Source organism: Streptomyces sp. NPDC003393, from assembly GCF_053589015.1.
The window spans coordinates 55,697-105,940 of record NZ_JBSFRB010000028.1; the positions used below are offsets into that span (position 1 = coordinate 55,697).

General features: G+C 72.0%; 42 protein-coding genes and 1 pseudogene (1 of these 43 running past the window's edge). 16 read left to right on the forward strand and 27 right to left on the reverse strand.

Going from position 1 to position 50,244, the window contains the following annotated elements; genetic code table 11:
• On the forward strand, nt 1-284 hold the 3' portion of the coding sequence (locus ACWDUZ_RS24895; RefSeq protein WP_451634014.1) for a hypothetical protein. Its footprint begins 169 nt before the window's first position; only the last 284 of its 453 coding nucleotides appear in the window; the start codon falls outside the window, past its left edge; it ends in the stop codon at nt 282-284.
• Between the two features lie 124 nt (nt 285-408).
• On the opposite strand, the gene ACWDUZ_RS24900 is transcribed toward ACWDUZ_RS24895, so the two are convergent.
• From ACWDUZ_RS24900 to ACWDUZ_RS24925, 6 genes are all read right to left on the reverse strand, one after another.
• The gene (locus tag ACWDUZ_RS24900; protein WP_451634015.1) at nt 409-3,414 is read right to left on the reverse strand and encodes a hypothetical protein; all 3,006 of its coding nucleotides are present in this window, start codon (nt 3,412-3,414) and stop codon (nt 409-411) included.
• Nucleotides 3,415-3,416: 2 nt separating this feature from the next.
• Nucleotides 3,417-5,285 carry an HSP90 family protein gene (locus tag ACWDUZ_RS24905; RefSeq protein WP_451634016.1) on the reverse strand — a complete coding sequence of 623 codons (1,869 nt, stop codon included), beginning with the start codon at nt 5,283-5,285 and terminating at the stop codon, nt 3,417-3,419.
• Between the two features lie 68 nt (nt 5,286-5,353).
• Nucleotides 5,354-6,340, reverse strand: coding sequence for a hypothetical protein (locus ACWDUZ_RS24910; protein ID WP_451634017.1), 987 nt, complete (start codon nt 6,338-6,340; stop codon nt 5,354-5,356).
• Nucleotides 6,341-6,558: 218 nt separating this feature from the next.
• The gene (locus ACWDUZ_RS24915; protein ID WP_451634018.1) at nt 6,559-8,100 is read right to left on the reverse strand and encodes an AMP-binding protein; all 1,542 of its coding nucleotides are present in this window, start codon (nt 8,098-8,100) and stop codon (nt 6,559-6,561) included.
• A gap of 71 nt (nt 8,101-8,171) precedes the next feature.
• A complete protein-coding gene (locus ACWDUZ_RS24920; RefSeq protein WP_451634019.1) occupies nt 8,172-9,131 on the reverse strand; it encodes an alpha/beta hydrolase in 960 nt (319 codons plus the stop codon).
• A gap of 185 nt (nt 9,132-9,316) precedes the next feature.
• Nucleotides 9,317-10,135 carry an SAM-dependent methyltransferase gene (locus tag ACWDUZ_RS24925; RefSeq protein WP_451634020.1) on the reverse strand — a complete coding sequence of 273 codons (819 nt, stop codon included), beginning with the start codon at nt 10,133-10,135 and terminating at the stop codon, nt 9,317-9,319.
• A 159-nt stretch (nt 10,136-10,294) separates the two neighbouring features.
• Here ACWDUZ_RS24925 and ACWDUZ_RS24930 point away from each other — a divergent pair, with 159 nt between their 5' ends.
• From ACWDUZ_RS24930 to ACWDUZ_RS24940, 3 genes are all read left to right on the forward strand, one after another.
• A complete protein-coding gene (locus ACWDUZ_RS24930) occupies nt 10,295-11,503 on the forward strand; it encodes an alginate lyase family protein (protein ID WP_451634021.1) in 1,209 nt (402 codons plus the stop codon).
• A gap of 85 nt (nt 11,504-11,588) precedes the next feature.
• A complete protein-coding gene (locus ACWDUZ_RS24935; protein ID WP_451634022.1) occupies nt 11,589-12,122 on the forward strand; it encodes an N-acetyltransferase family protein in 534 nt (177 codons plus the stop codon).
• Nucleotides 12,123-12,560: 438 nt separating this feature from the next.
• Nucleotides 12,561-12,905, forward strand: a complete 345-nt coding sequence (locus tag ACWDUZ_RS24940) for an STAS domain-containing protein (RefSeq protein WP_451634023.1) — start codon at nt 12,561-12,563, stop codon at nt 12,903-12,905.
• A gap of 339 nt (nt 12,906-13,244) precedes the next feature.
• Here the strand turns inward: ACWDUZ_RS24940 and ACWDUZ_RS24945 are convergent, their stop codons facing one another.
• Nucleotides 13,245-14,033, reverse strand: a complete 789-nt coding sequence (locus ACWDUZ_RS24945) for a DUF427 domain-containing protein (protein WP_451634024.1) — start codon at nt 14,031-14,033, stop codon at nt 13,245-13,247.
• A 498-nt stretch (nt 14,034-14,531) separates the two neighbouring features.
• Between ACWDUZ_RS24945 and ACWDUZ_RS24950 the strand changes: the two genes are divergently transcribed.
• Nucleotides 14,532-14,864: a putative quinol monooxygenase gene (locus tag ACWDUZ_RS24950; RefSeq protein ID WP_451634025.1), complete on the forward strand. Its 333-nt coding sequence runs from the start codon at nt 14,532-14,534 to the stop codon at nt 14,862-14,864.
• Between the two features lie 17 nt (nt 14,865-14,881).
• Here the strand turns inward: ACWDUZ_RS24950 and ACWDUZ_RS24955 are convergent, their stop codons facing one another.
• Together ACWDUZ_RS24955 and rox are read right to left on the reverse strand one after the other, a co-directional pair.
• Nucleotides 14,882-17,302, reverse strand: a complete 2,421-nt coding sequence (locus ACWDUZ_RS24955) for a SpoIIE family protein phosphatase (RefSeq protein ID WP_451634026.1) — start codon at nt 17,300-17,302, stop codon at nt 14,882-14,884.
• Between the two features lie 482 nt (nt 17,303-17,784).
• A complete protein-coding gene (gene rox / locus ACWDUZ_RS24960) occupies nt 17,785-19,212 on the reverse strand; it encodes a rifampin monooxygenase (RefSeq protein ID WP_451634027.1) in 1,428 nt (475 codons plus the stop codon).
• Nucleotides 19,213-19,520: 308 nt separating this feature from the next.
• Between rox and ACWDUZ_RS24965 the strand changes: the two genes are divergently transcribed.
• Nucleotides 19,521-20,720: a PP2C family protein-serine/threonine phosphatase gene (locus ACWDUZ_RS24965; RefSeq protein ID WP_451634028.1), complete on the forward strand. Its 1,200-nt coding sequence runs from the start codon at nt 19,521-19,523 to the stop codon at nt 20,718-20,720.
• 58 nt (nt 20,721-20,778) lie between these two features.
• Here ACWDUZ_RS24965 and ACWDUZ_RS24970 read toward each other — a convergent pair whose 3' ends face one another.
• The gene (locus tag ACWDUZ_RS24970; RefSeq protein WP_451634029.1) at nt 20,779-21,669 is read right to left on the reverse strand and encodes a LysR family transcriptional regulator ArgP; all 891 of its coding nucleotides are present in this window, start codon (nt 21,667-21,669) and stop codon (nt 20,779-20,781) included.
• Nucleotides 21,670-21,739: 70 nt separating this feature from the next.
• On the opposite strand from ACWDUZ_RS24970, the gene ACWDUZ_RS24975 reads away from it, so the two are divergent.
• Nucleotides 21,740-22,357: a LysE/ArgO family amino acid transporter gene (locus ACWDUZ_RS24975; protein WP_451634030.1), complete on the forward strand. Its 618-nt coding sequence runs from the start codon at nt 21,740-21,742 to the stop codon at nt 22,355-22,357.
• A gap of 52 nt (nt 22,358-22,409) precedes the next feature.
• On the opposite strand, the gene ACWDUZ_RS24980 is transcribed toward ACWDUZ_RS24975, so the two are convergent.
• The 4 genes from ACWDUZ_RS24980 to ACWDUZ_RS24995 all read right to left on the reverse strand — a co-directional run bounded on the left by ACWDUZ_RS24980 (nt 22,410) and on the right by ACWDUZ_RS24995 (nt 28,821).
• On the reverse strand, nt 22,410-25,610 hold the full coding sequence (locus tag ACWDUZ_RS24980) for a glycoside hydrolase family 2 TIM barrel-domain containing protein (RefSeq protein ID WP_451634031.1): 3,201 nt from the start codon (nt 25,608-25,610) through the stop codon (nt 22,410-22,412).
• A gap of 238 nt (nt 25,611-25,848) precedes the next feature.
• A complete protein-coding gene (locus ACWDUZ_RS24985; protein WP_451634032.1) occupies nt 25,849-26,424 on the reverse strand; it encodes a rhodanese-like domain-containing protein in 576 nt (191 codons plus the stop codon).
• Between the two features lie 73 nt (nt 26,425-26,497).
• A complete protein-coding gene (locus ACWDUZ_RS24990; protein ID WP_451634033.1) occupies nt 26,498-27,241 on the reverse strand; it encodes a sulfite exporter TauE/SafE family protein in 744 nt (247 codons plus the stop codon).
• Nucleotides 27,242-27,459: 218 nt separating this feature from the next.
• Entirely contained in the window at nt 27,460-28,821 is a 1,362-nt protein-coding gene (locus ACWDUZ_RS24995; RefSeq protein ID WP_451634034.1) for a rhodanese-like domain-containing protein, read from the reverse strand.
• A gap of 254 nt (nt 28,822-29,075) precedes the next feature.
• Between ACWDUZ_RS24995 and ACWDUZ_RS25000 the strand changes: the two genes are divergently transcribed.
• Nucleotides 29,076-29,363 (forward strand): metal-sensitive transcriptional regulator, encoded by a 288-nt coding sequence (locus ACWDUZ_RS25000; protein ID WP_451634035.1) that lies wholly within the window; start codon nt 29,076-29,078, stop codon nt 29,361-29,363.
• Between the two features lie 35 nt (nt 29,364-29,398).
• Here ACWDUZ_RS25000 and ACWDUZ_RS25005 read toward each other — a convergent pair whose 3' ends face one another.
• The gene (locus ACWDUZ_RS25005; protein ID WP_451634036.1) at nt 29,399-31,159 is read right to left on the reverse strand and encodes an MOSC domain-containing protein; all 1,761 of its coding nucleotides are present in this window, start codon (nt 31,157-31,159) and stop codon (nt 29,399-29,401) included.
• A gap of 175 nt (nt 31,160-31,334) precedes the next feature.
• Here ACWDUZ_RS25005 and ACWDUZ_RS25010 point away from each other — a divergent pair, with 175 nt between their 5' ends.
• The 3 genes from ACWDUZ_RS25010 (at nt 31,335) to ACWDUZ_RS25020 (ending at nt 34,063) form a co-directional block, all read left to right on the forward strand.
• Nucleotides 31,335-32,063, forward strand: coding sequence for a TMEM175 family protein (locus ACWDUZ_RS25010; protein WP_451634037.1), 729 nt, complete (start codon nt 31,335-31,337; stop codon nt 32,061-32,063).
• A gap of 196 nt (nt 32,064-32,259) precedes the next feature.
• Entirely contained in the window at nt 32,260-33,129 is an 870-nt protein-coding gene (locus ACWDUZ_RS25015; protein ID WP_451634038.1) for an alpha/beta fold hydrolase, read from the forward strand.
• Nucleotides 33,130-33,181: 52 nt separating this feature from the next.
• A complete protein-coding gene (locus tag ACWDUZ_RS25020; protein WP_451634039.1) occupies nt 33,182-34,063 on the forward strand; it encodes a DUF427 domain-containing protein in 882 nt (293 codons plus the stop codon).
• 57 nt (nt 34,064-34,120) lie between these two features.
• Here ACWDUZ_RS25020 and ACWDUZ_RS25025 read toward each other — a convergent pair whose 3' ends face one another.
• From ACWDUZ_RS25025 to ACWDUZ_RS25055, 7 genes are all read right to left on the reverse strand, one after another.
• Entirely contained in the window at nt 34,121-34,900 is a 780-nt protein-coding gene (locus ACWDUZ_RS25025) for a D-Ala-D-Ala carboxypeptidase family metallohydrolase (RefSeq protein ID WP_451634040.1), read from the reverse strand.
• Between the two features lie 166 nt (nt 34,901-35,066).
• Nucleotides 35,067-35,309, reverse strand: a complete 243-nt coding sequence (locus ACWDUZ_RS25030; protein WP_451634041.1) for a DUF5133 domain-containing protein — start codon at nt 35,307-35,309, stop codon at nt 35,067-35,069.
• A 355-nt stretch (nt 35,310-35,664) separates the two neighbouring features.
• A complete protein-coding gene (locus ACWDUZ_RS25035) occupies nt 35,665-35,928 on the reverse strand; it encodes a hypothetical protein (RefSeq protein ID WP_451634042.1) in 264 nt (87 codons plus the stop codon).
• A gap of 337 nt (nt 35,929-36,265) precedes the next feature.
• Entirely contained in the window at nt 36,266-37,264 is a 999-nt protein-coding gene (gene gap / locus ACWDUZ_RS25040) for a type I glyceraldehyde-3-phosphate dehydrogenase (RefSeq protein WP_451634043.1), read from the reverse strand.
• A 104-nt stretch (nt 37,265-37,368) separates the two neighbouring features.
• Nucleotides 37,369-38,325 carry a GlxA family transcriptional regulator gene (locus ACWDUZ_RS25045; protein ID WP_451634044.1) on the reverse strand — a complete coding sequence of 319 codons (957 nt, stop codon included), beginning with the start codon at nt 38,323-38,325 and terminating at the stop codon, nt 37,369-37,371.
• A 105-nt stretch (nt 38,326-38,430) separates the two neighbouring features.
• Nucleotides 38,431-39,087 carry a TOPRIM nucleotidyl transferase/hydrolase domain-containing protein gene (locus tag ACWDUZ_RS25050; RefSeq protein WP_451634045.1) on the reverse strand — a complete coding sequence of 219 codons (657 nt, stop codon included), beginning with the start codon at nt 39,085-39,087 and terminating at the stop codon, nt 38,431-38,433.
• Nucleotides 39,088-39,172: 85 nt separating this feature from the next.
• Nucleotides 39,173-40,111 carry an aldo/keto reductase gene (locus tag ACWDUZ_RS25055; RefSeq protein ID WP_451634046.1) on the reverse strand — a complete coding sequence of 313 codons (939 nt, stop codon included), beginning with the start codon at nt 40,109-40,111 and terminating at the stop codon, nt 39,173-39,175.
• A gap of 270 nt (nt 40,112-40,381) precedes the next feature.
• Between ACWDUZ_RS25055 and ACWDUZ_RS25060 the strand changes: the two genes are divergently transcribed.
• A complete protein-coding gene (locus ACWDUZ_RS25060; RefSeq protein ID WP_451634047.1) occupies nt 40,382-41,125 on the forward strand; it encodes a class I SAM-dependent methyltransferase in 744 nt (247 codons plus the stop codon).
• A 67-nt stretch (nt 41,126-41,192) separates the two neighbouring features.
• Here ACWDUZ_RS25060 and ACWDUZ_RS25065 read toward each other — a convergent pair whose 3' ends face one another.
• Genes ACWDUZ_RS25065 through ACWDUZ_RS25075 form a run of 3 tightly spaced genes read right to left on the reverse strand, consistent with a single transcriptional unit; the run spans nt 41,193 to nt 44,986 of the window.
• The gene (locus ACWDUZ_RS25065; protein ID WP_451634048.1) at nt 41,193-41,684 is read right to left on the reverse strand and encodes a cupin domain-containing protein; all 492 of its coding nucleotides are present in this window, start codon (nt 41,682-41,684) and stop codon (nt 41,193-41,195) included.
• Between the two features lie 30 nt (nt 41,685-41,714).
• Nucleotides 41,715-42,446: an SDR family oxidoreductase gene (locus tag ACWDUZ_RS25070; protein ID WP_451634049.1), complete on the reverse strand. Its 732-nt coding sequence runs from the start codon at nt 42,444-42,446 to the stop codon at nt 41,715-41,717.
• A gap of 59 nt (nt 42,447-42,505) precedes the next feature.
• On the reverse strand, nt 42,506-44,986 hold the full coding sequence (locus tag ACWDUZ_RS25075) for a SpoIIE family protein phosphatase (protein WP_451634050.1): 2,481 nt from the start codon (nt 44,984-44,986) through the stop codon (nt 42,506-42,508).
• Between the two features lie 211 nt (nt 44,987-45,197).
• Between ACWDUZ_RS25075 and ACWDUZ_RS25080 the strand changes: the two genes are divergently transcribed.
• Nucleotides 45,198-46,094 (forward strand): RNA polymerase sigma-70 factor, encoded by an 897-nt coding sequence (locus ACWDUZ_RS25080; protein ID WP_451634051.1) that lies wholly within the window; start codon nt 45,198-45,200, stop codon nt 46,092-46,094.
• Between the two features lie 64 nt (nt 46,095-46,158).
• On the opposite strand, the gene ACWDUZ_RS25085 is transcribed toward ACWDUZ_RS25080, so the two are convergent.
• Nucleotides 46,159-46,932, reverse strand: a complete 774-nt coding sequence (locus tag ACWDUZ_RS25085) for an RNA polymerase subunit sigma (protein ID WP_451634052.1) — start codon at nt 46,930-46,932, stop codon at nt 46,159-46,161.
• A 197-nt stretch (nt 46,933-47,129) separates the two neighbouring features.
• Nucleotides 47,130-48,152, reverse strand: a complete 1,023-nt coding sequence (locus tag ACWDUZ_RS25090) for a zinc-binding alcohol dehydrogenase family protein (RefSeq protein WP_451634053.1) — start codon at nt 48,150-48,152, stop codon at nt 47,130-47,132.
• 142 nt (nt 48,153-48,294) lie between these two features.
• Between ACWDUZ_RS25090 and ACWDUZ_RS25095 the strand changes: the two genes are divergently transcribed.
• The 3 genes and pseudogenes from ACWDUZ_RS25095 to ACWDUZ_RS25105 form a co-directional block, all read left to right on the forward strand.
• Complete coding sequence (locus ACWDUZ_RS25095) at nt 48,295-49,101, forward strand: MerR family transcriptional regulator (protein WP_451634054.1); 807 nt, start codon at nt 48,295-48,297, stop codon at nt 49,099-49,101.
• A gap of 28 nt (nt 49,102-49,129) precedes the next feature.
• Nucleotides 49,130-49,792 carry a hypothetical protein gene (locus ACWDUZ_RS25100; protein WP_451634055.1) on the forward strand — a complete coding sequence of 221 codons (663 nt, stop codon included), beginning with the start codon at nt 49,130-49,132 and terminating at the stop codon, nt 49,790-49,792.
• A 198-nt stretch (nt 49,793-49,990) separates the two neighbouring features.
• Nucleotides 49,991-50,244, forward strand: a pseudogene (locus tag ACWDUZ_RS25105) (hypothetical protein); the annotation flags it as partial.

A 50,244-nucleotide genomic window follows, 5' to 3' on the forward strand; every position in this document is an offset into this window, starting at 1 on the left:
ACATGCGGCGGCTGCGGGTCCTGCGCCGGCAGGGCGAGCGCGTCGAGGCCCTCGCGCGCAGCGCCTACGGCATGCGCGCCCGGCTGCGCGGGGTGCAGCGGCCGGGCTGGTGCTGGCTGCAGAGCCGGTTCCTGCTGATCGGCATGGCGGCGGCACCCGACGGCCCGGGCACCCGAGTGGCGTTCACCGGAGGCGTCCGGCTGCCGTCCCGTGCCGCGCTGATCCCCCTGGGCGTGCGGCGTGAGGGAGCCCGCAGCGTGGAGAAGCTGACCGCCCTGCTGTGAGCCGGCACGGCGAGGCCCCGCACAGAGCGCGTGGCGGATCAGGGGGTGGGACCCTCGCGGATCCGCCGGAGCCGTCCCGGGCCGTCCGTGTGTCGTCTCCTCGCGGCGGTCGAAGCGCACCTCCTCACGCGGCGCCGGCGCTCCGGTGCCCGGGCGGGCGGCCCGCCCCGGCACCGGACGCACCGCGTCGCTCCTCGTCGCGCAGCCGGGCCGCCAGGGAGGCGAGGGCTTCGGTCTCATCGGTGTGGCCCACAGCGGTCAGACGGGAGACCGCGGCGTCGAGGCGGGTGAGGGCGGGGGCGGGACGTTCCAGGTAGATGCCCTCCACGGCACCCGCGAGGCGGACGCACTCGGCCCACTCGCCGGCTCGATCGTCCTCCGGCCCCGGCTCGCCGAGCAGGGCGAGGGCCTTCTCCAGGGCGGCCAGGGCGTCCTCGTACTCGCCGGCGTAGGCGTTGACCCGCCCGTGCTCGTAGGCGAGGGCCGTGTCCAGGGAGCGCCCGTGGGCCGTGAACCCGGCGGCGCGGGCCTCGTCGGCGACCCGGCCGGCGTCGGTGAGGAAGGCGCGGGCGTCGGCCAGGCCTTCGGGGCCCTGCTGCTGGGCCTGGAGGCGGGCCAGTTCGCGCAGGCAGTTGCTGAGCTGCTCGAAGCGCGGTTCGCGTGCGTGGGCGGCGAGTGCCTGGTCCGCGGCTTCCCGGGCCCGGCCGAACTCGCCGGACTCGCCTAGGAGTACGGCCGTCTCCGCGGCGATCATGGCGTGGCTGCCCGGGTCGTCGTCCCAGCCCGCCGATTCGGCCGCGAGGGCGACGAACTCCGCCGTGGCGGCCTTGAGGTCCTCCCCCGTGTGCAGCGCGCGGGCGCGGGTCAGGCGCAGTTGGGCGACGAGCCGGTCGTCCAGTTCCCCGGCCGCGACGTCCGGTTCGGCCAGCACGGAGTCGAGCAGGGCGATGCAGTCCTCCACGCGGCCCAGGTCGAGGCTGAGCTGGGCGGCGTTGCCGTAGGCGCAGAAGGCGTCCGTCCGGCTGCCGTGGCGCAGGCCGAGCTCCGCCGAGCGCGTCAGGTGCCGCAATGCCTCCTCGGGCCGCCCCAGGTGCATGGAGGCCTCGGCCAGGTCGCCGTGGAGGCGACTGGTGTCGACCGTGTCGGCGGGCCAGTCGGCGGCCAGTCGCAGGGCCTCGGTCAGGTCGGAGTACGCGGTCTGCGCGTCCCGCGAGACGAGTTGGAGCCGGCCGCGCAGTCCGAGGGTGCGGGGCAGGTGCCAGGCGGGGCCGTGCGCCTTCAGCCGGTCGAGGAGGGCGTCGATCTCGGTGACCGCGGCGGGCAGGTCCCCCGAGATGGCGTACGTGCTGGCGCGCAGCAGCAGGGCGCCGGAGATCTGCCCGACGACCTCGTGCCGGGTGGCGAACGCGAGCAGCAGGTCCACCTCGGCGAGGACCGGTGCGACGTGCTCGTCGCTCCCCGACGCCTGCAGGCGCAGGCCGAGCGCGGTCGCCCGGAGCCGCAGCAGCCGGGCCTCCTGGTACGGTGCGAGGCCGGACGTCTCCGCGTGCAGACGGACCATGGCCGCGTGGGCCGCGGTCAGCGCGGCGGCCTTCGCCTCGGCTCGGTCAGCGCCCTCGGGAGGGATCTCGGCGGTGGCCAGCAGGGCGCAGGCGCGGGCGAGCGCCGCGTGGCCCGGCAGACCGGCGGTGTCGTACAGCGCGGCGGCCTCCTCGTGGAGGGCGGCGGAGTCGGTGAACTCGTCCTTCTCGCCCGCCCGGTTCGCCTCCTCGGCCAGCAGGTCCGCGCGCAGCCGGACGAGCGGGCCCACGGCCGGGTCGTCCGGATGGGTGTAGTCGGGGGCTGCGACGAGGGTGCGCAGCCGCGCCCAGCAGGCGCGGGCGTCCGGGTGGCCCTCCTCGTCCGCCGTCCGGGCCCGGAGGATGAGTTCGGGCAGCGACTCGGGGAGGTCGGCGGCCGGGCGGGCGGCGGGTGCGCCGGGCTGGGAGGGCTGAGAGGCCTGGGCCACGTCGTCGAGGCCGCGGGTGCGCAGGGTCAGTTCCAGCGCGTCCAGGAGCGGGGCGCGGTCGAGGCGGACCGTGCGGCGGTCGCTGTGGGCCGTGGTTCCGTTGCGGGCGTCGAAGCGGGCGGCCAGGTCGTCGGCACGGCCGCGCACCTCGGCGCGCAGACCCGCCACCGTCCAGGTCCGGCCCGCGGGCCCGGCGGCGGGCAGTTCGCCGTGGCCGAGGTGCTCGACGCGCTGCAGGAGGACTTCGACGCCGGTGAGGAAGCCGAGCTGGTCCAGCGGTGAGTCGACCTCGTCGAACAGCATCCGGTTCTCGGCGAGCAGTTCCAGGCCGCGTGCCTCGTTGCCGGTCAGCGCACAGAACTCCAGGTGCCGGCCGACCTCTGCGGACATGGACGGGTTGCGGCGGGCGAGACGGTATCCGGCGAGGTGCAGTTCGCGGGCGCGGTCGGTGCGGCCGGTGCGCAGCAGGGGCAGCAGCGCGTACGAGACGGAACGGGCCGGCTCCTCCTGGCAGGACTCCTTGCCGGCGAGGACCGGCTCCCAGACGCTCAGCGCGCGTTCGTCGTCGCCCGCGGCGAGGTGGTACCGGGCACGTTGGCAGATCTCGCACGCCTCGCAGTCGCTGAGCCGGGTGCGGGTGCGGCCCGCCCACAGCTCGTAGGCGAGGTCGGTGTCCTCACCGACGTGGGCTGCGAGCTGATAGGCCTGTCCGTAGTAGGGCTGGAGGCCGAAGCCGGCCTTCTCGTACCGGTCGCGCATCTCCGTCAGCCACTGGCGCAGGCTGGCCAGCGGTATCTCGGGCAGCTGGCGCAGGGCGCTCGCCACCCACTTGAACCGCCAGAACAGCACGTGGCGCAGGCGCTCGTCGAAGGCGTCGGGCTGCTCGTCGAACAGGGTGAGCAGGCGGGCGAAGACGACAGGCGACTTCCGGGGTTCGGAGCCGTAGGTGTACGCCTCCTGGAGTTCGAGGAGGGTGCGGATGAGCGGGAGGGGCTCCTCGAACTGCTCGGCGGCGTCGACGAGTTCCTCGGCGGTGACGGTGCGGGTGCGGCCGTAGGGGCGCTGCTGGTTCTCCTGGAGCGCCTGGTACAGCTCGTCGGTGGTCTGGGGTGCGGTCGTCATCGTCAGCTGTCCTTGCGGAGGGCGTGGGCGAGGAGGTCGAGGAAGGAGCGGTTGATCAGGCTCGACTCGGCGGGCCTGAGCGGGCGCCGGGACAGCATCGCGGCCTGCCCGTAGAGGGCTTCGGCGCTGGTGCGGGCCAGTTCGGGCTCGTCGATGGTGACGGCGGTGCGGACCAGCGGGTTGAGCTGGTTGAGGATCAGCTGGGCCCGCGGGACCTCCTGGCGCAGCGCGCCGAGGATGTCGCCCCAGACGCCGCCCTCCTGCTCGCGGGCGAGCTGGGAGCGGGTGCGCTCGTGCCGGGCCTCGCGGCTGTCGACGAGGAGGGCGGGGGCGGAGGCGGGCTGGAAGGTGCGCAGCGCGACGTCGCAGTCGAAGACGGCGAGGGCGTCCCGGGCCTGGGCGAGGTAGGCCGCGGCGGCCAGTTCCGTCTCCCGGTCGACGGGGTCGAGGTGGGCGGTGAGGGTGGCCGGGTCGAGGTCGGCGACGGTGGCCTCGGGTCTGATCTCGGGCAGCCGGTGGACCAGCTCACGGTCGTAGGTGTAGCCGCCGTTGACGACGCCGAGGCCGGCGGCCGAGGCGATCGCGGCGACCTGCCGGAACTCCTCCACGCTGGACGTCACGAGCACGGTGCGGTGGGTGCGCGCGAACTCGTCGAGGGTGCAGTGCCCGTCGGTGGTCTCGAACGGCAGCCAGGGCAGCAGCATCCGCATGATCTCGTCGTCGTGCACCGCGAGCGACTTCACGGCCAGGTGGTGGGCCTGGAGGAAGCGGCCCAGCAGGTCCGGGTCGCTGGCCGCGGCCCGGGCGATCCAGGCGCGCAGCCGCTCGGCGAGGGCGTCGCGGACGGCGGCGAGGGTGTCGTCCTCGTACAGGGACTCGCGGGACGCGGTCGGGCGCAGGCTCTCGGCGTCGACGACGCAGCGGACGAAGAAGGCCCAGTCGGGCAGGATCTCCTCGGCCTGCTCGGACAGCAGCATGCCCTTGACGTGCACGCGGTGCCCGTGGCGGCGCCCGGCGGGCACCGACTCGGGCAGCACGCACGCGATGCCCTTCAGGCCCACGGCCGGCAGGTCCAGTTCGATGGTGTCCAGCGGCGTGAAGCCGAAGACCTCCTCGCCGTAGGCGGCCAGCTCGCGGGACCGCGCCCCGGGGGTGGGGTACGTGCGCGCCCAGGGCGCGGGCTCGGGATTGACGGACGCGCCAGGGCCACCGGGAGCGCCGGCACCGGCCGTGCCGTCGTCGAAGGTCACCGGGTGGCGCAGCAGGGAGCCGAAGTGGCGGGCCAGCGCGTGCACCCGCGCCGGCCGGGTCCACTCCCCCGCGTCGGCGCGCGGCGTCAGGGTGACGGTGGTGCCGGGCCGGGGCCGTGCGGAGGCGGGCAGCGTACGGACGGTGTAGCTGCCGTCGCCGCGTCCCCGCCATTCCACGGCGGGTGCGTCGGGGGTGCGGGCGGTGCGGCTGAGGACGTGGATCTCGTCCGCGACCAGGAAGCAGGAGAGCAGGCCGATGCCGAACTGGCCGATGAAGTCGCCGCGTTGCTCGGCGATCTTCTCGGCGCGCTTGCTGCTCCGGCCGATCGTGGCGAGGAAGCTGTGCACGTCGGCCTCGGTGAGTCCGATGCCGTCGTCCTCGACGCGTACGACCGAGCCGTCCGCGTACAGGCGGACGCCGAAGGAGCCGGCGGGCGCGGCCGGTTCGAGGCGCTGCCGGGCGGTGAGGGCGTCCACCGCGTTCTGCATCAGTTCGCGCAGGTAGACGCGGGGGCTGGAATAGAGGTGGTGGGAGAGGAGGTCGACGAGGCCGCGCAGGTCCACCTGGAAGTTCCGGTCGGCGTCGCCGGGGTGGTTCGCGGGGGTGTCGGGCAGAGTCATCGGGCAGTCCGGAGTGGGGTGACGGGAAGGGGACGGGCGAGTGCTGTCGCAGCACTGAGGTGACGGGCTCAGGCGCGACGCCGGAAGCGGGCGTACATCCGCTCCGGTCGTGCCATGTACTTCCAGGGCCATGAGGTGTAAGCGCCGTCGAGTTCGTGGAAGACGCGCGGGCACACGATGCTCTCGGCGGCCAGCGACAGGGCCATGGCGAAGATGTTGAAGTCCTCCTGCCAGCCCGGGCGGCGTTGGTAGCCGGCGTGCAGGATGCTGCGTTTGGCGGCGTCCCTCAACTCGGCCTGGATCTGGGGGGTGTCGAGGCAGTCCATGCTGTCCGACTCCACCCACTCCTCGATATGGGCCATGGCGATCACACAGCCGAGCCGATGGCCCTCGGGCGCGCCCGCGAACGCCTCACGGGCGAACGCCAGTGCCTGGCCCGGCTCGCCACCCCAGCGGGGCTGAAGCTGGGACACCCACTCGGTGTGAGTCTCCAGGTCCAGTGGGTCGCGGCGCAGGGCGGCGTCGCGCCGGGTCTCGTTGACGGCGGAGCCCAGCGACATGCCACGGCCGGAGGTGAGGAGGCGACGCCACGGAGTGACCCATTCCGGCCGCAACTCGGCGGCCTCCAGGAGCTGCTCCTCGGCGATGCGCAGCCGCTCGTGGAAGATGCGCCACTGCTCCGGCGTGACGTCCACGGCACGCGCGGAGGTGCGTGCCTCCCAGCCCCATGCGATGTGCCGCGCGCCGGATATCAGCAGGGCCGCCGCCCGGTGCTCCTTGTCCTCCTCGACGGCCCGGCCGATCCAGTCCTGCACACCGTCCAGGTCGGCGAGCTCACCCAGGACCTGGTGGTCGCGGCCGAGATCGAAGGGCGCCAGCGCCGCCTTCACCGCCTCCCAGTCACCCGCGCCTGCCGCTTCCACCAAGGCCAGCACCCGCGCGTCCCCGAGTGCGTGCAGCGTGTACATGCCGTTCTTCCGTGTGCGCGGGGCGGGAAGGGCGTGCGGATCCGCCGGTCTTCCCCCACCGCCCTTGCCGAACAGCCTGCCGAACATGCCGCGCCCTCCCCAGGTCCGCTGTGATCTTGCGGTGCAGCATAAGCCGCCCCACCGACAGCGCCACCACAGGGTTTTCACGTCCGCGGCAGGGCCCCTCCCCGGTCTGTCCGCGTTTCTCCGTCTCATCACGGGCCGGTGTCCGGCTCACCGCGCAGGACACCCGTCGGGATCCGCACGCGGCACCGGAGAGCCGTGCCGGATCCCGGCCCGAGTCGTCAGTTCACCTTCCGGTCCCGCCCGGACCAGTACGGTCGGCGCAGCTTGAACTTCTGGACCTTGCCGGTGGCGGTGCGCGGGATGGCGTCGCGGAACTCGACACTCGTCGGCGCCTTGTAGCCGGCCAGGCGCCGCTTGCAGTGGGCGATGATGTCGGCCTCGGTCGCCGTGGCCCCTGCGGCGAGCACCACCAGGGCCTTGATCGTCTCGCCCCACTTCTCGTCCGGCACGCCGATGACGGCGACCTCGGCGACCGCCGGGTGGCTGAAGATGACGTCCTCCACCTCGATCGACGACACGTTCTCGCCGCCGGTGATGATCACGTCCTTCTTCCGGTCGGAGATCGTCAGATGACCGTCGCAGGCGTCGATGCTGCCGCCGTCGCCGGTGTGGAACCACCCGCCCTCGAGGGCCGCCGCGGTCTCCTCCGGCTTGTCCCAGTACCCGTCCAGCACGACGTTCGACCGGGCGAGGACCTCACCCGTCTCGGAGACCCTCAGCCTGACTCCCAGGGCGGGCAGTCCGGCACGCGACAGCTTGCGCGCCCGCTCGTCAGCGGGAAGCGACGCGTCGGCAGGCCTGGTCCGGTTGAACGTGAGCAGCGGGGACGTCTCGGTCAGGCCGTAGATCTGCGTGAACTCCCAGCCGAGTTCCTCCCCGACCCGCTGGATGAGCGTGCTCGGCGGCGGAGCTCCCGCGCACACGATCCGCACCCGGTCACGGCCGGGGATCTCGCCCTCCCAGGACGCCGCCGCGTCCAGCACCGCCTTCCACACCGCCGGTGCGCCGCACATGAGCGTCACTCCGTGCCGGTCGACCCGGCGCAGGATCTCGGCGCCGTCGACCTTGCGCAGCACCACCTGCTTCACGCCGAGGCCGGCCATCACGTACGGCATGCCCCAGCCGTTGCAGTGGAACATCGGCAGGGTGTGCAGGTAGACGTCACGCTCCCAGGCCCGGGTGTGCAGCCCGAAGGTCATTCCGTTCACCCAGATGTTGCGGTGGGTCAGCTGCACCCCCTTGGGACGTGCGGTGGTTCCCGACGTGTAGTTGATCGTCGCGGTGGCGTCCTCGTCCGGGTGGGACCACGGACGGGGAGCGACGCCGAACCGCATCAGCTCGGACTCGGTCTGCTCGCCGAGCACGAACCGGTGACGGGACTTGACCGCGGACAGCGCCTCGTCCAGTTCGGGGTCGACGAGCAGCACCGACGCGCCACTCTGCCGTACCACGTAGTCGACCTCGTCGGGCCCCAGGCGGAAGTTGACCGGTACGCAGATCCGCCCGCTCATCGGTACGGCGAACAGCAACTCCAGCAGCCGTGCGGAGTTGTGGCCCACCACCGCGACCCGCTCGCCCTCACCGACGCCCAGCGCGTCGAGCCCCGCCTGCCAGGCGCGGACCCGCTCGCCCAGCCGTCCGTACGTCGAGTCCGGCACCGGCACGCCGGGCTGATCCGGCTCGTCCACCACACCGGTGTCGGCGGCGAAGCCCAGCTCGGCCCGCTCCAGGAAGTCCGCGACCGTCATCGGAACATGCATGGTTCACTCCCCTGCTTCCGGATTCGACTGCTCCCCGCGGAAGGCCCGCGTACTGGCCAAGGTCTACCCAGTCAGCCGCGTGTTCCGGCCACGCCGCCGCGCACACCCGCCGCGTCGAGCAGATGGCCGGCCACCGTGCGCGCGCCGGCGTCGCCGACGAGCAGGGTGTAGTGGTTCACGTCGGCCACCCGGTGCGTGGCCAACCGGGCGGGGTCGATGCCCGCGGCGGCCAGCCGCCGCTCGTCGTACAGCCCCTGGGGCTCGTCCATCAGACCCCGGTCGGCCCACAGCAGCCGGGTGGGAAGCTCGAGTCGGCCGACCGCGGCCAGTACCTCCGGATCCCGCAGCACCTGTGTGCCGTCTTCCCGTACGGCGTCGCGGACGCAGGAGGACCGCAGTCGCGGCTCCGCGCCGACGAGGTCGCGCTGGATGTAGGCGTCCACCCACGGTGTCCACGCCCCGGCGAAGGCCGGATGATCGCGCCAGTAGTCGCGGTACGCCTGCCGGTCGGGGAAGGTCATGTCCAGCCGGCGCATCGCCGGGCCGATGACGGCGTCCAGCAGCGCGTCCGGGTCGAGATGGGCCGGTGCGGGGAAGCCGAGTCCGCCGTCGACGAGGACGAGCGAACCGAATCTCGCGGGGTGGCGCACCCCGGTGAACGCGCCGACGAAGGCGCCCATCGAGTGACCGGCGAGCACCGCCTCGCGCAGGCCGAACGCGTCGGCGATCGCGGCCACGTCCGCGGCGTGGGCGGCGATGCCGTACGGTCCGGGCAGCGATCGGCTGCCGGCCCGGCCCCGCAGATCGGGCGCGATCACGGTGGCGCGGCCCTCGATGTGGTGGGCGACCCCGGCCCAGGAGAGCGCGTTGGCGGTGATGCCGTGCACCGCGAGCACCACGGGAGCGTCCGGTTCGGCCGCCGGCCACCGCAGTACGGCGAGTTCGCCCCCGCGGACGGGCACGCTCAGCTCCTCGTACGGATCGGTCTCCGGCGGGGCTTCGTGGCGCGGTGTTTCGGCGTGGCGCGTCATGTTCGGCGACTCCTCATCTCGTCGCGCACCGAGTTGCGATCCTCCGGTCGCGTGCCGCGCACGATACGGCCCGACCACCGGATCCGGCATGTGTGCGGCACATACAGGCGACATCGGGTGCGTATGGCGAAGCCATATGAACGCGGCACAGTGCGCGCGGGCGGGCCCCCGCCCGAGGACCCGCGCTACACCTTCTGGGCCACCCCCGCGGCGATGAGGTGCTCCCAGACGGTGAGTTCTCGTCCGCCCTCGGTGTTCCACCGGCTGTCCACGGTCTCCGGACGCCACAGGGAGGCGGGGACGATTCCGGGGTCGAGGATCTCCAGGCCGTCCAGGAGCGCCTCGATCTCCGCGTCGGTGCGCCACCGGCCCCGGCCGAAGGTCTGCTGGAGGACCCTCTCGGCCTCCACGGTCTCCGGGTTGTTGCCGGAGCGGAAGTGGCTGACGAAGAAGTAGCTGCCGGCGGGGACCTGTTCGCGCCAGTAGCGGACGATCGCGGCCGGGTCCTCGTCGTCGTTGACGTGGTGCAGGATGGCGCTGAACATGACGGCGACGGGACGGTCGAAGTCGATCAGCTCCACGGTGTCCGGGTGGGTGCGGATGTCGTCGGGCTTGCGCACATCGGCCGCCACGACCCGGGTCCGGTCGTTCTCCTCCAGCAGCGCGCGGCCGTGGACCAGCACCTGGGGGTCGATGTCGACGTACACGACCCGTGCGTCCGGATCGTGCCGTTGCGCGACCTGGTGGACGTTGTCGGCGGTCGGCAGACCACTGCCCAGGTCGATGAACTGCCGTACGTCCGTGGTGGTCACGATCTCCCCGACCGCCCTGGTCAGGGCCGCTCGGTTGGCGAAGGCGATGGCCACGGAGCCCGGGAGGTCGCGTTTGAACACGTCGCCGATCTCCCGGTCCACGGCGTAGTTGTCCTTGCCGCCGAGCAGGTAGTCGTAGACGCGCGCGATGCTCGGCTTGGTGTGGTCGATGGAGAGGCCTTCGTCCGTCATGACGCCCATCCTCCCCCGTATCGGCGGCTGCTGACCAGCGCTTCGACATCCTTCGGTGCTCACTCTTGACGGCCCATTAGTTCGTACCTATGGTCACCGGCGAACACCAGCGTTCAACCCCTCACACATCGTTCACATATAAGAACGGATGGCCGTCGTATGCCTGCCGCTCCCCCACACTCCCGCAGCAGATCCCGAGCCACACTCCCCCTCGCCCTGGCCGCCGTCCTCACCTGCGGTCTGCTCCTGCCACGGCCCTCGCGGGCCGAGGCCGCACCCACCACGTTCGTCCACCCCGGCGTGACCGTGTCCCAGGCCCAACTGGACTTCGCACGCGGCAAGGTGCTGGCCGGCGCCCAACCCTGGAAGGGCGCCTACGACCAGATGGCGGCGAGCTCCTACGCCAGTCTCAGCCGCACGCCGAAGCCCTGGGCGACCGTGGAGTGCGGCTCGTACTCCAACCCGAACCTCGGCTGCACCGACGAACGCCAGGACGCCATCGCCGCGTACACGGACGCCCTCGCCTGGTACATCACCCGCGACGCGCGCTACGCCCAGAAGGCCATCGAGATCATGGACGCCTGGTCGGCCGTGATCCGGAGCCACACCAACAGCAACGCACCGCTGCAGACCGGTTGGGCCGGCTCCTCCTGGCCCAAGGCCGCCGAGATCATCAAGTACACCTACACCGGTGGCTGGCCGAACGCCGGCCGCTTCGCCACCATGCTCCGCGACGTCTATCTGCCCGTGGTCATCAAGGGGTCCAACTCCAACGGCAACTGGGAGCTGTCGATGATGGAGGCCGCCGTCGGCATCTCCGTCTTCCTGGAGGACAAGGCGTCCTACGACACGGCCATGGCCAAGTTCCGCACCCGCACCGCCGCCTACGTCTACCTGGCCTCCGACGGAGACCTGCCCAGGACCGTGCCGAGCCAGAACCTGAACACCAGGGACAAGATCGTCTCCTACTGGCAGCACCAGTCCACCTTCGTCACCGGACTCACCCAGGAGACCTGCCGCGACTTCACCCACACCGGGTACGGCATCTCCGCCATCTCGCACGTCGCCGAGACCAGCCGGATCCAGGGCCAGGACCTGTACGGCACCGACGTCGGCGAGCGGCTGCGCCAGGCCCTGGGCTTCCAGTCCACGTACGAACTGGGTGCCTCTGTGCCCGGCTGGCTGTGCGGCGGTTCGGTCCACCGGGGCCTCGGGCCCGTCACCGAAGTCGGTTACAACGCCCTCCACAACCGGCGCGGCGTCGCCATGACCAACACCCAGGCGCTGACCCGACAGAACCGGCCGGCCGGCACCAATGCCCTGTTCGTGGCCTGGGAGACCCTCACCCACGGGGACAATCCCGCCTGACGGGCGGGCCCGGGCGGTCGCGGACGGGCCCGGTCACGGTCCGCAGGAAACAACGACGTAACCGGGGCCGCGTACCGTCGCATCCGTGAACGCGGATGTGAACGGACACAAGGCCGACGCAGGGGCGCGGATCCGGCCCGGTGCCGAGGACGACCTCGCGGAGCTGACCCGGATCTACAACCACTACGTCATCGAGACACCGATCACCTTCGACATCGAGCCGTTCACCGTGGACCAGCGCCGGCCATGGCTGCTGGCCCATCCCGACTCTGGTCCACACCGGCTCCTCGTCGCCGAGGCGAGCGGCACACTCCTCGGCTACGCGACCAGCAGCGCGTTCCGCCCGAAGCGGGCCTACGCGACCTCCGTGGAGACCAGCGTCTATGTGGCGCCCGAGCACGTGGGCCGTGGCGTCGGCGGCCTGCTGTACACCGCGCTCCTCGGCGCGCTGGAGCACGAGGACCTCCACATGGCGCTCGCCGGAATCACCCTGCCCAACGAAGCGTCGCAACGGCTCCACGCACGCTTCGGGTTCCGGCCCGTGGGCGTCTACGAACAGGTCGGGCGGAAGTTCGGCAGGTTCTGGGACGTGGCCTGGTTCCAGAGGCCGTTGCGCTGAGACCGACGGCACGTCACCGCACATCGCCGGCGTCGCCGCGGAGCCGCTCCAGGAAGTCCTCATCGGCGCGCGGCTCCCCGGGAGCAGGGGCGGGCCGCGTACCCCTGTGTCAGGCAGCCTGCCCCTGCTCGCCACATCGGCCGACACACCGGTCTCCGGCCGTGCGGTGGTTGCGGCTCCGCCGCCCTGGGGGTTGTACGGGCTGCGTACAAGGGGGCGGAGCCGCGGGCCTCGACTCCCGACCGAGGGGGGCGTAGGAATCGAGGTGGTGAAACGTACCTTCACCGGGCGCCGGTGTCGCTCCACCCCACGAGTGAACCGTTGGCCAGGCGTTCGCACCCTGATGATCCTTTGGCCATTCGTCCGTGCATATGCGGAACGAATGTGCGGCATCGGTAGGCCGCAACCTGTCGCCAAGGCATTTCTGTTGGTTCGGTCATGCGGCACGAATTCGAGATCAGCCACCGCGAAGAGAACGACTGGACCATCGTGGAGATCCGCGGCGAGGCGGACATGTACACCGCACCGCAGATCCGTGAGCACGTCTTCGACCGGATCCGGTCAGGCCACCACCGCCTGATCCTCGACCTGCTCGGCGTGCGGTTCATGGACTCCACGGGCCTGGGCGCGCTCGTCGGCATCCGGAACCTCATCGCACCGCGCGGCGGAGAGCTGAGACTGGCCATCAGCCATCCCGGAATCCGGCGCATCTTCGCCATCACGGGCCTGCACCAGGTCTTCCCGATCTACGACAGCGTCGACCTGGCGAAGATCGCCCGGTGAGCACCGAGGGCGCACGGTGCCGTTCGTGGGCGTGCTCCGCGCAGGTGACCCGGGTGACGCCTCGGGTCCTTCACGGGCCCGGGGTCGTCCCGGGCAGTACGTCGTATCCGCACCACGCGAGGAGTTCCCGCCATGGACCATTCCGACCGCGTCGCCATCGTCACCGGCGCAGGATCAGGCATCGGCGGGGCCACCGCCGCGGGGCACACACGTCACGGGACAGATCCTGACGGTCGACGGAGGGCTCGAACTCTCCTGACCGGCAGCGGGCCGGCCAGGAGCCGGGGAACGCCCGCCGGTGCCCTCGGCGACGCGCCGACGCAGCGGCCCGGCGCCGCGCTACTCGGCGGCGGCGCCGGCCGGGTCGGCGGGCCCGGGCAGCAAGGCGCCGTCGACGTACAGATCGACGTGCTCGTTGTAGAACGCGATCAGACCGGCGACGGCGCAAGCCTGCGCGGTCGGGAAGTCGTACGTCCAGGCGATGTCCTCATGGGAGGCGGTGTCGCCGTCGAACGACCAGTAGCCGCTCGTCGTCCCCTTGTACGGGCAACCGGTCACCGTGTCCGAGGGCCGTAGCCGGGTCCAGTCGACGTGCGCGCGGTCAAGGTAGTAGCGCGTCGGCAGGCCGGTCTCGAACAGCTTCACGCAGTGGGGTGCGTCCGCCAGCACGACCCCTTCCAGCTCCACACGGACGGCGCTGGAGGACCGCAGCGCATCCACCCGGGTGTACGGGCTCCGCGGGTGGACGAAGACCGGCTCGTCCTCCTCGAACCAGGAGTCCAGCGCGTCCCACTCGAAGCGCACGGTGTTCCGAAGCGGCTCCGGGGCGCCCTCGCTCCAGACCCATGCCGCGCCCACCCGGACCTCGGAGCCCACCTGCAGGCTGTGCCGGCGTGCGGGACCGGCACTCCGTTGCTCCGTGTGCTCCTCGTCGCGGAGCACGCCCTCGGCCAGGTCCTCGAGCGGGATGCTGAACTGCGGGTACGCCTGCCACTCCCACACGTACAGGGCACGGCGCGTGTCGAAGACGACGCGCCCCGCGACCGTTCCCCGGATCCGGCGCGGCACAGGCTCGACGTGTCCGATCGGAACGATCAGGCTCGGGTACAAGACACTTTCGGCTGCCATGGTGGTCATCCTGGTTCATGCGCCGACCGTTCGCTCGCCGTGCCCGGCGCCCGTCCGGCCCATGACCTGACCGGCACCTGCCGGCCGTCGTCCACCCGCGTCGGAGGGCGGTGGCCGGGCAGCGCACGAAGAGGACGCCGTGCACCTCGCCGTGCAGGCGCGCTGTAGAGGTGGGCGACGTCGGCCGGCCAGCACACCGACCTGCCCGGCCCGACGCTCCTCGGCGCGTCACTCTGCCGGGTATCGGATCCGCCTTCTGGGGACTGCTCGCGGGCGCCCTCACCAGCGCCGTCGCGAACGCCGAGCGACGACGGACCAGGCCCGCACCGCGAACTCCGCGGGCGGACACCGCGGACGACACGGCCGGAGTGTGAGTCGGCTCCCCGGGAAGGACGCCCGCCGGGTGGGCCCCCTCGGCGCCGCCCCTGGAGAGATCCCGCGACGCGAAGGCGGAACGGCGGGGACGCGACGGCAGTGCGGAGCCGTACGATGCTGCCCATGATCTTCATCACCGCCAAGTTCCGAGTCCGTCCCGAGCACGCCGACCGGTGGCCCGAGATCACCGCCGACTTCACCCGGGCGACCCGCGCCGAGCCGGGCTGTCTGTGGTTCGACTGGTCGCGCTCCGTCGAGGACCCGACGGAGTACGTGCTCGTCGAGGCGTTCCGCGACGACGAGGCCGGCGCCGCGCATGTGCAGTCCGCGCACTTCAAGGCCGCGCAGCAGACACTGCCGCCGCACCTGGCCGAGACACCGCGCATCGTCAACACGACCGTCGAGCAGGACGACTGGTCGCTGCTGGGTGAGATGGCGGTCCCCGAACAGGGATAGCGGTCCCGCCGGGCCGGTCAGCCGAACGGGCCGCCGAGGGGCTGTTCGGTCCACACCGTCTTGCCGTCGCGGCTGTAGCGGGTACCCCAGCGTTCGGCCAACTGGGCCACCAGGAACAGGCCGCGCCCGCCCTCGTCGGTGGTGCGGGCCCGGCGCAGGTGGGGTGAGGTGTGGCTGGTGTCGCTGACCTCGCACACCAGACACCGTTCACGGATGAGCCGGAGGGTCGCCGGGCCGCCTGCGTACCGGTAGACATTGGTGACCAGTTCGCTGGCGATCAACTCGGTGGTGAACGCCAGGTGCTCCAGGCCCCATTCGGCCAGCTGAGCCGACGTCAGCTCCCGGGCCCGGGCCGCGCTCTCGGGTTCCGGTGGCAACTGCCAGGAGGCGACGTCGCCCGGTCGCAGCATGCGGGTGCGGGCGATCAGCAGCGCGACGTCGTCGCTGGGGTGTGCCGGCACAAGGGAGTCGACCACGGCCTGGCAGGTGCGCTCCAGTGCGTCCGCGGGGCGGGCGAGCGCCCGGCGCAGGACGGTCAGAGCGGCGTCGGCATCGAGGTGGCGCTCGCCGATGAGCCCGTTGGTGTACAGGCACAGCAGACTGCCCTCGGCCAGTTCGATGTCGCGGGCCTCGAACGGCAGGCCGCCCAGGCCGAGCGGTGGGCCGGCGGGCAGGTCGATCCGGTCCACCTCTCCGTCCGGGGCGGTCACCATCGGCGACGGGTGGCCCGCGCGGGCGGCGCAGCAACGTCCGGAGACCGGGTCGTACACGGCGTACAGGCAGGTGGCTCCCACGACCTGCTCCCCCACGGGCCGCTCGCCCGCCGCCTCCTGTTCGGCGGCCAGCAGCAGGATCAGGTCGTCCAGGCGGGAGAGGACCTCGTCCGGTTCCAGGTCGAGGCTGGCGAGTGTGTGGACGGCGGTACGCAGCCGGCCCATGGTGGCGGCGGCGTGGATGCCGCGACCCACCACGTCGCCGACGACGAGGGCGACCCGCGCCCCGGACAGAGGGATGACGTCGAACCAGTCGCCGCCCAGGCCCGGGGCCGCGCTGGCGGGCAGGTAGCGCAGGGCCACCTCGACGGCCGACTGGTCCGGGACCGTACGCGGCAGCAGGCTGCTCTGGAGCGTGAACGCGGTGTGCTGCTGCTGGGTGAAGCGCCGGGCGTTGTCGACGGCGACGGCGGCGCGGGCGGCGAGCTCCTGGGCGAGGGTGAGGTCGTCGGCCTCGAAGGGCTCGGGGCGGCGTGAACGCCACAGGGTCATCACGCCGAGCACCAGGCCGCGCGCGACCAGGGGCACCACGATCAGCGAGTGGGCGCCGAGTTCCGGTGCGTGCGGCCCCCGGCGGCCCTGTGCGGAGAACCAGCCGGGCGGGAGAACGGGCTCCAGGACGGACCGCCCTTCGGTCAGGCATCTGGCCTCGGGCGTGTCGGGTGCGTACTCCACCGGCTCGCCGTGCGGAGGGGGCGGACCGGGATGCCGGGCGCCGATGCCGCTGGTCCCGACGCGTACGACGGGCCCTGCCAGTGCCTGCGCCGGTTCCTCACCGCGCGTCACCTGCCGGAGGAGGTCCACCGAGGCATGGTCGGCGAGGTGAGGCACCATCACCTCGGCCAGTTCCCGGGCGGTCTCCGCCGCGTCCAGGGTGGTTCCGATGCGGCTGCCGGCCTGGTCGAGGAGCGCCAGCCGGCGCTGGGCCCGATGGCGTTCGGTGATGTCCTCGATCATCTCGGCCACACCTAGAATGCGGCCGGAGGGATCCTTCATGGGGAAGGACGAGACCATCGCGACCCGCTCGCGTGCCGGGTCCCACTCCATGCGCACCAGTTGCTCGGAGTAGACCGTGGGCCGTCCGGTCTCGAGCACCCGCTGCACCCGTTCCACGGCCCTTCGCGCGTCGTCGGGGAGCAGGAAACAGCCGGTGGGCAGCCCGCGGAACTCCGCCGCCGGGACGCCGGTGACCCGTTCGATCGCCCGGTTGACCCGGAGCAGCCGCAGGTCCAGGCCGTGGACGACGAGACCGATGGGGCAGCGGCGGTACAACCCGTCGAGCACCGCGCGGTCCCGCTGCCACTCCAGGACGTCGCCCGCGAGCGCTCCGGCCAGGAACCACTCACGGGCCCCGTCCGCGCGGGTGACCGCATGGGCCCTGAGCCCCGTCTCCACGGACCGCCCGTCGCTGTGCCGCACCTTCAGCACCCCGAACCAGCCACCCGCTCTCCTGCATCTGGCCGCGGCCCGTCGTGCGGCCGGCCGATCGCGGGGATCGACGAGGACATCCAGTGCAGGACGACCGAGCACGGCCGTGTCCGGATGGCCGAGCAGTTCCTGGGCCCGCCGGTTCCAGCCGACGACGGTGCCGCGGTCGTCGAGTACCGCCACGGCCGCGAAGTGCTGGGCGAAGGGATCGTCGTGGCTTTCGCTGAGCTCCGTCATCCGCTTCTCCACCACCGGGCTCCACCTCGTACCGGGCGACCGGCGCTCTGCCGCGGGTCCTGGCCGCGGCCGGTGACCGGCATGGCGGGGTCCCGTGCGGTGTGGCTCGGCGTCCGCCCCTTGCACGCTGACCTGCTGATGCACCGTAAGACTAAGGGCTGTCCCGTTGTCCGCGGTGGATCAGCGCGCGGCGTCGGATGCCGGGGGCACCTCCCACACAGTTCCGGCAGTGGGGGAGCATCGCACGGCGCAGGGACGTCCGCCTACTGGGCGTATGCGAAGGTTGCGACAACGCGGCGAGGTGCCGTGGCCGGCGTCGCGCGCCCGCCGGGGATGGCGGGACAGCCCTTGGTGAACGGGACGGGGCCGCGGCGGCCACGCCCGCCGCGCGGCGCGGCGCCGTACGGACGGGTGGTGTGCCGCGGCATGACGCCGCACGACGAGGCGGGCACGGAGGTTCTGCCCGGGCCGAGGGTGCGTGCTCAGCGGGCGGCGGCACCGAACCACGTGGGCAGGTGGTCGAGCAGCTCCCGCTGGTCCTCACCGGCCCATGCCACGTGGCCGTCCGGCCGCAGCAGCACCGCCGGAACATCCAGCGCCGTGCTGACGTCGACGACATGGTCGACGCGGTCCGCCCAGCCCGCCACCGAGAGTCGGCCGGTCTGGTCGAGCAGCAGTCCGCGGCCTTCGCGCATCAGCTCGTACAGGCGTCCTCGTTTCAGCTCCACGTCGCGCAGCCGCCGCCCGAGCAGCTCGTGCCCGTCGCCGAAGTCGTAGCGGATGCCGATCGCGGTGATCTTCTCGATGAGGTGGCGGTTCACCTCCTCGATGTCCATCAGTTCCGCCACCAGCCGGCGCACCGCCTGCGGACCGGGGTCGGTGGCCATCAGGTGCATCTGCGCACGGGTGTGGTCCAGCACGGTCGCGGCCACCGGGTGACGTTCGTTCTGATAGCTGTCCAGCAGCCCCGCGGGCGCCCAGCCGGCGATCTCGGCGGCCAGTTTCCAGCCGAGGTTGAAGGCGTCCTGGATACCGAGGTTGAGGCCCTGCCCGCCGGTCGGCGGGTGAACGTGTGCCGCATCGCCGGCCAGCAGCACCCGGTCGACGCGATAGCGCTCGGCCTGCCGGGTGGCGTCGCCGAAGCGGGAGAGCCAGCGCGGCGAGTGCACACCGAAGTCGGTGCCGGCGGTCGCGCGCAGTTGCCGCTTGAACTCCTCCAGCGTGGGCGCGACCGTTCGGTCCTCGGCCACTCCCTCAGCGGGCACGACGACGCGGTACACGCCCTCCCCCAACGGCCCGAAGCCGAACCGCTTCTGGGTCTTGCGGACCTCGGTCATCACGGTGGTCAGCGTCTCCTGATCCACGCCGATCTCCATCTCGCCGAGCAGTGTCTCGACCCTGCTGGGCTCCCCGGGGAAGCCGACGCCGAGCAGCTTGCGCACGGTGCTGCGGCCGCCGTCGCAGCCGACGAGGTGACGCGCGCGCAGCCGCGTGCCGTCGGCCAGCTCGGCGGTCACCCCCTCCTCGTCCTGACTCAGCCCCACCAGTTCACAGCCGGAGCGGATCTCGGCGCCCAGCTCCGTGGCGTGCTCGGACAGCAGCCGGGCCGTCACGGGCTGCGGGATGCCCAGGACGTACCCGTGCGCGGTGTCCAGCCCGTCCGGCCAGGGCTTGTCGATGCCGGCGATGAAGCCGCCGACACGGTACTGCTTGCCGAGCGCGAGAAACCTCTCCAGCAGGCCGCGCTGGTCCATCACCTCGATGCTGCGCACGTGCAGTCCGAGCGCGCGCACCACCTTGGTCGGCTCCGCCTCCTTCTCCAGCACGAGCACGCGCACACCGTGCAGCCGCAACTCCGCGGCCAGCATCAGCCCGGTCGGTCCGCCGCCGACAACGATCACGTCGGTCATCAAGCCCCATTTCCTCAGCTTCCGGCCGCCTGATGTCCTCAGGCCCTGCCACCGGCCGGAGATTCTGCGGCATACAGGGGGCCTTGCCGCAAGGCCCCCTGTGCGCTATATGTTGAAAGTGGCAAGGAGTAGGTGCCCTCCTTGCCTTTCCTTTTTCACCCGCCGTGGCCCGTCCGCCGTGGAGGGGAAGGCTTTCGCGATCCGGGTTCCGCGCAGGGACCTCGCCGGACGGCGCGCCGCTCCTGTCACAGTTCCAGGCGTCCCCCGGTCAATCAGGCATGACCGATCGCCAGTGTGACGGGGAAGCCGTGAAGGAACCGGACATCGACTACCAGGACATTTTCGGTGCGTCGCCCAGCGCGATGCTGGTGCTCACCCCGGAGCTCGTCATCCTGGACGCGAACGCGGCCTATGAGCAGTTGGTCGGGCGCAGCCGCGACCAGCTCGTCGGCCTGTACGTGTTCGACGCCTTTCCGCAGGACCCCGAGGGCATGGACGACCTTGAGGGCTCGCTGCGCCGGGTACTGCAGACCCGCGCCCAGGACGTTGCGGGGCCGATTCGTCACGATGTGGAGGAACCCGGCCGGCCGGGTGTGTTCGCGGAGCGTTACTGGAGCCCGGTGAACGCCCCCGTGCTGGACGCCGCGGGACGGATCGGGCTGGTCGTGCATCGCCTCGAGGAGATCACCGGTCTCGTCCGCGCGGGCAGCCCGGGCTCCGAGCAGCAGCGCCGGCAGATGGCTCTCGAGCTGTACGCGCGCTCCCGTGAGCTGCAGGAGATCAACGAACGGCTGCGGCAGGCACACGCCCGCGAGCGGGAGGTCGCCCTCGCGCTCCAGGACGCGATGCTGCCCGCGCCTCGGGCGCTGGCGTATCACCTGGCCGCGGTGCGCTATCGCCCGGCCGTCAACGCCCTGAACGTCTGCGGCGACTGGTACGAGGTGACGGAGCTCTCCGACGGGGAGTGCGCGGTCGCGGTCGGTGACGTCGTCGGACACGGACTGGCGGCGGCGGGCGTCATGGGCCAGCTGCGCAGCGCCCTGAGCGCCGCCACACGCGTGGTGGACGGCCCCGCGGCCGCACTCGAAGGGCTCGACATGTACGCACGCTCCGTCGACGGCGCCCTGTCCACCACCGCCGTGCAGACCGTTGTCTCCCGGAGCGAACGTCGCATCACCTACAGCAGCGCCGGTCATCCACCGCCGGCTCTGGTCCACCCGGACGGCACCGTCCGGTTCCTGGACCAGGCCACCGACCCCCCTCTGGGGGCCGGCCCCGAACACGCCTCCCGCCCACAGGCGACGACGACCTACACCGAGGGATCTTCGCTGGTCCTGTACACCGACGGACTGATCGAGCGCCGCGGGGAGGACATCGACCAGGGCCTTCGGCGCCTCGCCGACCACCTCTCCCGCCATCGCCAGGACGACGTGGACCGCCTGGCCGAAGGGCTGATCGCCCTGAGCGCGGCCACCGACGACACGGCTCTGGTCGTCGTCCGCCTGTGACCCGGCCGATCCGCCGGCTCCGTGGGAGACCGTACCCGGGCGGGCGAACACGCGTCCTTCACTGCCGAAGAGCCTCGGCCGCCGTAACCGCGACCGCGTCGGCCAGGGCCGCCAGCGCCGGAGAGTCGAGCTTCCACTGCTGCCAGTGCAGGGTGACCTCCATCCACTCCCCGGGCGCCAGCAGGGTCAGACGGCCCGCTTCCAGCAGAGGGGCCGCCTGGACCTCCGGGACCAGGCCCCAGCCGAGCCCGGCCGCGACCGCCTCGCAGAAGCCCTCGGAGGTGGGGACGAAGTGCCGGGCCGCGGCGGCCGAGGTACGACCCAGCCGGCGCACGAAGCCGTCCTGGAAGTCGTCCTTGCGGTCGAAGACCACGACGGGGGCCCGGGGCAGCACCTCCGGGAGGGGCCCGGTCAGCAGGCGGGCCGCGAAATCCGGCTCCGCCACCGGCAGATACCGCATCCGGCCGAGCGGACGCACCGTGCAGCCGGGCACCGGGTCGGGTGAGGAGGTCACCGCCGCCATCACCAGACCCTCGCGCAGCAGGGCCGCCGTGTGGTCCTCGTCCTCCCGGTGCAGCTCGAAGCAGAGCCCGGACACCCGGGTGAGGGCCGGCAGGAACCAGGTGGCCAGCGAGTCCGCGTTCACCGCGACCGAGACCCGCGTCGGCCGGCCGGCGCCGCTGAGCCCCAGTTCGCCCCAGGCGTCCCGCTCCAGCCGGGCGAGCTGCCGGGCGAACCGCACCAGCACCGCGCCGGACTCCGTGGGCCGCACCGGCTTGGTGCGCTGCAGCAGCACCCGGCCGGTGCGCTGCTCCAGTGCCTTGATGCGCTGGCTGACCGCCGACGGCGTCACATGCAGCGCCGCGGCCGCCGCGTCGAAGGTGCCCTCGTCGACCACGGCGAGCAGGGTCCGCACCTGTTCCACCGGAAGATCCGCATGATCTGTCATCACATCGGCTAAGGATACGTAAGAAACTTTAGCTGTACTTTTGATCGGTGGTTTCCTTAGCGTCAGCGCCATGAACCACCACTCCTTGGCCGTCGCTGCCGCCGGATTCGGCACCGGACTCTCCCTGATCGTCGCCATCGGCGCCCAGAACGCGTTCGTCCTGCGCCAGGGGGTGCGCCGGGACGCAGTCCTCGCCGTCGTCGGCATCTGCGCCCTGTCCGACGCGGTGCTCATCTCGCTCGGCGTCGGCGGGGTCGGGGCGGTCGTCGTGGCGTGGCCGGGCGCACTCCGTGCCGTCGGGATCGTCGGCGGCGTCTTCCTGATCTCCTACGGCGTCCTCGCCGCCCGCCGCGTCCTGCGGCCCGGCACCGGACTGCACGCGCAGGGCGAAGCCGCCGGGTCACGAAGGCGCGCGGTCCTCACCTGCCTGGCGATGACCTGGCTCAACCCGCACGTCTACCTGGACACCGTGTTCCTGCTCGGCTCGCTGGCCGCTGACCGCGGCCCGCTGCGCTGGACCTTCGGGCTGGGGGCCGCTCTCGCCAGCCTGTGCTGGTTCGCGGCGCTCGGCTTCGGCGCCCGGCTGCTGGGCCGCCTGCTGGCCCGGCCCGCCGCCTGGCGCGTGCTGGACGGCCTGGTCGCCGTGACCATGCTCGTGCTGGGCACCGCACTCGCCCTCGGAGCGTGAGGGCGAGTGCGGTGCGGGCGTCGGCGCGGCGTCGTGCCGCCCCGCTTCCGGGTCAGCCGGAGGCGGGGCGCAACCGGTAGGCGTAGCTGTAGGTGCGCCCGGAGTGCAGCAGGTACTTCTCCAGCGGTGCCGCGCCCCAGGAGTTGATGCCGCCGACTCCCATCTGCCGGTGGTTGACGAGCAGGATCGTCTCGTCGCGGCGGGTCAGCTGATACGGGTGGCGCGGACCGTCGAGGTCCGAGGGCGAGTGGTGCAGGGCGCTGGTCTCCAGGAGTGGTTCGCCCTCGGCGGGGTCGGCGACGACTTTCAGGCCCTGTCCGGAGCGGTCGGTCAGCGACAGCCACCGGACGTCCGTCTGGTTGCCCGTCTGCTGCGGCCGAACGTACGGCGCGCCCTGCTCGTCGACTGTGGAGTGCCACCGGCCCACGAAGGCGGCCGACTTGCGGTCCTGGTAGTTCTCGTGGGGTCCGCGCCCGAACCAGCCGAGCCGTTCGTGCCCGCCCGGCACGGTGAGCAGCGCGCCCACCATGGGCAGGTCCGGCAGCCCGGCCGGAGCGTCCAGGGTGTGCCGCACCCGTACCTCGCCGTCGGCGCGCACCCGGAACACCGTGTGCCAGGAGGCCGTCTTCGGGGACGTGGGCAGAGTGCAGGCGACCTCGACGACGACCTCGCCGTCCCCGGGCTGTGCGGCCCGCACGGAGGTCACCGTGCGTTCGGCGCCCGCCGTCCGCCATGTGGCGGCCGTCTTCTGGAAGCCGCGGCCGATGTCGTTGTCCGTGGGCCCGCGCCAGAAGTTGGGCACGGGGCCCTCGGCGAGCAGCGCCCGGCCCTTCCATGTGTACGAGGCGAGGGTGCCGGAGGTCTTGGACAGCACCACCTCGACGTTCGGGCCGCTGATCCTCACCTCGGTCGAGGTCTCGGTCGGCGTGAGGCGGCCGGTCGCCGGGGCGTCGGCGGAGACCGGGCTGTGCCGGTCCAGCGCCAGCTGTTCGGTGGCCACTTCGTGTCCGGCGTCCGCCCACGGAGCCCGCTCACGCAGTACGAAGGAGAGGTTCAGGAAGTACTCGCCACCGGACGCGGAGGACGAGGGCCTTCGGTACGGGATGCGCACCTCACGCTCGTCGCCGGGGGCCACCGCCGGCGCCGGGAGCGTGCCGTGCTGCACCGTCTCGCCGTCGCGGGTCACGGACCAGCGCAGCGCGTAGGCGTCCAGACCGCTGAAGAGGTGCTTGTTGCGGACCCTGACGGTGCCGCCGGACGTGCCGGAGAGGTCGCCGGCCGTGACGCCGACCGGCTGGTAGCACTTCTTCACCTCGATCAGCCCGGGGTGGACCGACCGGTCCGCGGCCAGCAGGCCGTTGCAGCAGAAGTTGCCGTCCGTGGGATAGCCGGCGTGCCAGTCACCGCCGAAGGACAGGTAGGTGTGCCGGGAGTCGCCGGGGACCGGCAGCCGGACGGCCTGGTCGACCCAGTCCCAGACGAAGGCGCCGTGCAGGTTCGGATACCGCTCGAAGACGTCCCAGTACTCCTGGAGGTTGCCGCCGCTGTTGCCCATCGAGTGGTTGTACTCGCACAGCATGAACGGCGTCCGGTTGCCGGACCTGCCGTAGGCCTCCACGCCCGCGGGGCTGGTGTACATCTCGCTGTGCAGGTCGGCGACGGCGTTCATGCCCTCGTAGTGCACCGGGCGGGACGCGTCGCGGGCGTGCACCCATTCGGCCATGGCCTTGAAGTTCGCGCCCTGTCCGGCCTCGTTGCCGAGCGACCAGACGACGACGCACGGATGGTTCTTGTCCCGTTCGACCAGCGACCGCAGCCGGTCCACGCAGGCGTCGGTCCACTCCGGCAGGGAAGCGGGGACCGTGTCCCGCACGCCGTGCGTCTCCAGGTTGGTCTCGTCGATGACGTACAGCCCGTACTCGTCGCAGAGTTCGAGCCAGCGGGGATGGTTGGGGTAGTGGGAGGTGCGGACCGCGTTGATGTTGTGCTGCTTCATCAGGCGGATGTCCTGGATCATCCGCGCCTCGTCGAGGGCCTGACCGCGCTCGGGGTCGGTCTCGTGACGGTTGGTGCCGCGGAACATCACCGGCTTGCCGTTGACGGTGAACCGCCCCGGCCCGTACTCCACTTGGCGGAAGCCGATCCGTGTGCTGTGGACGTCGGTCGTCCGGCCGCCCGGATCGGTGAGCGTGACGAGGAGCGTGTACAGGTTCGGGCTCTCCGCGGACCACAGCGCGGGCGCCCGGACGTCGCCCTTCAGGGTCGCCGAGCCGCCGCCCGCGTCACCGGAGAGGCGGAGCCGACGGCGGCCGCGCGGATCGAAGAGCTCGGCGGTGACCCGGTGCCCGGCCGTGCCGTCGCCGCCGCGGTCCCGTACGGCGACGTCGACCGTCAGGACGGCGTCCCGGTGGGCGGAGTCCAGTTCGGTGTGCACGAACAGGTCCTGTACGTGGACCGGCGGGATCGAGTACAGGTAGACGTCGCGGAAGATCCCGGACAGGTCGATCATGTCCTGGTCCTCCAGCCAACTGCCGTCGGACCAGCGGTGCACCTCCACCGCGAGGGTGTTGGTGCCTCTGCGCAGATACGGTGTGACGTCGAACTCGGCGGGTGTGTAGCTGTCCTCGCTGTAGCCCACCTGTTCGCCGTTGACCCACACGAAGAAGGCCGACTTCACACCCTGGAACGACAGCAGTGTGCGGCGCCCCGACCAGCCGGCGGGCACGGTGAAGGTACGGCGGTAGGAGCCGACCGGGTTGAAGTCCTCGGGCACCTGGGGCGGGACCGGCGTCTCGTATCCGATCCACGGGTACTTGATGTTCAGGTAGATCGGCTCCGGGTAGCCCTCGATCTCCCAGTTGGAGGGCACGGGGATGTGGTCCCATGCGCTGTCGTCGAAGTCCGGCGCGTGGAACCCGGTGGGCCGCTGGTCGGCGTTCCGCGACCACGTGAAGCGCCAGTCGCCGTTCAGCGACCGGTGGTACGGCGACTCCTGGAACCGTCCGCGCAGCGCGTCGGCCGGGCCGGCGTACGGCACGAGGCGGGCTCGTGCCGGCTCGCGGTTGATCTGGAACGTGCGTGGGTCGGCGTCCCACGGATCGCCCTGGGCGGCGGGACCCACTCGGGCCGCCGGGGCGCCCTGGGCGGCGAACGCCCGTTTCTGGGCGCTGAAGGCGGCCCATCCCGCCACGGCGCCCGCGGCGAGCACCGTGCGGCGGCGCGGGCGGTACGAACTGCTTCTCTCTGCACTCATTCGCGACTCCGAACGCAAGGCATCAAGAACCGCCAGCATCGAACGGAACTCCCCATCACACAAGAGTGCCGCCGGCTCACGTGGCTCCCCGGCCTCTTCGGCCCAACGACCGAGACGGGCCGAGGAACTGAAATACGGTCACTCACGGCGCCGGATCCGGTGCGGGAGGCGCGCCGGGCGGGAACCCCGTGCAGCCGGGCGGTGCGATCGCCGATCGCACCGCCCGGCGCCCTCGATGTCAGCCGTTGCGCAGCCGTGCCAGTGTCGCGTCGAGGTCGGCCTGACGGGGCCGGTTGAACGGGAGCCTGGCGAGTACGGCGGCCATGCCACAGGTGTTGGACACCGCGGAGAAGACCAGGCCGCCCGCGATGCCCGCGGACAGCAGCCGGAACGCGGGGTGGACCGTCTCGCCCAGCGCCAGGCCGAGCAGCACGGCCGAACCGGCGGTGAGCCGGACCTGGCGCTCCATGCCCCAGGTGGCCTTCGGGCTGCCCTCGGGGTGTGCCAGGTCGTGGCCCTGGGCCGCCCAGGCGCTGGTGCCTCCGACGAGCGTGGCCGCGTGGACTGCGTTCTCCGCCAGCCTGCGGCACGCGGTCTCCGAGCGGGCTCCCGAGGCGCAGACGACGAGGATCTCGCCGCGCCGGGCGGCGGTGCGGATGTCGGGCAGTGCCCGGTCGAGCTGGTCCAGCGGGATGTTGAGGGCGCCGGGGAGGTGTCCGCCGGCGTACTCGCCCGGCGTGCGGACGTCGATGACGGTGAGTTCGTCCAGCCGGGTGCGGGCCTGGCGCGGGTCGAGGGTGGCGGGGGTGGTCATGCTGGTTGCCGTCCTTGTGTGTCGAGGTGTGTGCAGGGGGTCAGGTGACGCGGCGGCGAGGTTCGAGGCGGGGTCAGGCGAGTGCGTCGACGAGCATGAACGCGGCGACCGCGAGCAGCACGTAGGCGAAGACGCTCTGCAGTGCCGCTCCCTGGATCCTCTTGGAGAGGCGTTTGCCGTCCCAGGCGCCCAGGACCGCCGCCGCGGTGAACGGTGCGACGACCGCCCAGTGCAGTGGCGTCCCGGTGCCGGCCCGGGCGGCCAGGGCCGCGAGCGAGTTGACCGTGATGACCAGCAGGCTGGTGCCGACCGCCCGGCGCATGGTCAGTCCGAGGACGCCCACCAGCGCGGGCACGGCGAGGAAGCCACCGCCCACGCCGAGGAATCCGGTGACCGCGCCGAGCCCGGCGCCCGCCGCGCCGGCCCGGCCGGGGCGGATCCGGCCGGACGGCTCGGTACGTGCGGGCCGCAGCATGCGCAGGGCCGCGAGCGCCGCCGTGCCGGCGAAGGCGACGGTGAGCAGGGACTCGGGCAGGCGGGCGGCGGCGGCCCCGGCGATCACCGCGGGCACGAGTCCCGCCAGGGCGAAGAGCAGTCCGGTCCGCCAGGCGACATTGCCGTCCCGGGCATGGCCGGTGAGTGCGCTGACCGAGGTGACGCCGACGATGATCAGGCCGGCGGTAGTCGCCTCGGCGGGGGTGAAGCGGAGCAGGTAGATCAGGGCGGGCACGGCGAGGACGCTGCCGCCTCCGCCGAGGCCGCCCAGAGCCAGACCGATGACCGCCCCGGCGAGGAGCGCGAGAACGAGGGCGGTCATGCCGTCGGACCGGTTTCGGCCGCGAGAGCTTCGAGGGCCGCAGGGGCTTCGGCGCCGCGTTCGGCGAGCCGCGCGGACGTCGGCCGGGAGCTGCGCCGGCCGCACCGGTGGGTGCGTCGGTGGGCCTCGTCCACGGTGGCGTGGTCCGGGCCGCGATGACGGAAGTGGGACATCACGATCTCTTGGGTGGTTCGGAAGGGTCGTCCGGTCGGGTCGCGTCAGCCGCAGGTGACGACGGTCAGTCCGGCGTCGGCCGCGGCACCGAAGCCGTCGTCGACGGCCACGACGTCACGGCCCACGGCGTCCAGCAGCGAGGCGGCGACGGCCGCGCGTGCCCCGCCGGCGCAGTGCACCCAGACGGTGCCGTCCGGTACCTCGCCCAGGCGTTCGTGCAACTGGTGGATCGGGATGTGGGTGGACCCCGCGATGTACCCGCGAGCACGCTCGGAGTCGCGGCGTACGTCCAGGACGACGATGCCGTCCGTGCCGTGCTCGGCCAGGCCCTTGAAGGTCGAGCGGGGGAAGGAGGCGAGGCTGTCGCCCTCGGGGATCCACTGCCGCGGAGCGCCGGTCGCGGCGGCGGCCGGCCGGTCGATGCCGACCCGGACGAGTTCGCGCTGGGCGGCGGCCAGTTGCTCGGGGGACTCGGCGAGCAGCGTCACCGGCTTGCCCCACGGGATCAGCCACGGCAGATAGGTGGCGATCTTGCCGTCCGCCTCGAAGTTGAACGACCCGGCGACATGGCCCTCGGCGAATGCCACGCGGTTGCGCAGGTCCACGACCCACTCGCCGGCCGCGAGCCGGGCGGCGATCTCGCCGGCGTCCGCGACGGCCGGAGGGGTCAGGTCCACCGGCGCCGGACCGGCGGCATTGGCCGGGGCCATGTGCGTGTAGTAGGCGGGGATGTCCTCGAGATCCGCGAGCAGTCGGGCGACGAAGGAGTCCACGTCCGTGGTCAGCGCCGCGTTCGCGGACTTCTCCGTGCCGATCGTGCTGGTCTCCCCCGTGGCCTGGGCGGAGGAGCAGAAGCTGCCGAAGCCGTGGGTCGGCAGAACGGAGGTCTCGTCCGGCAGTTCGGCCGCCAGGCGGTGCGCGGAGGCGTGCTGGGCGCGGGCCAGCCGTTCGGTCAGCCGCGGTTCGACCAGATCCGGCCGGCCCACGGTGCCGATCAGCAGTGACCCGCCGGTGAACACGGCCACCGGCCGCCTCCCCTCCTGGAGGACGTAGGCGGTGTGGTGCGGGGTGTGGCCGGGCGTGGCGACCGCGCGCAGTTCCAGCCCGCTGTCGACGGCGACGGTGTCGCCGTCGGCCACCGGCACCCGCGCGAACGAGACGTGCGCCCCGGCCGGCACCAGATAGGTGGCGCCCGTCACCCGGGCCAGTTCCAGGCCACCGGTGACGTAGTCGTTGTGTATGTGGGTCTCGACCACATACCCGATCCGTACGCCGCGTCGCGCGGCCGCCGCCAGCACCTGGTCGACGTCGCGCGGCGGGTCGACCGCCACGGCCGTCCGCCGGCCGCCCGCCAGATAGCTCCGGTTGCCCAGACCCTCGAGCTCCATGGTGTCGATGAAGAACACGGGGATGCTTCCTTCCCGTCGAAATCACCCGGCCAAATTACCCCCGGGGGTATATGGAAACCCTAGCACGGGTACCCCCGGGGGTATCGAGGAGTGTGACTCGACGCTCATCCAGGGACTTCATCGATCGACGCCGGCCGCGCTGCGCGGCCACTCGAAGGCCGGGAGGCGCCCACCGGCGGGAGAATGGGCGGGGCCGGCTGCGACGTCAAACGGGGTACAGTACCCCAGGGGGTATGTCCTGGGGAGTGAAGATGGAACTTGACGTGGCGGGCGCCGAACTGAAGTCGGTCCTCAACCGGCTGCGCCGGGCACAGGGCCAGATCTCCGGAGTGATTCGGATGATCGAGGAGGGGCGGGACTGCGAGGAGGTCATCACCCAGCTCGCCGCCGCGTCACGGGCGCTGGACCGGGCCGGCTTCGCCATCATCGCGACCGGTCTCCAGCAGTGTCTGTCCGACATCGAATCCGGCCGGAAGAACGGCGAGGACGCCCAGCAGATGCGCGCCCGCATGGAGAAACTGTTCCTGTCGCTGGCCTAGCGCGCCAGGAGCTTTCGCCTCGTCCCAGACCCCTGCTACAGGTCGAGGACGACGTCGGTGACCGGTTCGCTGCAGCAGACGAGGACGGTGCCGGGCTCGGGGAGTTCCAGGGGCGGGGTGGTGTAGTCGACGTCGCCCGCCACGAGGTGGGTGACGCAGGTGTGGCAGACGCCGGTCCGGCAGGACCAGCGGGTGGGGATGTCGCAGGCCTCGGCCAGTTCCAGGAGGGTCGCGCGACCGGGTGACCACGGGGTGGTGATACCGCTGCGGGCGAAGGTGACGAGGGGGCCGGTGCCCGTGGGGCCGGGTGGCCGGTGCGGCCGGACCGCGGCGGTGGGGGTGACGCCGGGGTTGATGGCGGACAGGGCGCTGAACTGTTCGGTGTGGATCCGCTCGGGGGGCAGTCCGTGGTCCCGGAGGAAGCCGCCCACCTCGTCCATGAAGGCGGGCGGTCCGCACAGGTAGGCGTCGGCGTCTGTGGGGACGCCCAGGGCCGCGAGGGATCGGGCGTTCGGGCGGCCCCGGGAGATTCGGTGCTCGTCGGGGTGCGGGGTCTCCGCGGTGTAGTAGACGTGCTCGTGGGCGTCGGGGAGTCGCGCCAGGAGGGTGTGGGTCTCGTCCGCGAAGGCGTGGTGGGCGCGGTCGTGGGCGGTGTGGATCCACCAGACGGGCCGCGGGTCTCGCGTGGCGGCGAGCCGGTGGAGCATGGCGAGCACGGGAGTGGCGCCGATCCCCGCGGAGACGAGCACGACCGGGCGGGTTCCCTCCTCGAGTACGAACGTGCCGCGTGGGCTCGCGATGTCCACCAGGTCCCCGGGCCGGAGCCTGCTGTGGATGTAGCCGCTGACCTTCCCGTGGGGCTCGTGCTTGACGCTGATGCGGTAGGTGCGGACCGTGGGCGCGGCGGAGAGGGAGTAGCTGCGCACCGCGGGAGCCGCGTCGCCGACGGGCAGCCGGAGGGACAGGTACTGGCCCGGGCGGGCCTCGGGCAGTGGGGTGCCGTCCGTGCTGTCGAGGTAGACCGACGAGACGGTGGGGGTCTCGGCGACGACGCGGGCGACGCGCATGGGCCTGAAGCCCGGCCATCCCGGCGCCGCTCCGGGCTGCCGTGCGGCGGCGCGTTCGCCCGGCCATCCCGGCTCCTGCTTGGGCTGCTGGGCGGCGGCCAGTTCGCGGAAGGACTGCTGCCATCCGGGGCTCAGGGCGGGGATGTCCAGTGCCTTGCGCAGCTTCTCGGGGTCGCGGTCCGGCAGGTAGAGCAGTGCGTCGGTGTCGGCGACGCTGAGTTCTCCGGGCCCCCTTCGGATCAGGGTGATCTCGTCGCCGGCCTCGACACGTCCTTCGGTGAGGACCCGCAGATAGAAGCCGGGACGGTGGTGGGCGACCAGTAGCGAGGCCATGGCGGGTTCGCCCAGGCGCATGCCGACCCGGTAGCAGGTGACCCGGGGCTGGGTGACCTCGAACTCCGCTTCGCCGATGCGGTACCGGTCACCGATGCACACCTCGTCGTCGGGCATGCCGTCGACGGTGAAGTTCTCCCCGAAGATCCCGAACGTCAGGTCGTCGCGGCCCAGTTCCTTCTGCCAGTACCGGTAGGACTCCGACTGGTAGACGAGGACGGCCCGGATCTCGCCGCCGTGCCCGGCCAGGTCCCCCTGCCCGTCTCCGTCGACGTTCAGCCGCCGCACCATTCGGGGGCCCTGGACGGGCGTCTTCCAGGCCCCGGTGCGCACGGTCCTGCCCTGCCAGGAGACGTCCTGGGGCATGCCTACGTTGACGGACAGCAGCGTCGCCATCGCTGACCTCCTGCGGGGCGGCCGGCCGGGGCAGCTCCTCCTGACGCCGGGACCCGTGCGCCGGTGCCGGCGCCGATCCTATGCGGGTACCGGTAGGACCGCGATTTCGCGACCGGGACCATGACGGCGAGGTACGGGGCCGCACTCCGACCCGCGCCGAGGAAACGCTCCCCGGATGCGCGTGCAGAAGCCCGCGACACCGGAGGCCGGGGCGATGAAAGAGCCTGTGCGCGGACCCGGCGGGCCGGGACAAGCGACGACGTCGTTCGGCGTGGAGCGCGATCCCGCCCGGGTGGTCGCCTTCAGCGACGGCGTCATCGCCATCGCCGTCACCTTGCTCGTCCTGGAGATCCGCCCGCCGTCCGACACCCGCCGCCTGGTGCACGGCCTCGCCATGCTCTGGCCGTCCTGTCTCGCCTATGTCGTCACCTTCATGCTCATCGGGCAGGTGTGGGTCAACCACCACCTCATGTTCGACCACATCCGCAGCGCCGACCGCGTGGTGCTCTTCCTCAACACCGTGCTGCTCATGGACGTCGCGTTCCTGCCGTTCGCCGCCTCCGTGCTGGCCCAGGCGTTCCGTGACGGACACGGCCGGCCCGCCGCGGTCGTCCTCCACGGCGCCGCCTTCGAACTGCTGGCCGTTCTGTTCAACGTCATCTGGGGCTATGTCCGCCGTGACCGGCGGCTCCTCACCGCCACCATCGACGCGGCCGGCGTGGCGGCGATCGGCCGGCGCTTCCGCCTCGCCCTGGTGTGGCGCGCCACGGGCACCCTGCTGGGCGCCTTCGTCCCCGTCCTCGGCATGGCCGTGATCGCCGCCTTCGTTCCGTACTACTGGCTGCCGATCGGGGGCGAGATCGCCCGGGCCGAGCGCCGGCGTCGCCGTGGGCGTCGGACGTGACCGGAGAGGGACGGAGGCGGTGCGCTGGCCGATGACCGCCGACGGGCAGAGGCTGGAGGAGGGCCGGTGCCTGCCTCCGGTGCATCGGCGCACCTCACAGAAGCACGAACTAACCATCTAAAGCAGATTGACAGGTTAGGTCGCACATGCTCGACTAGGGCTAACCAATGAAACCCAATAAAGGGGTTAGGCAGAGATGGTCTCCGCAGTCCACCACCGCACCGCCACCGTCGACGGCCTCGAGGTCTTCTACCGGGAGGCGGGCGATCCGACGGCGCCCGCCGTGGTCCTCCTCCACGGCTTCCCGACCAGCTCGCACATGTTCCGGCAGCTGATTCCGGCGCTCGCCGACCGCTACCACGTGATCGCCCCCGACCACATCGGCTTCGGTCAGTCGGCGATGCCCGCCCTACAGGACTTCCCCTACACCTTCGAGGCGCTCACCGACGTCACCTCCGGCCTGCTCCAGCACCTGGGCGTCGACCGGTTCGCGATGTACGTGCAGGACTACGGCGCTCCCATCGGCTGGCGTCTCGCACTCCGCGCCCCGGACAGCGTCACCGCGATCATCACGCAGAACGGCAACGCCTACGAGGCGGGCTTCGTCAAGCCCTTCTGGGACGCCGCCTTCGCCTACGCCAGGACCCCGGGACCGGACACCGAGGCCCCCATGCGCAACGCCCTCACCCCGGAGGTCACCCGTTGGCAGTACGTGAACGGTGTCGCCGACCCCACACTGGTCAGCCCCGACAACTGGGTCCACGACCAGGCGCTGCTGGACCGCCCCGGCAACGACGAGATCCAGCTCAAACTCTTCCGCGACTACCCCACCAACGTGGATCTCTACCCTGCCGTGCACCACTACTTCCGCGATTCCGGGGTGCCTCTGCTCGCGGTCTGGGGAGCCAACGACGAGATCTTCGGACCCGCCGGCGCGGAGGCGTTCCGCCAGGACCTGCCCGACGCCGAGATCCACCTCCTGGAGTCCGGGCACTTCGCACTGGAGAGTCACCTGGAGACCATCACCGGCCACATCCGCGCCTTCCTCGCGCGCGTCCTCGACTGACGCGTCCCGCCGGGCACCCGCCCCTCCATCCCGCCCCCGAAGGGAACCCGCCATGGGACTGTCCTGGCAGCAAGGCCCGCTCTCCACAGGCGCCGTCGGACACTTCCTCACCCCCGAACCCCTGCCCGAGCGGCTGCTGTTCGCCGAGCGGCTGCGCCGCCGCATGCGCGTACGGTTCGGCGGCGCCTGGATCGCCGACAGCGAGAACGTGATCCTGCTCCACGAACCGGGCCGGTACCCCGTCGCCTACTTCCCCCGCGAGGACGTCGACGGGCCGGCCCTGGTCCCGAGCGGCAAGGTCACCCACCACAAGGACCTCGGCGACACCGCCTGGTACGCCGTGCACGCCGGCGACCGCACCACCGAACGCGCCGCCTGGGAGTTCACCGCGCTGCCCGCCCATGCCGCCGCCCTGCGGGGGCGCATCGCCTTCGCCTGGCGCGCGATGGACGCCTTCTACGAGGAGGACGAACGCATCCTGGGACACGCCGCGGACCCGTACCACCGCATCGACATCCGCACCACCTCCCGCACCCTGGAGGTCCGCCTCGGGGACACCGTGATCGCCCGCTCGGAGCACCCCGTCGTGCTGTACGAGTCGGGTTTCGCCCCACGCTGGTACGTCCCGCGCGCCGACATCGACGAGACCCGGCTGCGGCCGGTCGCGGGACAGACCTTCTGCCCCTACAAGGGCCTGTGCGACTACTACGACATCGGCGACGCGCAGCGCGCGGCCTGGTCCTACCGCGACGCCTACCGGGAGGTCGACCGGATCGGCGGTCTGGTGTCGTTCGAAGCGGACAAGGTCGAGGTCCGGCTCGACGGCGAGCGCCTGCACCCCGAGCCCGGCCAGAGCGTCGTGCCGCACGGTGTCGACCGCGGCCTGGACGTCGACGAGGTCGGGGCCGGCCCGGCCGCCACCCCCGCGCCGTAGCCCCGTCGACGACGCAGGGGAGGTGGTGGCCGGGGCGTCCGCGATGGCCGGTCACGGTCACACCACGCCGCTCTCCCACCACCAGGAGCCGGAGCCGTACGAGGGGTACTGGACCCGGCTGTCCACGTGCTGCCACGAGTGCGTGTACGCCTCCAGTCCGGAGAACCCGCAGGTCTCGGCGAGCCGGTACGTCTGGAGGGTGCTGTGCCCGGAGACCACGACGTCGGCCGCGACGCCGTACACGTGCATGCTGTTGGACGCGCCGCCCACCGACGCGTTGTGCGCGACGCTGCGGAAACCGGAGTTGATGGTGACCGCGGAGTTGCCGGCCTTCTTGCGCAGCGCCTCCAGCTTGTACATCAGCCGTCGAACGTTCTCCTTGACCTGGGCGGCGCCCACCTTGCCACCACTGAACCCCGAGCCGTCCTTGGAGTGGAACTCGCTGAAGTCGAAGTGGGCGGTCGAACCGTCGCCGCTCTGAAGGCTGTTGAGCACGCTCTGCGTCTGCGGTCCGACGACACCGTCCGCGGCCAGACCGTAGGCGGACTGGAAGCGCCTGACCGCACCGTCGGTGGCCGGGCCGAAGGCACCGTCCCAGGCGATGTACGTCTTCTGGGCGCTCGCCGCGGCCCAGCCCCCGACGCGGACCTGCAACTCGACCACGTCCGAGCCGGACACGCCCTGCCGGAGCGTACGGGTCCAGCCGTAGGCCGAGGCCCGCCCCGCCGAGCCGAGGTCGACGAACGCCGCCGCGCCCAACACGGCCGTCACTCCCGCCGCGCCCCGCAGCAGTGCGCGGCGCCCCACATTTATCCCCTGGACCTGTGGCTCGTTCATGATCGCTCCCCTCGACCGGGCGGCGGTTGACGCGCGTCACCGTAAGCGCTGTCTTGTCATGAACGCAACGGGTCGAGGGGTGCCGGAGCGGATCCTGGCACAAGGTGCCGTCCGCGCGCGCCGGCACAGCCGCGGGCGGCGACGTCGGACAGACCGGGATCGGCGTTCAGCGCCGAGGCTGCCGTCGCGTCATGGCGTCGGCCAGCTGCCGGCGGGCCACGAACAAGGCCGCGTCCAGCCGGCGGGTGCCGGTGACCACACACAGCGTGTACGCGGCATCCTCGAGCTGGCGGGCGGCGTCCGAACCACCCCCGGACGCCGCCCGCCGGCTGAGCCTCTCACACCGTTCGATCAGCTCCCGCAGGAGCGAAGGATGCGCCACCAGCACCACGGCCGCCTCCGTTCTCACCCACCTGGACCATCCCCCATCCCTCAAAACGGTCGCAGCCGTCGGCCTCCGCCGCACCTCGAGCCGGACGACATACCGTACCCGTGGCAGCCCGGCGTCCGGAGCAGCCATGAACAACGATGGGCGCGACGAGGCGTGTTCGCAGCGGAATCGCCGCACGGATGTCACGCGGCGGCAGCGACGACACCGGAAGAAGCAGGAGCCCGGGGCAAGCAGTAGCGGCCCGTGCGCCGCTCGGCCGGGGCGGTCGCGACACGACGGACCGGCCGCCGGCGCGCCCTGGAGCGGACGCACCGACGGCCGGTCGGATCGCTGTCACCGCCGGCTGGAGACGGTGTCGGCGGCGCTCACCACATCAGCGGTGGCAGTGGCGGTTGTGCGTGGGGTGCCAGACGCGGGTCCGGTAGGCGGCGTGCCAGCGGTGGTGCCGGTCCCGGTACCCCGGGTGCCGCAGCCACGTCCAGTAGCCCGACGCCTGCACGCAGTGGCGCACCGGCCTCGGCGGCTGGTGGTGCTGCGGTGCGGCCGACGCGGTGCCGACCGTGCCGACGACCGCACCGGCGGCCAGGGCCACCGTCGCCGCCCCCAGGGCCGCCGCCTTCTTCAACCCGTTGATCATGTGCAGACCTTTCCGTGTGAGCCGGGGCTGACGCCCCGCCACTCCCCGGACCGGTTCGGCCGGGGACACGGTGATCCTCACTTACCGGCACGGACAAAAGCTCTGAAACCACTGCTTGTTACGAAATGCCAATCAATTTCTCATCGATCTCAAATAGTCATATTTGCCTGTAAATTTTTACAGTCATGGGGAATCGACGGTCCATCGACCAGGCTCGACGAGCGGACGGCACGGGCCGTCCCTGGAACGCCTCCAGGCGCCACGTAGGTCACGTGCCTTCGCGGGGCACCTCTGCCTGGACCGTCCTGTCCGCCCCGGCGTGCAGTGGACGCCCAGGTCAGCGGCCGGCGAGGAGTTCGAGCGTGTCGATCACGCGGTTCGAGAAGCCCCACTCGTTGTCGTACCAGGCGACCACCTTGACATGACGGCCGTCGACGCGGGTGAGGGCCGAGTCGAAGATCGACGAGGCCGGGTTGCCCGTGATGTCCGAGGACACCAGCGGGTCGTCCGAGTACTCCAGGATCCCGGCGAGCGGGCCCTCGGCCGCGGTGCGGTACGCCGCCAGCACGTCGTCGCGCGTCACCTCGCGGGCGACCGTGGTGTTCAGTTCGACGATCGAGCCCACCGGAACCGGAACGCGGATCGAGTCGCCCGACAGCTTGCCGTCGAGGTTCGGCAGCACGAGGCCGATCGCCTTGGCGGCGCCCGTCGTGGTCGGCACGATGTTGACGGCGGCGGCGCGGGCCCGGCGGGCGTCCCGGTGCGGACCGTCCTGAAGGTTCTGCTCCTGCGTGTAGGCGTGCACCGTCGTCATGAACCCGTGCTCGATGCCGGCGAGCTCGTCGAGCACCGCGGCCAGCGGCGCGAGCGCGTTGGTCGTGCACGAGGCGTTCGAGACCACCGTGTGCACGTCCGGGTCGTACGCGTCGGTGTTGACGCCGAAGGCGAGCGTGACGTCGGCTCCGTCCGACGGCGCGCTGACGAGAACCTTCCGCGCGCCCGCGTCGAGGTGGGCGCGGGCCGCCTTCGCCGACGTGAAGCGGCCGGTCGCCTCCAGCACGATGTCCACACCGAGTGCCGCCCACGGCAGCTGCGCCGGTTCGCGCTCGGCGAGCACCTTGATGCGCCGGCCGTCGACGACCAGGGCGTCCCCGTCTACGGTCACCGGGCGGCCGAGCCGTCCGGCCGTCGTGTCGTAGGCGAGCAGCCGGGCCAGGGTGGCGGGTTCGGTGAGGTCGTTGACGGCGACGACCTCCAGGTCGCTGCCGCGCTCGAGCAGCGCGCGCAGCACGTTGCGTCCGATGCGGCCGAATCCGTTGATGGCGATGCGGGTCATGAATGGTCTCCCTTTCGTTCGCGACCAGCGTCGCGCGCGGCGTCCGCCCGGGACAGCGGCGTGATCGCCATGGTTCACAAGGATCGCGCCACACCGGCGACGGGCTACTCGCCCCGGGCGAAGGTGCGCCGGTACTCGCTCGGCGTGGTGCCGAGGATGCGCTGGAAGTGCAGCCGCAGGTTCGCGCCGGTGCCCAGTCCCACGTCGGCGGCGATCTGCTCGACGCTCAGCTGGGAACGTTCCAGCAGTTCACGGGCCACGTCGATACGGGCCCGCATCACCCACTGCATCGGCGTGTACCCGGTGTCCTCGACGAAGCGCCGCGAGAACGTACGCGGCGAGACCGCAGCGTGCCGGGCGAGCGCCTCCAGGGTGAGGGGCCGGCCCAGCCGGCGCAGCGCCCACTCCCGGGTCGCGGCGAACCGCTCGCCCAGCGGCTCGGGCACGCTGCGCGGCACGTACTGCGCCTGACCACCGCTGCGGTAGGGCGCCGCGACCAGGCGCCGGGCCGCGTGGTTGGAGGCGGCCACTCCGAGGTCGCCGCGCAGAATGTGCAGGCACAGGTCGATGCCCGAGGCCGCGCCGGCCGATGTCAGCACGCTGCCCTCGTCGACGAACAGAACGTTCTCGTCGACCCGGACCAGCGGATGCTTCTCGGCGAGCGCCCTGGAGTAGTGCCAGTGCGTCGTGGCGCGCCTGCCGTCGAGCAGGCCGGTCGCCGCGAGGGCGAAGGCGCCCGTCGAGATGGCCGCGAGCCGGGTGCCCCGGGCGTGCGCGGCGATCAGCGCGTCGACGACCGTCCGCGGCGGGTCGTCACGGTCCGGGAAGCGGTAGCCGGGGATGAAGACGATGTCGGCCCATGCGAGTGCGTCCAGGCCGTGCGTGACGTGGTAGGCCAGGCCGTCGCCGCCGGTCACCAGTCCGGGCGTCGCCCCGCACACCCTGACCTCGTAGGGCATGCTCGCGCGGGTCGTGAAAACTTGCGCGGGGATGCCCACATCGAGCGGCTTGGCACCCTCGAGCACGAGCACGGCGACACGATGCAGACGGGAGGACGGCACGAGGGCCAGGATACGAGTGCGGCCGTCCCCGGCCGACCGCGCGGCCTGGAGATCCGTCCTGGACGCCGCCCCTCCGAACGCGCCGATGCCGCCCGGCGCCGATCGTCAGGACAGGTGCGTGAGAAGACGCTCCAGCGGCCGGGGGACGCGCCCGAGGTCCAGCTGCGCGACCAGTGCCCTCGCGTAGAGCGCCTTCCGGCCGCTGTGCGTGCCCATGAAGCGCCGCAGTTGGTGCTCCACCGGCCGTTCCCGCTGTGCCGGCTGGCCCTGGAAGGTCAGGAAGGGGCGGGTCTCGCCCTGGGTGTCGATCACCTGCCGCACGCGTTCGGCACCCAGAGCGCGGATCAGCTCGTCCTCCAGGTCGGCGACGCACACCTGGAACCCGAGTGTCTCCAGTGCGGTGGTCGTGAGAGCGGACCCGAGGCCGACCCGCTCCAGATGACGCCGGAAATGCCGTTCCTCCCCGACGTCGCAGAGACCGGCCAGCGGAAGCCCGAGCCCCGCGGGACCGCACACGTCCAGGAAGCGCCCTATGTTCGTGGCACCGCCCAGCGGTACGACAGCGATGCCCTGCGCGCCGAGGTCGCGTCCGCGGCGCGCGGCCAGCGTCTCGAGCGCGACCTGGTCACTGTGCCCCTCGACGAGTACCGCCGCCCGCACACCGGCGGCCAGCTCCCGCGCCGCCGCGGCGGCCGCACCCGCCCCCGCTCCGCCGGCCGCCCATACGACCAGCGCCTGACCGAATCGCCTCAACTCGTCCACGAGACCTCGCTTCCCCCCGTCATCCTGGCAGGCCGAGATCTCGTACGCACGCGTGTTTTTCAGGTGGCGAGCCCGGGGGAACGGCCTACCGGGCCCCGGCCGGCCGCAGCGCGGTGAGGCGTGTCAGCTCCTCCTGCGTGAGCCGTATCGAGCCGGCAGCCATGTTCTGCGCGAGATGGTCCAGGTCTCCGGTCCCGGGGATCGCCAGCACATGCCGCCCCTGGTGCAGGGTCCAGGCCAGGCGGACCTGCGCGGCGCACACACCGTGGGCGCCGGCCACGGCCCGCACCGCGTCACGGTCACGGCTCGCCCGGTCCGTCTCGCCGTCATGGGCCCGCGGGCCCGCCTCGCCCCCTGAGCCGGCGATCGCGAAGAAGGGGACGAAGGCGAGGCCGAGTTCACCGCAGCGCCGCAGAAGGGCCCGGTCCTCGTCGGACGCGCCGATTCCGTAGGCGTTCTGCACGCACACCACCGGCGCGATGTCGAGGGCCTCGGACAGTTGCCCGGAGGTGACGTTGGAGACCCCGAGGTGTCGGATCAGTCCGGCGTCACGCAGCTCGGCCAGCGCGCCGAAGTGCTCGCCGATCGAGCCGGTCCGCCGGCTCGGCGGCACTCGCAGGTTCACCACGTCCAGGTGGTCGCGGCCGAGTTGGCGCAGATTCTCCTCCACCTGTCCGCGCAACTGCGGGGGTGTGGCCCACCACCAGGCGCCCGAGGGGTCGCGGCCGGGCCAGACCTTGGTCGTGATGACGAGATCCTCGGGGTAGGGGGCCAGCGCCCGATTGATCAGTTCGTTGGCCGACCGCGTCGCCGAGAAGTAGAACGCGGCGGTGTCGATGTGATTGACGCCGAGCTCGACAGCGCACCGGAGTACACCGATCGACGTCTCGCGGTCGCGCGGCACACCGTCGCCGAAGGGTGCGGTACCGGTCAGTCGCATCGCGCCGAAGCCGATGCGGTTGACGGTCAGGTCACCCAGCCGCCACGTGCCGGTGGCGGCTGCGACGTTCGTCGGTGGATGCATGCGAGGGTCTCCTCTTGCGGGTGCGCGGCGGGAAGCAGGAAGCAGGTTCACCCCATGCCGGAGGCAGGCCGGCCCCGGGCATGAGAGGAGCCTCCCCGGCGGATCGGAATCCGCGCCGGGAAGGCTCGCGTACGACAGGAACCTAGCAGGTCGGCCAAGGCGCGCGCGGGCCGGCGCACGCACCCGGGCCGCACCGACCGGCCGACCCGGCAGCCCCGGCCGCGAGAAATCCGCTGGACATCGCACGGGCCGGCGGCGAGTGTCGGGGGAATGCAGCAGGAGAAGATCTGGGACACCGATGCCGCCCGACGCTACGACACGCCCGGGTCCGGCATGTTCGCGCCCGAGGTGCTGGGGCCGGCCGTGGACCGGCTCGCCGAGCTCGCGGACGGCGGCGCGGCGCTCGAGTTCGCCATCGGGACCGGCCGGGTGGCCGTGCCGCTCGCCGAGCGAGGAGTGCCGGTCACCGGCATCGAACTGTCGCCGCCGATGGTGGAGCGACTGCGCACCAAGGCGGACGAGTCGACCCTTCCCGTGGTCGTCGGTGACATGGCGACCACCGCCGCCCCGGGGAAGTACACCCTGGTCTATCTCGTCTACAACACGCTCTCCAACCTGCTCACTCAGGACGAGCAGGTCCAGTGCTTCCGCAACGCGGCCCGTCACCTCACGCCCGGCGGCCGGTTCGTGATCGAGCTGTGGGTTCCGGAACTGCGCAGGCTCCCACCGGGCCGGACGGCCACCGTCTGGCAGTCCGAACCCGGTTACATCGGTCTGGACACCTACGACGTCCTGCGGCAGCACGTGGTGTCGCACCACTTCCACTTCGACGACACCCAGCAGGCACGGTTGCTCCGCAGTCCGCACCGCTACGTCTGGCCCGCGGAGCTGGACCTCATGGCCCGGCTGGCCGGATTCGAGCTGGAGGCGAGGTACGCGGACTGGGACGGCACCGAGTTCACCGCCGAGTCTCGCTCCCACGTCTCCGTCTACCGCATCCCGCCGGCGCCGTAGCGGCCGTCCCCGCATCCGGTGACCCGGCGCGACGATGCCGGCGCTCCCTGCGCCGGGCCGGAGCGGGTCAGGTGCCGGGGCGGGGAGCTCGCAGGTGTCGGCGCCGGGCGAGTTCCTCGTCGTCGACGAGAGTGAGCATCGGCTGGCCCGGCGCGCACATCATGGTGACGAGGAAACGGCTCCAGGAGTCCGTCCGGTTGTTCCCGTCCTGGTAGTGGATGACGTCGCCGCCCGGCTCCCAGAAGGTCTCCCCCGCCTTGATCACCCGTTCCGGCTCGCCCTCCAGCTCGAAGAGCATCTCCCCTTCCAGCATGTAGCCGAACGCGGGCCCCGAGTGCCGGTGCGGCGGGGTGCCGGGGTCGCCGGGAGGGAACTGGACGAGGACGGTCATCGCCTCGGCCCCCTCCGGGACGAACGGCGGCTTCACCGACTGCAACGTGGTGAGTGCCGTCTTCCACGCGGCCGAACGCGGCCGGTGCTCGGTGTTCCCCGCGCCCGCGCTGCCGTCCGTGCCTTCCGCGCTCCCCGCGCCGCCTGCGGCCGGTTCCTTGTTCGCCATGATGGTGCCTCCGTGAGCGGGCGCGATGACCTAGGACAGCCAGTCGGCGTAGTGGGTGGGGGCGATGCGGGCGTCGCCTTTGGGGGTGAGGACGTCGCCGGGCACGGCGGCGAACATGCCGGCCGTGTCGTCGGTGACGACCGTGCGACCGTCCGGGTGGGCCTCCAGGGTGATCCGGCCGAGTTCGTCGAGGGTGAAGACGTCAGGCCCTGCGACCTCCAGGGTGCCGTTCAACGGGGCACCCAGTGCGACGTCGGCGACGGTGTCGGAGACGTCCCGGGCGGCGATCGGCTGGATCGGCGTGGCGGGCAGGCGGACGGTGTCGCCTTCGGTGGTCCAGGACAGAACCGCGTCCATGAACTCCATGAACTGGGTGGCGCGGACGATGGAGTACGGGATCCCCCCGGCCTTGAGAATGTCCTCCTGCAGGGCCTTGGCCTGGTAGTAGACGAGGCCGGGCACCTGGTCGGTGCCGACGATCGAGAGGATGACGACGTGGCCCGTGCCGCCCTTCCGGCAGGCCGCCAGGAGGTTGTCCATGGAGGTCCGGAAGAATGCGGTTGAGGCGTCGTCGAAGGTCGGGGAGTTCGTCAGGTTGACGACGACGCCGGCTCCGGCCACCGCCTCCTCCAGGCCCTGGCCGGTGATCACGTCGACACCGGTGGACATCGAGTGGGGTACGGCCTCGTGTCCGGCCGCGTTCAGCTTCTTCACGACCTGCGACCCGATCAAGCCGGTGCCGCCGATCACTGCGCACTTCATACGGGCGCCTCCCATCGCGAACCACTGGTCATGTGGTCATGGGTCCAGACTGCGACGGCTCAGAGCGCGGCGCACGCCGCGTCGGCGTGCGCCGGTGTGCCGGCCGGGTCCTCCTCGGCCCAGACGACCTTGCCGCCCGACACCCAGCGGGCGCCCCATCGGCGGGACAGCTGAGAGACCAGGAACAGGCCGCGGCCGTGCTCGTCGACGGCGCGGGCGCGGCGCACCCGTGGCGAACCGACGTCGGCATCGAACACTTCGCAGGTCAGCACCTGATGTTGGATCAGGCGAAGCACGATCGGGCCGGTGCTGTGCCGCACGGCGTTGGTGACCAGTTCACTGACGATCAGCTGCGTGGAGTCCACGAGACGGTCCAGACCCCAAGCGGCCAGCTGGTCGGCCGCCCTGTGCCGGGCGGTGCGGACAGCCCTCTGGTCGTCGGGCAGCGTCCAGGAGGCGACCTGCGTGGGCCGCAGTGAGCGGGTCCGCACCAGGAGCAGGGTGACGTCGTCGGACGGCGCCTGACCCGGGCACCCCTCCGTCGCGTCGGTGCACAGTTCTTCCAGCGGGCGGTCCGGCTGTGCCAGGGCGTCGCCCAGACGGCGCATGCCCACGTCGATGTCGTGGTGGCGGGACTCGACCAGTCCGTCCGTGTACAGCGCGAGGAGAGTGCCCTCGGGCAGTTCCAGCTCTACGGCCTCGAACGGCATCCCCAGCCCGACCCCCAGCGGGCTTCCGGCGGGCAGGTCGGGGAAGGTGACGTGGCCCTGCGGATCGACGATCCCGGGCGGGAGGTGTCCGGCCCGCGCCATGGTGCACCGGCGGGTGACCGGGTCGTAGACGGCGTACAGACAGGTGGCGCCCACGACCCCGTGGAGCTGGTCCGAGGTGTCGGCGTCCTCCTCGGCCAGCCGCTGCACCGTGTCGTCGAGGTGGGCCAGCAGCTCGTCGGGCGGCAGCTCCATGTGGGCGAGCGTGTGAACGGCCGTACGCAGCCTGCCCATCGTCGCGGCGGCGTTGATGCCGTGTCCCACGACATCGCCGACCACGAGGGCGACCCGGGCGCCGGACAGAGGGATGACGTCGTACCAGTCGCCTCCGACACCGCTGTGGGCGTCGGCGGGCAGGTAGCGCGAGACGGCCTCGACCGCCGCTCCTCCCCTCAGCCGGTGCGGGAGCAGGTTGCGCTGGAGCGCGAGTGCCGCGGTCTGCTCGCGCGCGTACTGGCGCGCGTTGTCCAGCGCCAGCGCGGCCCGGCTGACGAGTTCCTCGGCCAGTAGCAGGTCGAACTCCTGGAACGGCACGGGGTCCTCGGTGCGGATGAACATCGCCACGCCCAGCAGGGTCCGCTGGGCGCGGATGGGGACGATCATCAGGGAGTGCATGCCGTTGTCATGGATCGTCCGTGCCCGGAGCGGATCCTGGTCGGTCCAGGCGCCCGGAGCGGTGTCCAGGACCGGCTGCAGGTGGGAACTGCCGGTGCGCACGACCTCGGCGAAGGGTGAGGCGGGCGGCACGGGCACCGGCTCACCACGGCCCCAGGGGGACTCCGGGATCCCTTCGCGGATCGAGGCCAGGCCGACACGCCGGAACGCGGGCCGGTGCGCGCCCGCCGGGCCGGCGTGGACCGGAGGCACGTCGCCGAACGGGATCGACTGATCGAGGTCGACCGCGGCGTAGTCGGCGAGCAGGGGCACGGCCAGATCGGCCAGCTCCTGACTGGTCTGCGTCGCGTCCAGGCTGCGGCCCAGGCGTGCGCCGCCCTGGCTGAGGATGGCCAGGCGCTCGCGGGCACGCCGGGTCTCGGTGGCGTCGACGCTGATGGTGCACACCCCCAGCGTCTGCCCGTCGGCTCCCAGGAGACAGAAGAACGAACCCGCGAACGTGTGCTCCCGGCGCGGGCCCGTCGGCAGCCACCGGCTGAACTCGTGGACCGTGGCCGTCCCGCTCCGCAGCACCTCCGTCATCACGGCCTCCAACGCTTCGCCCTTGGCTCCGGGCCACACTTCGGTGAGCCGGCGTCCGAGCCGCCGCTCACGGCGAATGCCGTCATGGCTCTCCGTCGTGTCGTTGACCCAGGTGCAGCGCAGCTGCCGGTCGCGCACGACGATGCCGACGGGCGCGCGGGTGAGCAGCGACTCGCGCACCGACCCGTTCATCACCTCCCCGGACAGCGCGCCGACGTCGGTCACGGACGCCAGCCACCGCACTGACCCGTCCGGCCCCCACACCATCGAGATGCGCAGGCTGACGTCGAGTATCCGGCCGTCCCGGTGTCGCAGCGCCGTGGTGCCCGACCAATCGTGCCCGGCACGGCACTCCTCGATGAACGCCGCGATCGCCGGCGCCCCCTTCGGGGACGGCAGGACGAACGCGGCCGACCGGCCCACCACCTCCCGGGCGGAGTACCCCACCAGCCCCTCGGCGGCCCGCGTCCAGGCGACCACCGTCCCCCGCTCGTCGAGCATCGCGATCGCCGCCGCGGCCGACTCGCACACATGGCTGTGATGGCTGAGCGTGACATTGTCAGTGCTGATCATGGAACTGCCCTCGGTGAGTGGTGGAGAAGCGGTATTTGGTGCACCGAGGTGCGAACCGCCACATCGCTTTTCAGATGAATTGACCGAATAGCCCGTCGATGTGTGACAGGGGCGGAGGGGCGCCGCCCACGGCATCGCCGCGTCAGGAGGCACCCGCGCGCGTTGCCCTGGGGCGGCTTGTAGCATGGTGATCCGAAGTTGGAGGGCGGGTATGTACGCCGGTGGTGAGGCAGAGTCCCTGGACCGGGCCACGCGGGATTTCATCGCGGCGCGTCCCCGACTGTTCGGCATCGCCTACCGCATACTCGGCAGCACGACGGAGGCCGAGGACATCGTGCAGGACGCGTGGCTGCGCTGGCAGAACACCGACCGCGCCGGCATCCACGAGCCGACGGCGTTCCTGACGACGGTCACCACCCGTCTTGCCATCAACCACGCGCAGTCCGCCAGGGTGCGGCGCGAGTCGTACATCGGGCCGTGGCTTCCGGAGCCGGTCGACACCAGCGGGGACCCGCACCTGGGCGCGGAACGCGCGGAGGCGCTCGACCTGGCGGTGCTCTTCCTCCTGGAGAAGCTGAACCCCGTGGAGCGGGCCGCCTACGTGCTCCGGGAGGCGTTCGACTACCCGTACAAGCAGGTCGCGGAGATCCTGGAGACGAGCCAGGCCAACACGCGCCAGCTGGTGAGCCGGGCCCGGAAGCATCTGTCGTCGCAGCGCAAGGAGCCGGTCAGCTCCTCCGCGCACCGGCGCCTGCTGGAGGCGTTCGTCGCCGCCGCGCGGACCGGCGACCTCTCGGCGCTGGAGGGCGTTCTCACGGCGGACGTGGTCAGTTACGCCGACGGCGGAGGGATGCGCGGGGCGAGCAGGATCCCGGTCGTCGGGCGTCCGCACGTCTCCAAGTACGTCACCGCCTTCGCCCCGCGTTTCTGGCCCGACAGGGACGTGCGCTGGGTCGAGGCCAACGGCATGCCCGCCGCCCTCGTCTCGGAGGGTGGCACCCCGGTGGCTCTGCTGTCCGTCGAGGTGTCGGCACAGGGCATCGAACGCCTGCTCTGGGTGCTCAATCCCGCGAAACTCGCCGCCTACGCGGCCTCGTCGGGCGGTTGAGGGCCGCACGCCCACGCGTTCCTCGGTCGCCGCGAAGCTCTGTCGCGAACAGGCCCACGGGCTGTCACCGGGGCGTGGACGGCGGGCCGGCCAGGGGCGACGGCCGATTCCAGGAGCGCAGTTTGTCGGGGTTGAGGACGACCCAGACCAGTGCGATGCGGTGGTCGTCGATGTCGAGGACGACGACGGCGGCGACCTGATGCCGGTAGCGGGCCACGAGGCCGGTGCGCCCGTTGACGGGGTGGGTGGTCAGGACGGTGTGCGGGCGGTGCGCCAGGAGCGTCAGCAGGCTGTGGGCGACCTCCCGGCTGCCGTGGACCGGTCCGATCAGCGCCCGGACCTTGCCGCCGCCGTCGAAGAACGCCGTGACGTCCGGACGCAGCAGCGACACGAGCAGTTCCGCGTCGTCGCTCTCGCAGGCCTGGCGGACGGAGCGGGCGAGGGCGTCGTGCTCTTCGGGGGTCGCGGGACCTGAGTGCCGTAGGCGGAGCATGCGGCGGGCGCCTTCGGCGGGGCCGGCACGCTCCGGCCGTGTGTCCGCCATGAGGTCGGCGACCGTGCCGGGGGCCGCCTCGACGACGTCATCGCAAACGGACTCCGACCGGCCGGGCGGGGAGCGCCGGCTCAGGCAGATCCCTCCCGCGGTGTTCGCGAGCCATGAACGGGGAGCGTTGATCCGTCGACGGGCGCCCTCGGGCAGCCCGTACCACCGGCGATAGGTCTCCTCCACGACGCTCTCCGCCTCGCCGGGACGGTCCAGCATGCGGCGGGCGACTTCCAGCAGACACCGGCGCTCGTCCAGCAGTTCGGCGATCGGTACCGCGTCACCGTGTTCCATGCGCCGTTCCCCCTCCCCCAGTGTGTCTTCGTGCACTGCCGGTTGTCGGATAGACCGGGGAGCAGCGGGTTCTGTGACACCTCGGCGCATGTCCGCGCACCCGACCGGCCGGATCCTCGCGCGTTCCCCGTCCTCCTCGTCACCAGGGCCGGTGAACGCGCCCTCGTCACCGGGCCCGGTGAACGCGTCCGCGGACGTCACGGTCGCACGCGGAGCACCGCGACGCCGTTGACACGGTCCGCGGACAGGTCGTCGAGCGCACGGTCCGCCTCGTCGAAGCCGTACGCCGTGACCGAGACCCGCAGGCGCTGCTCCGAGGCGAGGGCGAACAGGGCGCGCCCGTCGTCGCGCGTGTTGGCGGTGACGCTGCGGAGGGTCCGCTCGCGGAAGAGGTGCCGCTGGTAGTCCAGCGTGGGGATGTCGGTCAGATGGATACCGGCGATGCTGAGCGTGCCGCCGCCGGCCAACGCCTGGAGAGCGACGGGGACCACATCGCCGACGGGGGCGAAGAGGATCGCCGCGTCCAGCGGCTGCGGCGGCGGTGCGTAGGTGTCGGACGCCGAGGCCGCACCCAGGGACAGGGCGAGTTCCCGGGCGGCCGGTGCCCGGGTGAACACGTGGACGGTGGCGCCCCGGCCGAGGGCCACCTGCGCGGTGAGGTGTGCGGAGGCCCCGAAGCCGTAGATCCCGAGCCGGCCGCCCGGGGGCAGTTCGGCACGGCACAGGGCCCGGTAACCGATGATGCCCGCGCACAGCAGCGGGGCCAGCTCCTCCTCGGTGTACCCCCGCGGCAGCTCGTAGGCGTACGCGGCGGGAACGGTGGTGTACTCCGCGTAGCCCCCGTCGGCGTCCCAGCCCGTGTAACGCGAGGACGGGCACAGGTTCTCCTGCCCGCGGCGGCAGTACACGCACTCCTCGCACGTCCGGCGCAGCCACGGAATCCCGACCCGGGCGCCGATCCCGGGCCCGGTGGCCGCCCGCCCCGCCGCGACGACCTCGCCCACCGTCTCGTGCCCGGGCACGACCCGCTCACGGTGTGCGGGCAGGTCGCCGTCCCGCACGTGGAGGTCGGTCCGGCACACCCCGCACACGGCCACCCGCACCAGCAGTTCGTCGTCCTCGGGCGCCGGGACGGGCAGTACGACGGACTCGATCGTCCCGGGGTGGGCGGCGCAGGCCACCCAGGCCCGCATCGATGCCGGAAGCGTTGTCGCAGCCATGGAAGACACCTCCCTCCCATTCCATCAGACCGCTCCTCTTGCCGCTGGTCGAGGCGTCGGCGGTCCAGGATCCGTTCCGGCGGATCGAGCCCGGCCCCTCCTCGCTCGGCCTTGTCGCAGCGGCAACGTTTCTACCGGGCACATGCGTATCGGAGAGCTCGCCGCGATCGCCGGCGTCACCACCCGCACCGTGCGGCACTACCACCGCATCGGCCTGCTGCCCGAACCCGAACGGCAATCCAACGGCTACCGTGAGTACGGACTGCGCGACGCCGTCGAGCTGGCCCGCGTGCGCAGGCTCACCGAGCTCGGACTGACCCTCGACGAGGTCCGCGACGCGCTCGCCGACGACGCGGGCAAGGACCTGCGCGAGATCCTCGCCGAACTCGACGCCGACCCGGCCCGCCAGGAGGAGGCGATCGGACGGCGCCGCGGCCCGTCTCGCCGGGCTGTTGCGGCGCGCGGACGCGGGCGGCCTGCCGAGGGCCCGGTCTCCGCGGAACTCGCCGCCGTCTTCGACGACATGGCCCGTGCCTCCGCCGCACGCCCCGGCCCGGAGCCCGCCATGGCCGCCATGGCCGCCAAGGAGCGAGAGCTGCTCGCCCTGCTGCACTCGACCGCCGGCGCGGGCCACCGCTACTGGCTCCTGGCGATGATGCGGGCACTGAGCACCGACGAGGACGCGATGGCGCGGGCGTACGAGATCTACGCCGGTCTGGACGAGCTCGCCGACGCCTCACCCACCGACCCGCGCGTTCCGGAGCCGGCCCGGACCATCGCCGACAGCATGCCGCACGAGGTCGCCCGGTCCGCGGCCGAGGGCGCCTCCCGCACCGGGGACGGGTGCGGAGGGGGATTCGCCGACGCGTTCTTCGCGGACTTCCCGCCCGCGCAGGCGGAGGTCCTGCGCCGCGCGACGGCCCTGCTCCAGGAGCGGGGGGCACGGTGAACGCGTCGCGCAGGATCGTCCGCACGGCGTGGGCCCCGAAGACCTCGCGGTGCGCTACGCGGCGAACCAGGCCGCCGTGATCTACGGCTTCCTGTTCGTCTCGATCGTCGAGACGGTGGCGCTGGCGGTGCTCATCCCCTGGCCGGTCGCGCACTTCGTCTTCCTGGTGATGGACGTCTGGGGCTGCTACTTCGTCATCGCGGTGCACATCTCCTGCGTCGTACGCCCCCACGTCGTGACCGCCGACGGCTCCCTGCGCGTGCGCTACGGCGTACTGCTGGACGTCGACGTTCCGGCTCAGCTCGTCGCCCGTGCCCGCGTCGAGCGCCGCATCGTCGGCGGCGGCGGCTTCGCGCAGGTGCGCGACGACGGCTCGTTGGACCTGTCGGTGGGCGGGCAGACCACGGTCACGGTGGAGCTCTCCGAGCCGGTGCGGTTCGTACGCCCGCTGGGCAGGGAGGCCGAGGCGCGGGTACTGCGCTTCTACGCCGACGATCCGCGACGGCTGTGGCCGCGCTGTCCCGGCGTACGCGGCACCCGGACGACACTCCGCACACCTCCGAGGCATCGCCGTCGCCGAATGTCAAGCAGCAACACGCCGAACATCCTGGTGGGTTCTCGCTGCCGCACGAGTGAGAGGGCGTCAGAAGATCACCTGCAAGGCCTAATAGTCAGTCAATCTGCTAAGTAGCTGCGTCCATTTGATGTTCCGTCAGTTCGACCGAACCTGGTGTGCGGGCGCTTCGGATACCCCGATCGGCCTACCAGAGGCAGTAGGTACGATCTGCCCGAAATGACAGCTTCCGTGGGTGTCAGTACGTTCGATCACACACCGGCTGCGAAGTCGGTCTCTCTCTGACTCTGAGACAGGAAGCAGTGCACCATGATCATGACTCGTTCTCACGCGATCGCCGCGGGCGTCGCGGCCGCCGCGGCCCTGGCCGCGACCGGCATCACCTACGCCACGGCCGCCCCGGCGCCCCAGGCGGCCCCGGCCGCCCAGGGCGCTCCGGCCGCCGCCGTCCAGCAGGCCCCCCTCCAGGCCCCCATGGGCGGCGAGAGCGGAAACAACAACAGCAAGGGCAACGAAGGCAACAACAACGACCACGGCAACCGCGGCGGTGGCGGCGGCGGCCACTACCG

What these genes read in the sequence shown, in the direction of transcription:
- rox (WP_451634027.1), bottom strand. Translation starts at nt 19,212, where the DNA reads ATGACCGACGTGATCGTTGTCGGCGGCGGACCGACCGGGCTGATGCTG.
- ACWDUZ_RS24985 (WP_451634032.1), bottom strand. Translation starts at nt 26,424, where the DNA reads ATGACCACCCCCGCCACCCTCGACCCGCGCCAGGCCCGCACCCGGCTG.
- ACWDUZ_RS25060 (WP_451634047.1), top strand. Translation starts at nt 40,382, where the DNA reads ATGCAGCAGGAGAAGATCTGGGACACCGATGCCGCCCGACGCTACGAC.
- ACWDUZ_RS24925 (WP_451634020.1), bottom strand. Translation starts at nt 10,135, where the DNA reads ATGACGGACGAAGGCCTCTCCATCGACCACACCAAGCCGAGCATCGCG.
- ACWDUZ_RS25075 (WP_451634050.1), bottom strand. Translation starts at nt 44,986, where the DNA reads ATGATCAGCACTGACAATGTCACGCTCAGCCATCACAGCCATGTGTGC.
- ACWDUZ_RS24945 (WP_451634024.1), bottom strand. Translation starts at nt 14,033, where the DNA reads ATGGCAGCCGAAAGTGTCTTGTACCCGAGCCTGATCGTTCCGATCGGA.
- ACWDUZ_RS25080 (WP_451634051.1), top strand. Translation starts at nt 45,198, where the DNA reads ATGTACGCCGGTGGTGAGGCAGAGTCCCTGGACCGGGCCACGCGGGAT.
- ACWDUZ_RS25020 (WP_451634039.1), top strand. Translation starts at nt 33,182, where the DNA reads ATGGGACTGTCCTGGCAGCAAGGCCCGCTCTCCACAGGCGCCGTCGGA.
- ACWDUZ_RS25010 (WP_451634037.1), top strand. Translation starts at nt 31,335, where the DNA reads ATGCGCGTGCAGAAGCCCGCGACACCGGAGGCCGGGGCGATGAAAGAG.
- ACWDUZ_RS24950 (WP_451634025.1), top strand. Translation starts at nt 14,532, where the DNA reads ATGATCTTCATCACCGCCAAGTTCCGAGTCCGTCCCGAGCACGCCGAC.
- ACWDUZ_RS25005 (WP_451634036.1), bottom strand. Translation starts at nt 31,159, where the DNA reads ATGGCGACGCTGCTGTCCGTCAACGTAGGCATGCCCCAGGACGTCTCC.
- ACWDUZ_RS25035 (WP_451634042.1), bottom strand. Translation starts at nt 35,928, where the DNA reads ATGATCAACGGGTTGAAGAAGGCGGCGGCCCTGGGGGCGGCGACGGTG.
- ACWDUZ_RS25055 (WP_451634046.1), bottom strand. Translation starts at nt 40,111, where the DNA reads ATGCATCCACCGACGAACGTCGCAGCCGCCACCGGCACGTGGCGGCTG.
- ACWDUZ_RS24980 (WP_451634031.1), bottom strand. Translation starts at nt 25,610, where the DNA reads ATGAGTGCAGAGAGAAGCAGTTCGTACCGCCCGCGCCGCCGCACGGTG.
- gap (WP_451634043.1), bottom strand. Translation starts at nt 37,264, where the DNA reads ATGACCCGCATCGCCATCAACGGATTCGGCCGCATCGGACGCAACGTG.
- ACWDUZ_RS24930 (WP_451634021.1), top strand. Translation starts at nt 10,295, where the DNA reads ATGCCTGCCGCTCCCCCACACTCCCGCAGCAGATCCCGAGCCACACTC.
- ACWDUZ_RS25085 (WP_451634052.1), bottom strand. Translation starts at nt 46,932, where the DNA reads ATGGAACACGGTGACGCGGTACCGATCGCCGAACTGCTGGACGAGCGC.
- ACWDUZ_RS24955 (WP_451634026.1), bottom strand. Translation starts at nt 17,302, where the DNA reads ATGACGGAGCTCAGCGAAAGCCACGACGATCCCTTCGCCCAGCACTTC.
- ACWDUZ_RS24975 (WP_451634030.1), top strand. Translation starts at nt 21,740, where the DNA reads ATGAACCACCACTCCTTGGCCGTCGCTGCCGCCGGATTCGGCACCGGA.
- ACWDUZ_RS25095 (WP_451634054.1), top strand. Translation starts at nt 48,295, where the DNA reads ATGCGTATCGGAGAGCTCGCCGCGATCGCCGGCGTCACCACCCGCACC.
- ACWDUZ_RS24900 (WP_451634015.1), bottom strand. Translation starts at nt 3,414, where the DNA reads ATGACGACCGCACCCCAGACCACCGACGAGCTGTACCAGGCGCTCCAG.
- ACWDUZ_RS24920 (WP_451634019.1), bottom strand. Translation starts at nt 9,131, where the DNA reads ATGACGCGCCACGCCGAAACACCGCGCCACGAAGCCCCGCCGGAGACC.
- ACWDUZ_RS24940 (WP_451634023.1), top strand. Translation starts at nt 12,561, where the DNA reads ATGCGGCACGAATTCGAGATCAGCCACCGCGAAGAGAACGACTGGACC.
- ACWDUZ_RS25065 (WP_451634048.1), bottom strand. Translation starts at nt 41,684, where the DNA reads ATGGCGAACAAGGAACCGGCCGCAGGCGGCGCGGGGAGCGCGGAAGGC.
- ACWDUZ_RS24905 (WP_451634016.1), bottom strand. Translation starts at nt 5,285, where the DNA reads ATGACTCTGCCCGACACCCCCGCGAACCACCCCGGCGACGCCGACCGG.
- ACWDUZ_RS25025 (WP_451634040.1), bottom strand. Translation starts at nt 34,900, where the DNA reads ATGAACGAGCCACAGGTCCAGGGGATAAATGTGGGGCGCCGCGCACTG.
- ACWDUZ_RS25090 (WP_451634053.1), bottom strand. Translation starts at nt 48,152, where the DNA reads ATGGCTGCGACAACGCTTCCGGCATCGATGCGGGCCTGGGTGGCCTGC.
- ACWDUZ_RS24915 (WP_451634018.1), bottom strand. Translation starts at nt 8,100, where the DNA reads ATGCATGTTCCGATGACGGTCGCGGACTTCCTGGAGCGGGCCGAGCTG.
- ACWDUZ_RS25015 (WP_451634038.1), top strand. Translation starts at nt 32,260, where the DNA reads ATGGTCTCCGCAGTCCACCACCGCACCGCCACCGTCGACGGCCTCGAG.
- ACWDUZ_RS24910 (WP_451634017.1), bottom strand. Translation starts at nt 6,340, where the DNA reads ATGTTCGGCAGGCTGTTCGGCAAGGGCGGTGGGGGAAGACCGGCGGAT.
- ACWDUZ_RS24990 (WP_451634033.1), bottom strand. Translation starts at nt 27,241, where the DNA reads ATGACCGCCCTCGTTCTCGCGCTCCTCGCCGGGGCGGTCATCGGTCTG.
- ACWDUZ_RS25000 (WP_451634035.1), top strand. Translation starts at nt 29,076, where the DNA reads ATGGAACTTGACGTGGCGGGCGCCGAACTGAAGTCGGTCCTCAACCGG.
- ACWDUZ_RS25070 (WP_451634049.1), bottom strand. Translation starts at nt 42,446, where the DNA reads ATGAAGTGCGCAGTGATCGGCGGCACCGGCTTGATCGGGTCGCAGGTC.
- ACWDUZ_RS24970 (WP_451634029.1), bottom strand. Translation starts at nt 21,669, where the DNA reads ATGACAGATCATGCGGATCTTCCGGTGGAACAGGTGCGGACCCTGCTC.